At 60.1% G+C, this 53,832-nt stretch carries 47 protein-coding genes and 1 pseudogene; 17 read left to right on the top strand and 31 right to left on the bottom strand.

Features of this window, described 5'->3' with window-relative positions:
* Positions 1-109 precede the first annotated feature (109 nt).
* The 6 genes from D8U60_RS03425 to galE form a co-directional block, all read right to left on the bottom strand.
* Complete coding sequence (locus D8U60_RS03425; protein ID WP_130899465.1) at positions 110-2,188, bottom strand: YjbH domain-containing protein; 2,079 nt, start codon at positions 2,186-2,188, stop codon at positions 110-112.
* Positions 2,185-2,946, bottom strand: a complete 762-nt coding sequence (locus tag D8U60_RS03420; RefSeq protein ID WP_071173030.1) for a capsule biosynthesis GfcC family protein — start codon at positions 2,944-2,946, stop codon at positions 2,185-2,187. Before D8U60_RS03420 ends, D8U60_RS03425 begins: the two co-directional genes overlap by 4 nt.
* On the bottom strand, positions 2,943-3,608 hold the full coding sequence (locus D8U60_RS03415; RefSeq protein ID WP_122508331.1) for a YjbF family lipoprotein: 666 nt from the start codon (positions 3,606-3,608) through the stop codon (positions 2,943-2,945). The genes D8U60_RS03420 and D8U60_RS03415 overlap by 4 nt, the downstream gene beginning before the upstream one ends.
* A 12-nt stretch (positions 3,609-3,620) precedes the next feature.
* Positions 3,621-4,736, bottom strand: coding sequence for a polysaccharide biosynthesis/export family protein (locus D8U60_RS03410; RefSeq protein ID WP_177180896.1), 1,116 nt, complete (start codon positions 4,734-4,736; stop codon positions 3,621-3,623).
* 91 nt (positions 4,737-4,827) lie between these two features.
* Positions 4,828-5,064: a hypothetical protein gene (locus D8U60_RS03405; protein WP_016775457.1), complete on the bottom strand. Its 237-nt coding sequence runs from the start codon at positions 5,062-5,064 to the stop codon at positions 4,828-4,830.
* A gap of 230 nt (positions 5,065-5,294) precedes the next feature.
* Complete coding sequence (gene galE, locus D8U60_RS03400; protein ID WP_024013612.1) at positions 5,295-6,311, bottom strand: UDP-glucose 4-epimerase GalE; 1,017 nt, start codon at positions 6,309-6,311, stop codon at positions 5,295-5,297.
* Positions 6,312-6,698: 387 nt separating this feature from the next.
* Here galE and galU point away from each other — a divergent pair, with 387 nt between their 5' ends.
* Both galU and D8U60_RS03390 read left to right on the top strand, forming a co-directional pair.
* On the top strand, positions 6,699-7,532 hold the full coding sequence (gene galU, locus D8U60_RS03395; RefSeq protein WP_024013613.1) for a UTP--glucose-1-phosphate uridylyltransferase GalU: 834 nt from the start codon (positions 6,699-6,701) through the stop codon (positions 7,530-7,532).
* Between the two features lie 31 nt (positions 7,533-7,563).
* Positions 7,564-7,974, top strand: a complete 411-nt coding sequence (locus D8U60_RS03390) for a mannose-1-phosphate guanylyltransferase (protein WP_041477296.1) — start codon at positions 7,564-7,566, stop codon at positions 7,972-7,974.
* Between the two features lie 158 nt (positions 7,975-8,132).
* On the opposite strand, the gene D8U60_RS03380 is transcribed toward D8U60_RS03390, so the two are convergent.
* The 8 genes from D8U60_RS03380 to D8U60_RS03345 form a co-directional block, all read right to left on the bottom strand.
* A complete protein-coding gene (locus tag D8U60_RS03380) occupies positions 8,133-9,263 on the bottom strand; it encodes a GDSL-type esterase/lipase family protein (protein ID WP_130899464.1) in 1,131 nt (376 codons plus the stop codon).
* 179 nt (positions 9,264-9,442) lie between these two features.
* Positions 9,443-10,492: an acyltransferase gene (locus tag D8U60_RS03375; RefSeq protein WP_122746879.1), complete on the bottom strand. Its 1,050-nt coding sequence runs from the start codon at positions 10,490-10,492 to the stop codon at positions 9,443-9,445.
* 12 nt (positions 10,493-10,504) lie between these two features.
* Positions 10,505-11,608 carry a hypothetical protein gene (locus tag D8U60_RS03370; protein ID WP_024013616.1) on the bottom strand — a complete coding sequence of 368 codons (1,104 nt, stop codon included), beginning with the start codon at positions 11,606-11,608 and terminating at the stop codon, positions 10,505-10,507.
* Positions 11,599-12,831: an oligosaccharide flippase family protein gene (locus D8U60_RS03365; protein ID WP_130899463.1), complete on the bottom strand. Its 1,233-nt coding sequence runs from the start codon at positions 12,829-12,831 to the stop codon at positions 11,599-11,601. The genes D8U60_RS03370 and D8U60_RS03365 overlap by 10 nt, the downstream gene beginning before the upstream one ends.
* Entirely contained in the window at positions 12,828-13,940 is a 1,113-nt protein-coding gene (locus D8U60_RS03360) for a polysaccharide pyruvyl transferase family protein (protein WP_130899462.1), read from the bottom strand. The genes D8U60_RS03365 and D8U60_RS03360 overlap by 4 nt, the downstream gene beginning before the upstream one ends.
* A 15-nt stretch (positions 13,941-13,955) precedes the next feature.
* Entirely contained in the window at positions 13,956-15,038 is a 1,083-nt protein-coding gene (locus D8U60_RS03355; RefSeq protein WP_130899461.1) for a glycosyltransferase, read from the bottom strand.
* Positions 15,039-15,078: 40 nt separating this feature from the next.
* Positions 15,079-17,301: a polysaccharide biosynthesis tyrosine autokinase gene (locus D8U60_RS03350; RefSeq protein ID WP_130899460.1), complete on the bottom strand. Its 2,223-nt coding sequence runs from the start codon at positions 17,299-17,301 to the stop codon at positions 15,079-15,081.
* Between the two features lie 39 nt (positions 17,302-17,340).
* Complete coding sequence (locus D8U60_RS03345; RefSeq protein ID WP_073471426.1) at positions 17,341-17,781, bottom strand: low molecular weight protein-tyrosine-phosphatase; 441 nt, start codon at positions 17,779-17,781, stop codon at positions 17,341-17,343.
* Positions 17,782-18,070: 289 nt separating this feature from the next.
* Here D8U60_RS03345 and D8U60_RS03340 point away from each other — a divergent pair, with 289 nt between their 5' ends.
* Positions 18,071-19,027, top strand: coding sequence for a glycosyl hydrolase family 5 (locus D8U60_RS03340; RefSeq protein ID WP_130899459.1), 957 nt, complete (start codon positions 18,071-18,073; stop codon positions 19,025-19,027).
* Positions 19,028-19,229: 202 nt separating this feature from the next.
* Entirely contained in the window at positions 19,230-20,156 is a 927-nt protein-coding gene (tal, locus tag D8U60_RS03335; protein ID WP_130899458.1) for a transaldolase, read from the top strand.
* A 129-nt stretch (positions 20,157-20,285) separates the two neighbouring features.
* On the opposite strand, the gene rssC is transcribed toward tal, so the two are convergent.
* From rssC to D8U60_RS03320, 3 genes are all read right to left on the bottom strand, one after another.
* Positions 20,286-20,768, bottom strand: a complete 483-nt coding sequence (rssC, locus tag D8U60_RS03330) for an anti-sigma factor antagonist RssC (protein ID WP_122699480.1) — start codon at positions 20,766-20,768, stop codon at positions 20,286-20,288.
* Entirely contained in the window at positions 20,768-21,949 is a 1,182-nt protein-coding gene (rssB, locus tag D8U60_RS03325) for a two-component system response regulator RssB (RefSeq protein ID WP_024013622.1), read from the bottom strand. Before rssB ends, rssC begins: the two co-directional genes overlap by 1 nt.
* 344 nt (positions 21,950-22,293) lie before the next feature.
* Positions 22,294-22,983, bottom strand: a complete 690-nt coding sequence (locus D8U60_RS03320; RefSeq protein ID WP_016775470.1) for a VacJ family lipoprotein — start codon at positions 22,981-22,983, stop codon at positions 22,294-22,296.
* Between the two features lie 199 nt (positions 22,984-23,182).
* Here D8U60_RS03320 and D8U60_RS03315 point away from each other — a divergent pair, with 199 nt between their 5' ends.
* The 3 genes and pseudogenes from D8U60_RS03315 to D8U60_RS28015 form a co-directional block, all read left to right on the top strand.
* The gene (locus D8U60_RS03315) at positions 23,183-23,803 is read left to right on the top strand and encodes an HAD family phosphatase (RefSeq protein ID WP_122699481.1); all 621 of its coding nucleotides are present in this window, start codon (positions 23,183-23,185) and stop codon (positions 23,801-23,803) included.
* Between the two features lie 108 nt (positions 23,804-23,911).
* Entirely contained in the window at positions 23,912-24,178 is a 267-nt protein-coding gene (locus tag D8U60_RS03310) for a DUF4404 family protein (RefSeq protein WP_130899457.1), read from the top strand.
* 56 nt (positions 24,179-24,234) lie between these two features.
* A pseudogene (locus D8U60_RS28015) lies at positions 24,235-24,342 on the top strand (metal ABC transporter ATP-binding protein); the annotation flags it as partial.
* Between the two features lie 23 nt (positions 24,343-24,365).
* Here D8U60_RS28015 and queF read toward each other — a convergent pair.
* Positions 24,366-25,196 (bottom strand): NADPH-dependent 7-cyano-7-deazaguanine reductase QueF, encoded by an 831-nt coding sequence (gene queF, locus D8U60_RS03300; RefSeq protein WP_122880639.1) that lies wholly within the window; start codon positions 25,194-25,196, stop codon positions 24,366-24,368.
* Positions 25,197-25,257: 61 nt separating this feature from the next.
* Complete coding sequence (locus tag D8U60_RS03295; RefSeq protein ID WP_130899456.1) at positions 25,258-25,791, bottom strand: cupredoxin family protein; 534 nt, start codon at positions 25,789-25,791, stop codon at positions 25,258-25,260.
* Between the two features lie 166 nt (positions 25,792-25,957).
* On the opposite strand from D8U60_RS03295, the gene D8U60_RS03290 reads away from it, so the two are divergent.
* Together D8U60_RS03290 and D8U60_RS03285 are read left to right on the top strand one after the other, a co-directional pair.
* Complete coding sequence (locus D8U60_RS03290) at positions 25,958-26,638, top strand: heavy metal response regulator transcription factor (protein WP_076563655.1); 681 nt, start codon at positions 25,958-25,960, stop codon at positions 26,636-26,638.
* Positions 26,638-27,984, top strand: coding sequence for a heavy metal sensor histidine kinase (locus tag D8U60_RS03285; protein WP_130899455.1), 1,347 nt, complete (start codon positions 26,638-26,640; stop codon positions 27,982-27,984). Before D8U60_RS03290 ends, D8U60_RS03285 begins: the two co-directional genes overlap by 1 nt.
* 39 nt (positions 27,985-28,023) lie before the next feature.
* Here the strand turns inward: D8U60_RS03285 and D8U60_RS03280 are convergent, their stop codons facing one another.
* The 3 genes from D8U60_RS03280 to D8U60_RS03270 all read right to left on the bottom strand — a co-directional run bounded on the left by D8U60_RS03280 (position 28,024) and on the right by D8U60_RS03270 (position 31,273).
* Entirely contained in the window at positions 28,024-29,268 is a 1,245-nt protein-coding gene (locus D8U60_RS03280; RefSeq protein WP_071173051.1) for a lipoprotein-releasing ABC transporter permease subunit, read from the bottom strand.
* Positions 29,269-29,331: 63 nt separating this feature from the next.
* The gene (gene lolD, locus D8U60_RS03275) at positions 29,332-30,015 is read right to left on the bottom strand and encodes a lipoprotein-releasing ABC transporter ATP-binding protein LolD (protein WP_016775477.1); all 684 of its coding nucleotides are present in this window, start codon (positions 30,013-30,015) and stop codon (positions 29,332-29,334) included.
* Positions 30,016-30,022: 7 nt separating this feature from the next.
* On the bottom strand, positions 30,023-31,273 hold the full coding sequence (locus D8U60_RS03270) for a lipoprotein-releasing ABC transporter permease subunit (RefSeq protein ID WP_122603753.1): 1,251 nt from the start codon (positions 31,271-31,273) through the stop codon (positions 30,023-30,025).
* Positions 31,274-31,367: 94 nt separating this feature from the next.
* On the opposite strand from D8U60_RS03270, the gene D8U60_RS03265 reads away from it, so the two are divergent.
* Together D8U60_RS03265 and D8U60_RS03260 are read left to right on the top strand one after the other, a co-directional pair.
* Positions 31,368-31,949: a PilZ domain-containing protein gene (locus D8U60_RS03265; protein WP_016775478.1), complete on the top strand. Its 582-nt coding sequence runs from the start codon at positions 31,368-31,370 to the stop codon at positions 31,947-31,949.
* A 14-nt stretch (positions 31,950-31,963) separates the two neighbouring features.
* Positions 31,964-32,686 (top strand): glycerophosphodiester phosphodiesterase family protein, encoded by a 723-nt coding sequence (locus tag D8U60_RS03260; RefSeq protein WP_008087738.1) that lies wholly within the window; start codon positions 31,964-31,966, stop codon positions 32,684-32,686.
* A 42-nt stretch (positions 32,687-32,728) separates the two neighbouring features.
* Here the strand turns inward: D8U60_RS03260 and sthA are convergent, their stop codons facing one another.
* Together sthA and D8U60_RS03250 are read right to left on the bottom strand one after the other, a co-directional pair.
* Positions 32,729-34,123 (bottom strand): Si-specific NAD(P)(+) transhydrogenase, encoded by a 1,395-nt coding sequence (sthA, locus tag D8U60_RS03255; protein WP_039760770.1) that lies wholly within the window; start codon positions 34,121-34,123, stop codon positions 32,729-32,731.
* A 201-nt stretch (positions 34,124-34,324) separates the two neighbouring features.
* Positions 34,325-35,371, bottom strand: a complete 1,047-nt coding sequence (locus D8U60_RS03250; protein WP_130899454.1) for an FAD:protein FMN transferase — start codon at positions 35,369-35,371, stop codon at positions 34,325-34,327.
* 75 nt (positions 35,372-35,446) lie between these two features.
* Between D8U60_RS03250 and D8U60_RS03245 the strand changes: the two genes are divergently transcribed.
* Positions 35,447-36,745: an MFS transporter gene (locus D8U60_RS03245; RefSeq protein WP_130899453.1), complete on the top strand. Its 1,299-nt coding sequence runs from the start codon at positions 35,447-35,449 to the stop codon at positions 36,743-36,745.
* Between the two features lie 172 nt (positions 36,746-36,917).
* Here D8U60_RS03245 and D8U60_RS03240 read toward each other — a convergent pair whose 3' ends face one another.
* The gene (locus D8U60_RS03240; protein ID WP_016775482.1) at positions 36,918-38,381 is read right to left on the bottom strand and encodes a glyceraldehyde-3-phosphate dehydrogenase; all 1,464 of its coding nucleotides are present in this window, start codon (positions 38,379-38,381) and stop codon (positions 36,918-36,920) included.
* 354 nt (positions 38,382-38,735) lie between these two features.
* On the opposite strand from D8U60_RS03240, the gene mfd reads away from it, so the two are divergent.
* From mfd to D8U60_RS03225, 3 genes are read left to right on the top strand one after another with little or no spacing between them, the layout of a single operon-like run.
* Positions 38,736-42,185 (top strand): transcription-repair coupling factor, encoded by a 3,450-nt coding sequence (mfd, locus tag D8U60_RS03235; protein WP_071173054.1) that lies wholly within the window; start codon positions 38,736-38,738, stop codon positions 42,183-42,185.
* 10 nt (positions 42,186-42,195) lie between these two features.
* A complete protein-coding gene (locus tag D8U60_RS03230; RefSeq protein WP_056791507.1) occupies positions 42,196-42,762 on the top strand; it encodes a CsiV family protein in 567 nt (188 codons plus the stop codon).
* Positions 42,763-42,773: 11 nt separating this feature from the next.
* Complete coding sequence (locus D8U60_RS03225; protein WP_041477338.1) at positions 42,774-45,464, top strand: DEAD/DEAH box helicase; 2,691 nt, start codon at positions 42,774-42,776, stop codon at positions 45,462-45,464.
* Between the two features lie 123 nt (positions 45,465-45,587).
* On the opposite strand, the gene D8U60_RS03220 is transcribed toward D8U60_RS03225, so the two are convergent.
* The 4 genes from D8U60_RS03220 to D8U60_RS03205 all read right to left on the bottom strand — a co-directional run bounded on the left by D8U60_RS03220 (position 45,588) and on the right by D8U60_RS03205 (position 51,517).
* A complete protein-coding gene (locus D8U60_RS03220; protein WP_130899452.1) occupies positions 45,588-48,881 on the bottom strand; it encodes a DEAD/DEAH box helicase in 3,294 nt (1,097 codons plus the stop codon).
* 9 nt (positions 48,882-48,890) lie between these two features.
* Positions 48,891-49,628: an S-methyl-5'-thioinosine phosphorylase gene (locus tag D8U60_RS03215; RefSeq protein WP_071173058.1), complete on the bottom strand. Its 738-nt coding sequence runs from the start codon at positions 49,626-49,628 to the stop codon at positions 48,891-48,893.
* A gap of 12 nt (positions 49,629-49,640) precedes the next feature.
* On the bottom strand, positions 49,641-50,639 hold the full coding sequence (gene nagZ, locus D8U60_RS03210) for a beta-N-acetylhexosaminidase (RefSeq protein WP_177435435.1): 999 nt from the start codon (positions 50,637-50,639) through the stop codon (positions 49,641-49,643).
* Between the two features lie 170 nt (positions 50,640-50,809).
* Positions 50,810-51,517, bottom strand: coding sequence for a TetR/AcrR family transcriptional regulator (locus D8U60_RS03205; protein WP_016775489.1), 708 nt, complete (start codon positions 51,515-51,517; stop codon positions 50,810-50,812).
* 229 nt (positions 51,518-51,746) lie between these two features.
* Between D8U60_RS03205 and lexA the strand changes: the two genes are divergently transcribed.
* Both lexA and sulA read left to right on the top strand, forming a co-directional pair.
* The gene (lexA, locus tag D8U60_RS03200) at positions 51,747-52,355 is read left to right on the top strand and encodes a transcriptional repressor LexA (protein ID WP_016775490.1); all 609 of its coding nucleotides are present in this window, start codon (positions 51,747-51,749) and stop codon (positions 52,353-52,355) included.
* Between the two features lie 10 nt (positions 52,356-52,365).
* The gene (gene sulA, locus D8U60_RS03195; protein WP_041477346.1) at positions 52,366-52,839 is read left to right on the top strand and encodes an SOS-induced cell division inhibitor SulA; all 474 of its coding nucleotides are present in this window, start codon (positions 52,366-52,368) and stop codon (positions 52,837-52,839) included.
* A 96-nt stretch (positions 52,840-52,935) separates the two neighbouring features.
* Here sulA and D8U60_RS03190 read toward each other — a convergent pair whose 3' ends face one another.
* Together D8U60_RS03190 and D8U60_RS03185 are read right to left on the bottom strand one after the other, a co-directional pair.
* Positions 52,936-53,169, bottom strand: coding sequence for a hypothetical protein (locus D8U60_RS03190; RefSeq protein ID WP_003226592.1), 234 nt, complete (start codon positions 53,167-53,169; stop codon positions 52,936-52,938).
* A 106-nt stretch (positions 53,170-53,275) separates the two neighbouring features.
* Complete coding sequence (locus D8U60_RS03185) at positions 53,276-53,800, bottom strand: DUF6586 family protein (protein WP_122752134.1); 525 nt, start codon at positions 53,798-53,800, stop codon at positions 53,276-53,278.
* Positions 53,801-53,832: the final 32 nt, after the last annotated feature.

Below are 53,832 nucleotides of genomic sequence, written 5' to 3'. Positions count from 1 at the left end.
CTGGCTTGCCAGCGATAGCGTTAGCCCAGGCAATGGAGTTGTGATTGAGCGGCCCTATCGCTGGCAAGCCAGCTCCCACAGGGTTCGAGTTGCGCCCGGCCCCTGGCGCTTACTCGGTAATCTTCCCGAAGTTGCGATAGAACATGTCCCCTTCCCGGCTATCCGTCATCGAGTGCAGTTGATAGCTGCGGCTCAGTCTGGCGCCGCCATCTCGGGTCAGTGGCGCCCAGACCAAATTGGCGCGGCGCATGGTCGACATGCTCATCATTTCGTCGAACGGGATCGACAGGTACAGGCCCTTGTCGAAACTACCTTCGCCATATTCCGCGCTGCTGGCCGTGGTGATGGTTGCCCAGGCACCGACGCGCACGCCGTTGAAAAACTCGCGCGAGATGTCCACGGTGGTGCCCCAGTCTCCGGCCAGATAGCGACCGACACTGACCGCCGCCAGCGTGTCGAACGGCAGATCGGTATAGCCGGTGATATGCCCGGTCACCACCGAGTAATCGCGCAAGGCAAAGCCCTGATCGAAATCACGCTGGCGCACCCAGTTCAGATCCGCGCCCAGCGACCAGCGTTCGCCGGTCGGGCGGAACAACACTTCCGCGCCGACGCCGGCAAACATCGACTCCAGATAGCCGCCGTACACCATGCCGTAGAGATCCTTGTCCAACTGCTCGGCATGGCTGAGCTGGAACAACGGCATGGTCGTGTTTGAGGTGGTCAGGTACTGGCGCAAATCCGTGCGCACGCGGGGCAATCCGCTCGGCGCGTCGTAGACGAATTTGTCGAAGTTGTTGACCAGGTTGGCGCTGAGCAAACCGCTCCACCAGGTGTTGCGGTTGAAGCGATATTCCGCGTCCGCGTCAGCACTGAATTGATAGAGCAAACCATCCGGGCCGCCGACGTTCTGCTTGAAGCCCAGACCCACGCCATAGCTGAAATGCTGCGGCGCTTCGGTGTAGAGGGTTTTCTCGTTGTGCGGCATCGCCGGGTTGATTTCGGTGGTGCGGTGCAGCGCCTCCAAGGGTTCTTCGTTGTTGATCACTTCGCGGAAGGTCTGGCGCGGCAGGCTGGTTTCTTCCAGCGGCAAGTCATAGCGCTTGTTGACCACGGTGAACCAGTCGATGTCGTCGTTGACGCTGTTGTCGAGAATCCGGCTCGCGCGGCCAACGGCTTTGGACGAATGGAAATAACGCTGCTGCTCGCCATAGACGATCAGTTCGGAATCGCGCTGGCTGATGCGCTCCACCTTGTACCCGGCATTCTGCTGCAAACGCCGCGACACATCGGCCCAGTTGACCTGTTCCATCGAGGTCGTCGGCGCCTTCGCCGGCAGCGGTTCGGGGGTCGGATCGTAGGTCTTGGCCGGCGCCTTGCGGCTGACGAAATTGGTGTGAAAGGTCACGCCGAACATCGCCGTGTTGCCCCGTTCCCAGGCAGCGCTCAGGTCGATCGAATCGGTCACCTTGAACACCGCGCCAAGGTTGATCGGCGAGTCCTGTTTGATCTCGTTGTCCTTCGGCTCGTTCTTGTAGTCGTTGCCTTCGAATTCCAGCTTCAGGCTCAGCCGATCCCACGGCGTCTGGTAGCTCACGCCACCGAACAGAGAAGGCTTGCCACGAAAGTACGCGCCGGAGTTGACGTCGCCGGTGCCTTCCAGCGCCGGGCGCGTATCGAAGCGATTGCTGACGTAGCCCAGCGGGTTGTCGAAGTCGCCGCGATTACCGATGTAGCCCCAGGCGATGCCGGCGCTGAAGTCGAAATTGTCGAAGCGCTTGTTGGCGACGAAGAATTCGCTGGAGAACAAACCGGTACCACCGATATCTCGAAAGCCCAGCGCCACTTCCGGCGCCCAGTGGCTTTCGTGCCACAGGCGTACTTTGGCGTCGACCGCCTTGTCCTTGTAGCTTTGACTGCCGCTGAGGGCCTCCGAGCCGTACGGCCGGTTGGTGATCGCGGTGTAGCGGAACGAACCTTCGAGCCAGTCCAGCGGTTGCAACGACACGCTGTAGCGGCTGTAGGGATCGGTGCGGTTGGCGTTGACGCTCAGCTCGCCGGCCGGGGCCATGCGCGCCGTCGGCGTCTGCAACAGACCGGCGCCGCCGAAGTCATTCTGGGTGATGCGCGGCTCGGCGTGGGCCAGACCACAGGGCAATAACAACACAGCTGCAAAACGTAACTTCAACGAACCACCTCGGCCAGCTGCGTGGCAATGAATTCGGCCAACTGCTGATTCAGTTCAGGAAGAGGCGGATCAAGATCATCATTTTTTATCGGCACCAGAATCCTGCTGCCGGCCACCGGAAACTGCCCGGACTCGCGATTCCAGTGCGCAATGCCGACGCGCCGCGACACGCCGTTGGGCTGGATCAACCACAGGTAATCGGCCTCGGCATCGTCGAGAATCGAGCAGCCTTCCAGGTATTCGCGGGCCTCCTGCAACGGCTGATAGGGCAAGTGGCACGGCTCGGTGACCGCGCCCAACACCTGCACTTCATCAACCCGTTTCGGATAGATCAGCCGATCGCCGTCATCCAGACGAATGTTGCGCGCGAAGCCGACTTCCACCGCTACCGGATCGAGGTCAGCGATCTGCCGTCCGGTCACTGGCATTTGTCGGACTTCTTCAGCAACGCGCTGTGCCAGCGCCGCGCGGCTCGGCCGATCGAACAGCGTCGCCATGCGTTGCAGCACCTCGAGATCGAACAGCACGCCGACCTTGAGCCGCGTCTGTTCCTCGACCAGCGACTGGCGCAACAAGCCGCCCGCCAGCCAATAGCCTTCGGCATTGGGCACGGCTTCGCTGATCACATCGAACAGGCGTCCACCCGGCGGCAACGCGATCGGACCGGGATTGGCGACGTCGCCGGACACAGTGACGGCGGCCTGACTCGCCCCTGCGATCAGCAAAAGACCCGCCGCGATTAGGCTTAAGCGCTTCACGGCAGATGCCTGCGGTCAGGAGTCAATTGCACCAGCTTCACGCGCAATTGCGAGGTCAGTTGTTGCTCGCTCTGCAGAATGAAACCGTCGCGCGGGTCGACCCAGTAACGGTTGGTCGCGCTGAGGCCAATGGCTGGGGCGTCGATCTGTTCATCGATGCGCAGCACCGAGTAAGGCTTGTCGAGAATTTCCAGGGTTTCGGTGGCGCGGCGCGAGAAGCGGCTGTTGACGATCACGCCGACTTCCTGGCCCTTGTACAGATCAATCCAGCGCCGTGTGGTGAAACCGTCGGCGACGTGATGCAGGCCTTGCTTGAACGGCGAGTCATCAGCCAGCCGTGTGCCATCCAGATCACCTTGCAGGCCGAGGCCGATACTGCGCACGGCGAGGCCATCGCGCAGCAGCAACACCTGCTTGCCGGAGGCGACCCAGAATTGCAGGTCTTCGCGCTCGCGCACCAGCGCCAGTACACCTGAGCCGGATGGCGTGGTCAGTTTCAGTTGCGGGTAGTTGACCCCGGCGACCTCGGCCGCTGTCACATCAACCTCGTCGGGGCCGACGACGGCGGCTTTGAGGTTGTTCAGCGATGCGCTCATCAGCGGGTTACAGCCGCACAGCAACGAGGCCGCCATCAGGCAGACGCCCACTTTCAATAGGTTCACAGTCGGGCGGCCTTATTTGCTGTTGTTGCTGTATTCGCTCCAGTTCTTCGCTGCCGAAGCCCCGGTGCCGACAATCGACGCCGACGGCACCAACTGGCTGATGAAACGGTTCCAGCGAGTGACGTTGGCCGGGCCGACGTAGACGACATCCTGCGGCCGCACCTGGAAGTGCGAAGCCAGCGCCATGGCGGTCGGCGATTCGGCTTCGAGCTGATAGATCTTGGCCGGCTCGACGTCGAGATTTTCCACGCCGCGAATCACGTACACCGCGTTGCCGTTGGAACTGGTCTGACTCAGGCCACCGACCGAACCGAGCACGTCGGACAAGTTCATGGTTGCGGTCTTGAAGCTCAGCGCGCGCGGCTGGTTGACCTCGCCCATGACGTAGATGCGCTTGTTGTCGTTGTACGGCAGATACAGCTGATCGCCGCCCTTGAGGTAGACGTTCTGCAGTTCGGAATCCTGCTGATTGAGCGTGTCGAGATTGAGTGGATAGACCCGCCCGTTGCGCGTCAGCAGCAGGCCCGACAAGTCGGCGTTATTGGTGTCGATGCCAGCGGAACCGAGGGCTTCGACCACACTCAGCGGATTGGTCGAAATCGCTTGCGGGCCGGCCTTCGTGACGGCGCCGGTGACCACGACTTTCTGGCTGGCGAAGCGCAGCACCGCGACGTCGACCTGCGGCTCGGCGATGAACGCCGACAAGCGCTGTTCGATGTCAGCGCGCAGTTGCTGGATGGTCCGGCCGGCGGCCTGGACTTCCTTGATGAACGGGTAATACAGCGTGCCATCGGAGCGCACCAGTCGGCCGTTGGCATCGATCTGTTGTTGCGCGCCGGAGGGGGCAGTCAGCTCCGGGTGATCCCAGACGGTGATGTACAGCACGTCATTGTTGCCGATGCGATATTCCGCCGGCGTCACCAGCAGCTCCGCCGGCAGCGACTCACGCTTCTGGGTGGCGCGGTTCATGGCGATCAGCTTCGGGGTGATCGGAATCAGCTCGACCCGACTGCTTTCGCTGGCACCCTGGCGGGTGATATCGCTGGTGCTCAGGTACTGGCCGGGGGAAAACATGCAACCTTGCAAAGCGAGACTTGCCAACATTAAAAGATAAACACTACGAGTCATAATGGCACTACGCTATTCAAGGGCGAATCCAAAAAACAAAGTCACCCGACTTGCGTCGGGCGACTCTGTACTGCACTAACAAATGTTCCTGTTAGTTATGCGTGCCGGTTGTACCGGTGGTACCCGTCGTACCGGTGGTACCGCCGTTGGCACTGCCACCGCTGTTGGACGCCGCTACAGCACTGGCAACCATCGCAGTACTGGCCGCGGGCGCTTGCGAAGCCGCCACACTGCCACCTACATTGGTTACCGCTGTCAACGGCGCTTCAGCGGCGGCAGCCCAGTTGCTCAACATCGTCAACAGGGCAACTGCCATCACTTTTTTCATAACAACTCCTTTCTAACATTCGAACTGTTAAAAAACAGATCTGTGTCAGAGCTGGTAGCTTTCAAGTCCGCAAAGAGCGCGAACAAGATCCGTTGTTCTTTCACAGTCCTGTGCAACTGCTAAAGTCGAACGGCAGGTTTATATCTACGGATTTGCAAATGGCATTGCCAGTGTAATTTCCCGACGTTATCTAACAACCTGACTGAAACTAACATCGGACTAAATGGCCATCATCGCGAATAACCATTGGGATGATTCGATTGCCAGCGCCAAGTGTCGGCAACCATGTCCTGCAAGTTGCGCGTGGCTTTCCAGCCGAGCTCTTTCGCCGCTTTCGAAGCATCGGCAAAACTCTCGGCGATATCACCGGCGCGGCGCGGCATCATCCGGTACGGCACCGGCCGCCCGCAGGCCTGTTCGAAGGCATGCAGCACTTGCAGCACGCTGTAGCCATCGCCGGTGCCGAGGTTCCAGGTGTGGATGCCGGTGCGCTCGCTGATCGACTGCAACGCTTTCAAATGCCCGTCCGCCAGATCGACGACATGAATGTAATCGCGCACGCCGGTGCCATCGGAGGTCGGGTAATCGTTACCGAAGATCGACAGCTCGCGCAGGCTGCCGACCGCAACCTGGCTGATATACGGCACCAGATTGTTCGGGATGCCGTTGGGGTCTTCGCCCATGTGCCCGCTGGCGTGGGCGCCGATCGGGTTGAAATAGCGCAGCAGCGCAATGCTCCAGCGCGGCTCGGCGAGGCTCAGGTCGCGCAGCACGTTCTCGACGATCAGCTTGGACTGACCGTAGGGATTGGTCGGATTGCCCGTAGGAAAATCCTCGCGAATCGGCATCTCTTCAGGCTCGCCGTACACCGTCGCCGAGGAACTGAACACCAGGCGGAACACCCCCGCCGCTGCCATCGCCTGACACAGAGTGATGCTGCCGCCGACGTTGGTTTCGTAGTATTCGAGCGGCTTGCGCACACTCTCGCCCACGGCTTTGAGCCCGGCGAAATGCAGCACGGCGTCGATCTGATGCTCGCGGAAAATCCGGTCGAGCAGCGGCCGATCGCAGACATCGCCGCGAATCATCCATGCACTTTTGCCGCAAATGGCTTCAACGGCATGAAGTGCTGCGTCGCTGCTGTTACAAAGATTATCCAGAACGACAACTTCATAACCTGCCTCAAGCAATGCAAGTGTGGTATGCGAGCCGATATAGCCGGCACCACCCGTTACCAGAATCTTCATAGCGCGGTCCGTCATTGAATAAATACCCGGTAGCGTGTCAAGCCATGCCTGATGGATATGCGGAGCAATTCACACAAACAGGGCGACAACAACCTCAAACAAATTTAGTTCAACCACTGACAATAATTATTTTTGCCGGTCAAACTGTTTGACGGGTACTTATTAGCACTCCCTGGATACTTATCACTATCGACAGATACCGACTAAAAATAACTTACAACCAAGTAGTCGACATCTCATAACATTAGCGCTTTTTAACAGCGCAACTAATTGCCAGCAACAACCTGACTCGGGTATTAAAGTAAGCCTTCAATAATCATTGAAACTTGCCGCCACTTTGTGGTGCGCAACCGTCGCCTGTGTTCCATGACTGTCCAGGATACTTTTATGATTCGTAAATGTTTGTTCCCCGCTGCCGGCTACGGCACGCGTTTCTTGCCGGCGACCAAAGCCATGCCGAAAGAGATGCTGCCGATCGTCAACAAGCCGTTGATCGAATACGCCGTTGAAGAAGCACGGGACGCCGGTCTGCAACACATGGCCATCGTCACCGGCCGGGGCAAGCGCGCGCTGGAAGACCACTTCGACATCAGCTACGAACTCGAGCACCAGATCCGTGGCACCGAGAAAGAGAAATTCCTCGCCGGCACCCGCGAGCTGATCGACACCTGCACCTTCTCCTACACCCGTCAGGTGGAAATGAAAGGCCTGGGCCACGCCATTCTCAGCGGTCGCCCATTGATCGGCGACGAGCCGTTTGCCGTGGTGCTGGCCGACGACCTGTGTCTGAACCTGGAAGGCGACGGTGTGCTGTCGCAGATGATCCAGCTGTACAAGAAATTCCGTTGCTCGATCGTCGCCATTCAGGAAGTCCCGGCCGACCAGACTCACAAGTACGGCGTGATTGCCGGTGAGCTGATTTCCGAGGGCATCTACCGGGTCAACAACATGGTGGAAAAACCGGCGCCGCAGGACGCGCCGTCGAACCTGGCGATCATCGGGCGCTACATCCTCACCCCGGACATCTTCGACCTGATCGCCGACACCGAACCAGGCAAGGGCGGCGAAATCCAGATCACCGACGCACTGATGAAACAGGCGCAGAACGGCTGCGTGCTGGCCTACAAATTCAAAGGCCTGCGCTTTGATTGCGGCGATGCCGAGGGCTACTTGCAGGCGACCAACTTCTGCTACGACAACGTGTACCTCAAGGGCCGCTGAGACGCCCCCCCATCACCAGAGGCAGGCAACCATGAACATTGCACAACATTCGACAGAGATTGAACGTGAGGTGGGCAACCTCGGGGTGATGAGCTGGTTGTCGCGCCATCAACCGCTGCCCAGCGCCAATGAGACCTGGCTGGGCACGATTCTGCTGGTGGAGCGGATCGGTGTGTTTCCTGCGTCCGGCGATATTCGCCGGCCGCTGCGCGATCCTTATCCGCTGCTCGCGCATCTGAAGGCGTTGTATGGCGAACAGGCGCTGGAAATGGATGACCGCGATGGCCTGAAAGTGATCTTCAGCGACTGGCGCTTTCGAGTGCGCATCTGCTGCAACGATCCGGCGATCATCATTAATGTTGAAACCCGTTGTGATGCGCGGTTGATGCCGCGCAAGCTTGCGGAGTTACTCGAACAAGTCGACAGTTTCGCATCGGCATAATCAACCTGTAGGAGCTGACGAGTGAAACGAGGCTGCGATCTTTACGGATTGATCGTTCCCACGCTCCGCGTGGGAATGCATCCAGTGACGCTCTGCGTCACGCTGCGGAGGGACGCGGAGCGTCCCGGGCGGCGTTCCCACGCGGAGCGTGGGAACGATCATGGTGGCGAGTCGTCGCAACCGGTACTCGTACCCGTTATCCAGCGATAAAAATAATCGGCAATCACCTTCCCGCCCGTGGCCGGCAACGGATGAATCTTGTCCGGGCCGATCATCGCGCTGGCGTAGCGTTTGACGTCGGGGCCAAACGCGCATTGCAGGTTGGCAAAACCGAGCTGCTGTTCACGCGCCCACGGTTCGAGCACCTGCGCATAGGCCGACATCGGATAAGCGCTGGAGCGCGTGGTGTCCTGACGCATGATCAGGTTGATGCTCGCCGCCGGCTGAATCTCGCGCAGCATGCTCACCAGGCCCTGAACGTTTTGCAGGTACTGCGCAGGTTTGACGCCGAAGCCCTGATCGTTGCCGCCGAGCATGATCAGGTAAACGTCGGCCGGGATCTTCGACACCACGGCTTTCCATTGCGTCTGCCACTGTCGATCGGCGTGATAGAAATCCGCCGATGCCGCGCCGGAGGCCGCCAGTTTCGACACCCGAATGCCCTTCTCATCATTCGTCATCCAAAGGCCGAACAACGTGGGCGCGCCCTTCACCACTTCCAGTTTGAATGACCAGTCTGCGGCTGATGGAACGCCCGCTAGCGCGACTTCCTGAACGCCTGAGCCTGCGAGTTTCAACGGTTGCCAGGCTTGCGCGGGCGACCAGCGATAGCGCAGCTCGTCCGATTCGCCGCTGCCCAGATACAACAATTTCGCCTGAGTGACCGTGGTATCGATGCGCGGCGAAGGGCTGGCATCGACTTGCAACCAGGCGCCCGGCTTGCCGCCGATCGTGCGACTGTCCGGGCTGGCCTGGCCCAGATCGGAAACCTTCCAGCCGCCGCCGAAGTATTTGTCGCTGCTGCGGGTGTATTTGAAATGCGTGCCGCCCAGCGCCGCGCCGTGGTTGAAACCGACGTAACCGGGGCCGGCGAAACCCACCTCGGCGGCCACTCGCTGCACCAGTTTGTTCAGATAGAAATCCTGCCCGGCGGTGTAGCTGTCGCCGATCACCGAAACCGCCAGCACCTTGCCGGCCTTGCCCTCGCGCCACTGCGCAAAGCGCTGGCGAGCATCGTCTATCGTGATGGCCGAAGTGGCGACTGGTTGAGGGGCGTCTACTGGCATCATTGAATATTTTCCTTTGTCCGGGATGGCCCCTTCGCGAGCAGGCTCGCTCCCACAAGGATGGTGTGACTTGCACGAATCCACTGTAGGAGCTGACGAGTGAAACGAGGCTGCGATCTTTTGATCTTCGCAAGCCACGACAAAAGATCAAAAGATCGCAGCCTCGTTTCACTCGTCAGCTCCTACAGGGAGGATTGCGTCTGTACCACCGGGGCGATGGGCGCCAACGATTTCCGCTTCGCTGCGCGCTCGCCAAGGAACAACACCGAGGTGAAATTGAACCGGCTGAACACCATCGCCAACAGCACCGGCCCGAGCAATCCACAACTCAGACCACCAAGCACCAACAAGCTCTCATCCTTCACGCCGAGGCGCCCAAGGACAAACCGCGAGGTCGCGGCAAACAGCACATGAAAAAGGAAAATCGCATAGGAATACCCGCCGAGCCAGGTCAGCGCTTTCGAGCGCATGTCACTCGACAGCAACGCGATGCAAGACACACAACCCACCGTCAAACCAATCAGGCTGCGGCGATCGACAATCAGCTCACGATCGATCGCCGCGACGTACAACAGCGTCAGCGAGATCAGCACAAACAGCAGCGGCCCGATCACTTTGAAACGCTGCTTCAAAACATCGACATTTTCCTGACCGATCATCCCTGCAACAAAAAACGGCAGCAGGTAAATCGCACCGTTGATACCGAACGCATCCAGCGGCAACGGCGGCAGCAGGAACAACACCGCCGCAAACGCAAACAAGCCATACAACCGCGTCGCCGAACGCAGCAGGCCGCGCCACTCCAGCAAACCGACGAAGATGAAAATACTGAACACCGCCTGCAGGAACCAGAAGTGGTTGATCGGCACCCAGAACGACAACAACGCGTCGATCACGCCGACGTCCTTGTTCACCCCCGGCCCCACCGCTTGCAGCACCGAGAACGGCACCCCGACGCAGAACAGCGGCACGATCAGCCGCCGCACCTTGCCGACGAAGAAGGCGGAAAAGTCATTGCCGCGAATCTTGTAGATCGAATAGATGTAGCCGGAGATGAACGTGAACAGCGGCATGCGCACGTACACCATCGAGTCGGCGATGACCCGGAACGGCGAGCCGATGTCGATCTTCAAGCCGCCGCCCAGCGGGCCGATGACGTGATAGAGCACCAGCAGCAGGCACGCCAGGCCGCGCAGGGTTTCGATCTCCAGGGATTTTTTCTTGCTCGACATAGAGCACCTGCCTTAAGTGAGAATTCTTGATTCGACCTGCGCCGGTTTGTTCGCGCGCAGCATCAAGCCCAGTCCGACGAACAACACCGGCACCACCATGGAGAAGTGGCGGGCGAAGGAGCCGAAGTCCGGCTCGAACAAGCCTTGCACCAACAGAAACGCCAGCGGAATCGCGATCAGTTCCTTGGGTTTGGTCTGGATCGGCGCGCCCTTGTAGTCGGTCGAAGTGATGACTTTGAACAGCAGCAGCGCGGTCATGATCATCAGCGCAACAAAGATCACCTGCCCCGGCCCGGACAGCAGAATCAGCTCAACCGGAAACGACAGGCGGAAGAAAATGATCATCGAGTCCAGCGCCTGGGAGACGAAGTCACTGCCGCTGAGCCACGAAACGATCAGCGACTTGGAGCCCTCCTCGCCCGCCGTGCGCAGCTCGTTGTTACTGGCGCGGATCGATGACACCGGAAAGCCCAGCGCCAGCTGAATGGCCATGGCCACCGCCAGATAGAACAGGAACAGCATCAGAAAGAAGGTGAAGCGCGAGACGTATTTTTTCATCACGCAGACGCCGACCCACGACAGCGAAAACAGAATCCAGTACGGCCGGATCAGCACACCGTAAATCACCGCCGAGAGGAAAAAACCGCCGCGATATTTGCGCGTCAATGCGCTGAGCAGAATGCTCAACACCGCCACCGACACGATGATTTCCTTGGTCAGGTTCTCGAGGAAGAACGAGCGCACGATGCCCCACAGGCACAGGGTGCCGAAAATGGTCAACGGCATGCGCCGGAACACCACTACCGGAATTGCGGTGAGGAAGAAATTGCAGAACATGCCGTAGGCCCAGGCGTTGGTCAGGTTGATCCCGGTGGGCCGCAGCAGGAACGCCGAACACTCGTAGGACGAGCGATCCGGCGAGAACGGATTCCAGAAATTGCAGTTGTCGGCACGCGCATACGACGACCACAAGGTCATCGCATCCGGCCCCGGATCACGCGGCACCAGCAACGGCATCGCCACTGACAGAAACAGCCCGGTGAACAGGATCAGAAAGGAAATCGACGAATCGAATTTGCGCCCACGAAACTCGATGCGCGGCAATTTCAGGCCCATGACAGCGCAGCCTTTTTCGCGCCGCTGACACGGGTCAACACTGCAATCACACTGAGCTGCACGACGATGGCGAAAACATTGCCCCACGCCGCGCCATAGATTGAGTAATGCTTGATCAGCACATAGCTGACCGGCACTGAAATCAGCAGGCAGAGCGCAGCGCTGGCCAGCGACACCCGGCTGTTTTTCGAGGCAATCAAACCGCCCCAGACAATGTCGCCAATCGCCCGCAAGGCGAAGGAAAAAATCAGCACCGCGAGGAGCGCGTTATCCGGACGCGGCACGCTGGCGGCGACGTAATCGAGCAGCACATTGAAAAACACATAGATCGCCACGGCCACAACCGCGGAGACCGCGAGGGAACGCATCACCCATTTGTTGACGAACAGTTGCCTGACCGTGAACGTCTGCTGATCGGTCTGGAAACGCTTGGCCAACACCGGAATGCCGACCACCGCCACCACCGCATACGACAACGCCTGCAAGGTGTTGGCCGCCGACCACGCATACACATATTTACCGAGGCTGGCGTAGGGCTCGAGGTCGATGATCAGAAAGCGCTCGGCGTACTGACTCAGGGCGATCAGACCGGTGCCAAGATAGAACGGCAACCCGGCCTTCCACACCGTCGCGGTGTCCAGCGGCGCGGCTTCGCGGCCCTTGTGCACATTCACCACGATCAAATAACCGGCGATGATCACCAGCACGTTGGCGGCGACCCACAGCCACAACACACTGGCGATGCCCTCGACCCAGCCGAGCACCATGCCGCCCACCGCCAACACCGCCCAGAGGCCGGTCTTGATGAAGAACAGCAGAGCACCGGCGGTGGCTTTCTGCGCAGAAAACACGAAGGAATTGATTTCGAACGACAGGTGCTCGGTGAGCAGCACCAGGGTCACGCACAGGATCAACGTAGCGGTCGCTTCCACCGACTGGAACAGCGAATAGATCAGTACCGTCAGCACCGACAACAACAGCCCCACCGCCAGATACAGCAGCAGAACCTTGTCGACCACCCGCCGCGAACTGCCGCCGACGCTGATCAGCCGGTTGATTTCGGAACTGAAGCCGACGCTGTAGAACTTCGACGCGATCAACGACGCTGCGACCACCACACCATAAAAACCCAGCGCCTCGTAGCCGAGGTAATGGGTGATGGCCAAGACCAGCAAGAACTTCGCGCCCAAGGCTCCGCCGCGAAGCAACAGCCGAAATATCATCGAACGACACCCTTGATGATTTCGTCCATGGCCACGGTTTTCGCTTCGATTTCGTGGCAAGTGTCGGTCAGGCGCTTGCCGAAATCCGCCAGCGCATTCGGTGCGTAAACGGTGTTGATGATGGTGTCGACGTCGATGTCGCCGCCGTTGATCACCCAGTCCTCGACACCCATGTCCTGATAGGCGCCAAAGCCTTTGCGCTCGTAGCTGATGTGATACGCCGGCACGCCGGAGAGCAGCGATTCGATGGCGCCGTGCAGACGCACCGAGATCACCAGGTCCGGTTGGTACTTGGCAATGGTTGCCTTCAGCGACAGCAGATCTTCGTTGATGCCCAGCTCGCGGTAGAACGCGCCGTCATCGTTGCCACGTACGGCGCTTTGCACGGCGCAGACCACTTTGCTTTTGTTCTTCAGACGCTGCAGCAGCAGTTTCAGATTGGCCACGTAAGCGACCTTCTTCTCCTTGCTCCACTCCGGCGGCTTGCGCAGCACCACGCACACCGTCGCCGGCGAGGCGGCGCAGCGGGTGAATTTCGGTTGCTGAAGAATCTTGCTCGCCAGCGACTGCACCGCCAGATCCGGCGCGCGGTAGACGTTTTCGCAAGCATCGAAGATGGCCGAGGAGCGGTTGTCACGCACGAACACCGCATCGGCGCTGGCGTAGTGTTCAACGATCTTGCTGCTCTCACCGTGGAACGGGCCGATGCTCTGCGGCAGGTACACCGACGGCACTTTGCTGAGAATCGCGGTTTCCAGTTGCTTGGCATGGCCGAGCTTCAGCTTGATGTGCTCGAAGGCGCTTTTCGAACGCATGTAACCGCCGCCGACACCGACGATCAGATCGGTCTTCTTCAGCAGATCGGCGAGCCCGGCGTAGGACTGATTGAGAAACACCGCTTGCTTGACCCGGCCCAGACCCTTGGCCGCCATCACCGGCGCATCGAAACGCGGGTGCGGCAAGTAGTTGAACGACTCGGGGTCGGACGCCACGACACTGATCGCGGTGTCGTCACCGAAGTTACGCTGCACCAGAGCAATGGCCAGATCGACGAGCAGACCGTCACCGGAGTTGGACGCACTGTAGCCATGCAAAATCGTTACGTTCATAAGCTTGAGTTCTACTTAATAAGTGGGAGCGTGATACAGGTCGTAGGTCTGGCGGATCATCAACGCGGCGCTGAAACGTTCGCGGACAATGCTCCGGCCTTCGTTGCCGAGGTCGAGCAGGCGCGGCTTCTGGATGATCGTCAAAACATCGGCCAGCGCCTGGTGATCGCCGGAGGGGAAGACGTAGCCGGACACTTCGTTGGTGACCAGTTCCGGCAGCGAGGTGCAGTTGCTGGCAATCACCGGCAGCCCCATGGCCATGCCTTCCAGCGGCACCATGGCAAAGCCTTCCCAGCGACTCGGCACGATCAGCGCATCGGCTTTCTGATACAGCGCCTGCACTTCACTAGGGGTCACCCACGGCAGGTACTCGACCGAATCCATCGGCGGGCACTCCACCGAGTCCTCGTTGACCGCACTGCCAACCACCGTCAGTTTGAGGTCGTTGCGATTGACCTTGGCGTAGGCCTTGAGCAGCACGTCGAAGCCTTTCTGGTAATCCAGACGCCCGACGAACAGCAGATGAATCGGCTCGGCGCCAACGCTCTTCGGTGCGTCATCCTTGTGATGAATGCCGTTGTAGATCAGCTTCATGCGCTTGCGCTCGATGCCGAAACGCGCGGCTTTATCCAGCTCGTACTGGCTGACGCAAATGATCACGTCGGTGACTTTCTGCAGCACCCGCTCGATCCACGCGTAGACCTTCTGCTTGGTCGGCGAGCTTTCCATCAGGAACGAAAACGCGTGCGGGCAGTAGACGATTTTCGGCTTGCGCCATGGTCGCAACAGCACGCACACAACACGGCCGATCACTCCGGAAAAGGTGCTGTGCAAATGCACGACGTCGGGCTTTTCCTTGAGCAGCACCTGGCTCAGGCGCCAGGCGAAACGCAGCAGCGATGGCACGTTGCGACCGCTGCGTGGAAAGGTGCGCACTTGTTGCGGGGCGATGCCATGCAGCTCCTTGGCCTGATCCTCGGGTACCAGATAGACCAGTTGATAATTCGCCGCGTCGTCTTCGGGGGATGCCGAGATCGTGCGGATCACCGTCGCCACGCCACCTTTGATCGTCTCTGCCACGTGCAGTATTTTTTTCACAACTCACCCACTTCAAACAGGAAAGAACAATCGGCAACCATCAGGATTTGTCGGACGCGTATTCGTAGTTGTAATAGCCCGTGCCGCCGTAATAGCTGGCCGCACGCTTCTCGACGCCGTTGAACACCGCGCCTTTCAACTCGATGCCGTTCTGGGCGAAGCGGCGAATGGTCAGTTCGATCTCTTTGGCCGGGTTCACGCCGAAGCGGGTGACGATCAGGCTGATGCCAGCCTCGCGACCGACGATGGCGGCATCCGTCACCGCCAGCAGCGGCGGCGTGTCGATGATTACCAGGTCGTAGCGCTCGCTGAGTTCTGCCAGCAGCTCGCGGAAGTTGGCGTGCATCAGCAGCTCGGAAGGATTGGGCGGCACTTGCCCCCGGCTGATGAAATGAAGGTTGTCGACTTCGACCTTGTTGATCGCCTGCTCAAGGGTGCAGCGCTTGACCAGCAGGTCGGACAGACCGTTGCTGATCGGCGTGTTGAGGGTTTTGTGCAGGTGCCCTTTGCGCATGTCGGCATCGATCAGCACCACGCGCTGGCCGCTCAGGGCCATGACCGCCGCAAGGTTGGACGAAACGAAGGTCTTGCCGACCTGTGGGCTCGGCCCGGAAATCATGATGCGGTTGTTGGTCGAATCGAGCCCGGCAAAATGCAGGCAGGTGCGCAGGCTGCGGATCGATTCGATCGACAGATCGGTCGGGTTGCGCAGCGCCAGCAGGTACGCAGGTTTGTCGACGCCGTCGCGGGCGCGGCCCTTTTTGTTGTCCTCTTCTTCCTGCAAGGCGCTGTAGGGAATCGACGCATAAACCGGCAGGCCCAACTGCTCGATGCCCTCCGGGCCTTCAAGGCCTCGGCTGAGGGATTTGCGCAGCAGCACCAGCGCCACGCCGACAAACGCGCCGAGCAATGTCGCGATCAGCACGATCAGTGGTTTCTTCGGTTTGATCGGATTGGTCAGGTCGACATCGGCAGTGTCGATCAGGCGCACGTTACCGACGGCCCCGGCGCGGACGATGTCGAGTTCTTGCGATTTGTTCAGCAACTGCGTGTAGATCTGCGAAGCCACCTCGACGTCGCGGGTCAGGTTGAGCAATTCCTGCTGGGTGGCCGGCAAGTCCTGAACCTTGCCTTCGAGGGATCTCTGCTGCTGGGTCAATTCGCCGATCTGCGTCATCAAGGCGCGATAGGCCGGGTGCTGTTTGGTGAACTTGCGATCGAGTTCGGCCTGCTGCATTTTCAGTTCGGAAATGCGCGTTTCCAGCGCCACCGACTGGCCCAGCACCGACTGGGTTTCCAGCGAGATGTTCACGGTCTTGCCGTGGGTCTGGTAGGCATTCAAGGCGTCGCTGGCCTTGGCCAGATCACGCTTGACCTGGGGCAACTGGCTTTGCAGGAAGGCCAGGCTCTGCGCGGCTTCCGCCGAAGTGCGCCGTACGTTTTGCTCGACGTAGAGCGAGGCGATCTTGTTGAGGATCTTCACCGCCTCGGCCGCGTCGGAGCTGGCCAGCGCCAGACGAATGATCCCCGACTCCTTGCCCTGTTCGGAGATATCCAGCGCGTCCTGATAGCCCTGAATGGTCACGATCCGAGGATTGCGCACCACCTGAAAACGCGTGCCGGGGTTGGCCGACAAGTGCGCGATCTGCCCTTCTACACCGTCATTGGCAAACGCTTCGCCGGCCACGCCTTCGGCGAGCAGATTGTCGTTTTCATCGAACAGCTGAAAACGCTGCTGCTCGCCGGCGATCAGGGTGAGCTTCTTGCCGAGCAGGTCTTTCGGCAATTGCAGCCGAGTGAATTCCAGGCGCTCGCCACCCCAGGCATAACTGTGCAAACCGAAACGCGGCGGCGCGACGCTGGTCTCGCTGTCTCCGCGATAACGCCGCGAAAGAAAGCCGCCGATCAACGGGAACGTGTTGGGGGTGACGTCGATATCCAGGCGCAGGTCGTCAACGGTTTTGCCGATCACCGCGCGGGATTTGATGATGCCGATTTCGGTCACCGATGGCGATTGCCCACCGAGCATGCTGTTGAGGTCGGAGAAACCGAGCATGTCGTTCTTTTTCGGTTCGACCTGCACCAGCGCGTTCGCCAGGTACACCGGCGTTGCCAGAACCGCATAGGCGACGCCGGTGACCATGAAGGCACCGGTCAGCGCGCCGATCAGCCACTTCTGGTCGATCAGGCTGCCGAAGATGCCGAGCAGATCAATACTGTCTTGATCATTGTCGCGGGTGCCGATTACGGACGGTAACTGCATAAGTCTGTTCTTACCATTTACTGTTCTGAAGAATATTCATCAATGCCCGAGACGCTTCGCCCATGAACTAACAGCATCTTCAATCAATGCGTGGGCATGAATAAACGCGGCTTTGCCTTGACGATACGGATCATGTATTTCGCGCTCGCTCTGCCATTTACCGAGCAGAAACACTTTGCCTCTGGCGTGCGAGGCAATCTTCAGCACTTGATTGACGTGAGCTTTTTCCATGACCAGGATCAGGTCCGAGTCATTGACGATGTCCGAGGTCAGTTGCCGCGCCTTGAAAGCCTCGGCGCAATGCCCGTGTTCTTCGAGAACCTGCCGCGCCGAGGCTTCCACGCCCTCGCCCACGCGGGCGGACAGGCCGGCTGAGGACACGGTGATGGCGGACTGGCCCAGCGCGTTGCGCAGCAGCAGTTCAGCCGTCGGACTTCGGCATATATTGCCCACGCAGACAACGAGGATCTTTTTGAACAAGTCTTGCTTTCCTGTGTAATATCAAACAGCCAACATGCCATGAAAGTTAATGAACCCTCACGACTTTCCTGCACTCAGAAATAGCTTCGCCCTGTTAGTACAGGAACATTAAGTACCACAGCGTTTTAAGCCGCCCCAACCACAATTAGCGGACTAAAAATAACTGTGATTTTCAGTTGCTGTTTTCCTGACAAAAAATAACATTCGCGCACTTAGTGCCATCACCGTTATCGGAAATTGAGTAACGGGACAAATATTCGTAGTTGTCATTCTCTTCAGGAGAGCAGACATGAAAACAGCACAGCGCAATAAACTCGCCGCCCTCGCCCTGATGGCGCTCGGTGCCACCAGCCAGGTTCACGCCAGTGAGCTGTTCCCCAACCTTCCGGCGAAAACCATCGGCGTGCAGGTGAAGATCCAGAGCTTTACCGCCGCCGATGCCGCGCAAATCAAGGCCGCCGGCTTCAGCTTTGTGCGCTTCGGCGTGTGGAGCGACAGCCTCACCGCCAAGACTTATCAGAAACAGGTCAGCGACGCCTTCGCCGCCGCCGCTTCCGCCGGCCTGCCGGTGCTGCTGACAGTGCGCGCGATCAAGGCACTGCCGGCCACTTCGCCGGAGGAGCTGAACGCCGCCGGCGGTAAGTTCGCCAACACCGTGACCGGGCTGGAGAAATCCTGGAGCTCGCAATTGGTAGCGATCGAAATATGGAACGAACCGGACCTGGAAACCTATTGGCCGACGCGCAATTTCGATACAACGTTCGTGCCGTTCATGGCCGGCATGTGCAAGGCCTTCGAAGCTCAGCCACAGACGACACCACGGGTCGGTTTCGGCTTCGCCCGGCCGCCAAGCGCGGGCTCGGCGTCGACGGTGGCGCTGAAAAGTATCGTCAGCGAGTACCCGAAATGCCTCAACGCCGTGTCTTATCACCCTTACGGCATGACCGCCACGCAAATCAGCAACGCGCAGACCTTCATCCAGCAGAACTTCAATCTGCCGGGGGTCATCAGTGAATGGGGGGTTTCGGCCCTCGCCTCCAACGGTGGTCCTGAGGGGCAAGCGACCAAGATCAACGCGTTTATTACCGACGTTAAACGCCTCAATATTCCCCTGACCTCTATCTATGAATGGCGGAACAGTGATTCGGGCAGCAACGATCGCGAGAAGAACTTCGGCTTTCTCACCTCTGACGGCCAGCCAAAACCGGCACGCTTGTCGGTAGAAGGTCTGTTGAACGCTGAGTAAGCCTTGGGCAACCGGTCTGTTCACAGGTCGGTTGCTTTGAACCTGTGGGCTGTTTTGGCATCGTATTCAGCGACACCGCGCCCCACCTTTCAAACAATCGTTTTCAGGTTGTTGCCGCAGGGGCCATCGATCCACGAATGCACCCTTGAGTGCCCGTCAGCGCTCGGGTAATGTCTTCAGACCCATAGGATAGAGCACGCCCATGACTTCCAAGCTGGAACAACTCAAACAGTTCACCACCGTGGTTGCCGACACCGGCGACTTCGAAGCGATCGCCCGAGTCAAACCGACCGATGCCACCACCAACCCTTCCCTGCTGCTCAAGGCTTCGGCCATTCACGGTTACGCCGAACTGCTGAACGATTGCGTTCGCGACTGCAAGGGCGATGTCGGCCTGGCCAGCGACCGTTTCGGCGTCGCAGTGGGCAAGGAAATTCTCAACGTGGTTCCGGGCCGCATCTCCACCGAAGTGGATGCGCGCCTGTCCTTCGACCAGGATGCGATCCTCAAGCGCGCGCATCGCCTGATCGAGCTGTACGACAAGGCCGGCGTCGGCCGCGACCGCGTGCTGATCAAGATCGCCTCGACCTGGGAAGGCATCCGCGCCGCCGAGGTCCTCGAAAAGGAAGGCATCCAGACCAACCTGACCCTGCTGTTCTCCTTCGCCCAGGCCGCCGCCTGCGCTGACGCCGGGGTGTTCCTGATTTCGCCGTTCGTGGGCCGTATCTACGACTGGTACAAGAAGGCCAACGGCAACGACTACACCGGCGCCGACGATCCTGGCGTGCAGTCGGTGACGCGCATCTACAACTACTACAAGGCTAATGACTACAAGACTGTGGTCATGGGCGCCAGCTTCCGTAACATCAACCAGATCGAACAACTGGCTGGCTGTGATCGCCTGACCATCAGCCCGGAACTGCTGGAGAAGCTCGCCGCCGACACCGGCAAGCTGGAACGCAAACTGGCACCGGGCAATGCCGGTGAAGCGCGTCTGAGCCTCAACGAAGCGCAATTCCGCTGGTTGTCCAACGAAGACGCGATGGCCACCGAGAAACTGGCTGAAGGCATCCGTCAGTTCGCCCGCGACCAGGAGAAGCTGGAGGCGTTGCTGCAGGCCAAGCTGTGATTTGAGTTTGTAGAACGCAAAAAGGGCGAACCTGTGAGGGTTCGCCCTTTTTTATGGTAACTGCTGATCAAAATGTGGGAGCGAGCTTGCTCGCGAAGAGGCCAGCCCAGACACCATCAATTCACGAGATCAGTGTCTTTCCAGCGCATTCACCAGATCATGAAACGCTTCACGATTGGAATCGTTCAGGCCCATGAGAATCTTGTGCGCTTCCAGCACCTTGACTCGCACCACTTCTTCGGATTGGTCCTGATCCGGCAGGTCGTCCAGGCACTCCGGGCACGGCACCGGGTGGTTGACGATGTTGAACACCTGCTCGAAGCCCATCGATTGCAGCAGACGGGTGATGTCTTCGTGGGTGGTGACAACCGTCGGCAACAGGCCGACCTTCTGCCGCGACAGGATCGACAGTTTGGCCAGCAGGCCCAACGTCGTGCTGTCGATGCTGCGGGTTTCGGTCAAATCGATCACGATCGCGTTGAAATTCGCCGCGGTGAAGATTTTCTCAATAGTCGCATCCAACGCCGAACACAGGGTCAGGCGGACTTCACCGACGAACTTCAGCACGAAGGTGCCGCCCTGCTCGGCGAACTGGATTCTACCGGTACTCATTAAAGATTCCTGCTCAACACCAACAGGGCGATATCATCCGGCATCTCCCCTAGCGTGGCCAAACCAAACACTTGCCGCAGACCATCCAGGCTGCCGCCCGCTGACTTCACCCGTTCGGGCAAAGCAGCCTCTTTTTCTTTGAGCGTTGCTTCCGGCAAAAGGTCCAGAATGCCATCAGACATCAGCGTCAGGCTGAACGTCGGCGGCAGCTCAAGCACGTGGTCTTCGTAAGTGGCTTCATTGAAAAGCCCCACCGGCAGGCCACGGCCTTCGAGATAACGAACACTGTCAGGCGTGTACAACACAGGCAAAGGCAGATGGCCGCCAATGCTATAGGTCAACAAACCGGTCTCCTCGTCGATGACTCCACCGACCATTGTGACGTGTTTACCCAGCTTACAACTGATCAGCCCCCGGTTGATATGACCGAGCACTTCCGAAGGCTTGAACTCCGGCAAGGTACCGCTGCGTTTCGATTCGAAAAGCAACCGCGTGGTCATGAACTTCAACAGCACAGTGACGAAGGCTGATGACGCGCCATGCCCGGAAACATCCGCCAGATAAAACGCGACCCGGCGCTCGTCAACGCGGAAATAGTCGACAAAATCACCCGACAGGTACAGCGACGGGATGATCTGGTGGGCAAAATTGAATTCGTCAATGCTCCACGGGCTTTCCGGCAGCATGTTCATCTGCACCTGGCGACCGGCGTTCTGGTCTTCCTGGAGCAGGTTCAGGCTGGCTTCGAGCTCGCGGTTGGCCTTTTCCAGCTTCTCGCTGTAGCGCTGGTTTTCCAGCAGCAGCCGCGCACGATCCAGGGCCCGGCGCACGGAATGCTCGAGCACAGCCAGATCTTCGAGAGGCTTGATCAGGTAATCCGCCGCGCCCAGGCGCAGGGCCTCGACCGCGTCGTTCATCACCCCGGCACCGGAGACCACGATCACCGGCGTATCGGGTGAGCGCTCGGTGACCTGACGGATCAGTTCGAGACCGCCCATCTGCGGCATGCGCAGATCGCAGATGACCAGATCGGGCTCGTCTTGCTCGAATACCTGAAGACCCTGTTGACCGTTGCCGGCCTGCAGGACGCTGAAACCACTGTCTTCCAGATAGGCCGCGAGGCTCGCGCGCACTACCTCGTCATCATCGATTATCAGCAGCGTGGCACTGGTTTTTGGCATGTGGGCAAACGGCGCCAGAATTAGGTTGGCGTAGTGAGCGGGGCAACGGCCCTGCGCAGACTACTGGATTCGCTTTCTAGCCTCTCTGTTGCAGCGCTTTCAAGCATTCGCCTGGCGCGCGGTTTTAAACAGAGGTGCCCTTCTAAGGCGCAGACGGTACTCCCATCCGCAGAGCGTTTCAAGCATGCGCCGATTGTCGCTTGACGACTTTGTTTGTCAAATCACCGGGAGTTATAAGAACCGCTCCAACGGTAACCCGATGGAAGGTAGCGGCAGTCGCCGGTGACGCTCTGGCGCGGACAAAAAAGGCGACCCGAGGGTCGCCTTTCTGTCGCCGGTCGAAATCAGAAATCGTCTTCGACCTGACCGTCCTTCACCTTGAACTCGCGGTTTTGCAGGTAAGCATTGCGGATGAAGGTGTATTTGTCGCCGCTGATCAGCTTCTCGCTCGACAGCAGGCTGGCGCGGGTGTCGACGATGTTCAGGCCGAAGATCGAGTTACGCGTCGGCACGTGGTCGATGTAGCGGTACGCGCCGGTGAAGCTGTCGACGTATTTCGACGGTGCGTCACGCAGGGTGCTCGGGCCCATCAGCGGCAGCATCACGTACGGGCCGCTGCCCACGCCCCAGTAACCGAGGGTCTGACCGAAGTCTTCGTCGCTGCGGTTCAAGCCCATCTTGGTGCCGACGTCGAAGAAGCCGAGCAGACCGAAGGTGGTGTTGAAAATCAGTCGGGCGGTATCAACGCCCGCTGCAGCCGGTTTGGCCTGGAGAATGTTGTTCGCCAGGTTGGTCACGTCACCGACGTTGCGGAACATATTGTGAATGCCGTCTTCAACGAACTGCGGGGTGATGAACTCATAACCCTGCGCCAAAGGCTTCAGCGCGTAAGTGTCAACGAAGTCGTTGAACTGGAAAATCGGCCGGTTGACGCTTTCCCAAGGGTCTTCTTCGGTGGCCGCCTGGGTGGCGAACGGCGCCAGCAACAGGCTGGCACATACACTTAGCTGAGTGAGCGAAGGGCTCCAGCGCATAGAAAAACTCCTTGGATTTGATACTGGCGCGGACCTCTCGGCCCGAGCATTAAGGCCGCTAGTATAAGCATAAACGGCGATTTGGGCAGTGCGCCGCTGCAAGGATATGCAGGAAGTTTCCTACACAGGCTTTCACTCGGCTGTCATGCAACTGTCACCCCAGCGCCCTAGTCTTGAGCGTTATTTCAGGGACGTTGCCATGACTCACGCCGAAACCTTGCCCGTCGCCGCGCCCGGCCTGACTGCCGTGCTGTTCGGCCTGAGCGGTTGCCTGGTGGATTTCGGTGCCCGCGCCGCGCAAGAGCTCAACGCCGAGCCGGAACATGCCAAAACTACACCCGGCGCACTCGATAGCCTGAAAAGTTTGCAGCGCCAGGGAATTCCCTGCGCGTGGCTCGACGAATTGCCCCCTGCCCTCGCTCAGCCACTGGCCGCCTCGCTGCCAGACTGGATCAAACCGACGCAACATTCAGCAACAATGAATCCGTGGCCCGCCCCTCACGCCTGCTGGCAAGCGTTGATGAGTTTGAACATCGACCGCCTCGACGGTTGCGTGCTGGTCAGCGGTGAGCCGCGCCTGTTACAGGCCGGTCTGAATGCCGGGTTATGGACGATTGGCCTGGCGTCCTGCGGCTCGCTGTGCGGCCTGAGCCCGAGCGAGTGGCAGGTTCTGTCGCAAAAGGAACGCGAAAAGTTGCGCGGCAAGGCAACCGTGCAGTTGTTCGGCCTGGGTGTGCATTCGGTGATCGATCATCTCGGCGAGCTGGACGCCTGTCTCGCCGACATCAGCCTGCGCCGCGCCAAGGGCGAAAAGCCCTGATCGGCGTCATGCAGGTTTACCGAGAGTGGATTAATCTAAAGGTCAGCCATAGACCTTTGGCGCGTGGCTGCGGTCAATGCCAGTGCCTATTGATAAAAGGAAACCACCATGCCCGCCCGACGAGAACTGCAGGATCGGCTCAACACCTTGCGTGATCAATTGGAGCAGAACCCGCCTCTGTCCGAGTCTGAACGTGAAAACTTACACCAGTTGATGGCGCAGATCGAAGCAGAAATTCAATTGGAAAATCAGCTACAGGACAACAATCTGGTGGACGGGGTGAACCTTGCCGTGGAGCGCTTTGAAGTGGAACACCCTACCATCGCCGGCACCCTGCGCAATATCATGAATACGCTGGGCAGCATGGGCATCTGACGCCCCGCCGCACAAAAAAGCCCTGCCAGCGATGGCAGGGCTTTTTCATTTGCAAAATGTGCATGCAAGCCCTTGTGGGAGCGAGCCTGCTCGCGAAGGCGTCGTGTCAGTCGACATCATCGTCGAATGAACCACCGCATTCGCGAGCAGGCCCGCTCCCACAAGGGATATCGCACATTCCGTTTCTTTATTGACGTACGAGCCGGTGATTCGGCAGCTGCACCTCTTCAGTGCTGCGATACGGGTTGATATCCAGCCCACCCCGGCGTACATAGCGCGCAAACACCGTGAGTTTCTGCGGCTTCAACAACCGCTGCAGATCGAGAAAAATCCGCTCAACGCATTGCTCATGGAAGTCCGAATGCTGGCGGAAGCTGACGATGTACTCCAGCAGGCTGGCGTGATCCAGCGCCGCGCCGCGATATTCCACCACGACGCTGCCCCAGTCCGGCTGGCTGGTCACCGGGCAGTTGGATTTCAGCAGATGGCTGTGCACGCTCTCTTCAACGATCCGCGAATCATCGCAACGCAGCAGCTCCGGACGCGGGTGTTCATAATTGCTCACGCTGATATCCAGATCGTCGATGCACACGCCCGGCAACGCCACCACGCCTTCAGCTTCCACGTCTTTCAGACTGCGCACCCGCACGCCCACCGGTTTGCCGGCAGCGGCGGACAGATCCTTGACCAGCGTCGCTTGCAATGTGGCGACGTCGGCGAACGGCGTCTGGTTCAGCGAGTTGAGGTAGAGCTTGAACGACTTCGATTCGATGATGTTCGGCGAGTCCGCCGGGATGCTGAATTCAGCGATCGCCACCACCGGTTTGCCCGAGGGCAGCAGCCACGACAGCTCGAAGCAGTTCCAGAAATCCACGCCTTTGTACGGCAGGGTTTCGGCGGTCAGGCCCAGCTCGGCCCATTTCGCGGTACGCGGAATCGGGAACAGCAGGGACGGCGTGTACGTGGCGATGTATTCGCTGGATTTGCCCAGCGGCGAATGTTCGGCTGCGGGATGCATGGCGGAAACCTGACTGAATAATCAGCGGATTCTACCAGCCTTTGCCCGCGCCTTTGAGTGCTTACTGACTGACTGTCAGTTTGCCGGCCATGCCGGCTTGATAATGCCCGGGGATATTGCAGGCAAACTCGAGCGCCGTGGCCTTGCTGAAGGTCCAGGTCAACTCGGCGGTTTTGCCCGGCTCGACCAGTACGCTGTTGGGGTCGTCATGCTGCATGCCATGGCCCATCGCCGCGTGATCCATACCCGCCATGTCGTGGGACATTTCTTTCATAGCGGTAGGCGTGAGCATGCCGCTTTGCTGCATCTGCAACATTTCCTGCTGGTGACTGGCATGCATCGCCGCATCACCGAGGTTGAATTCATGCAGCAACTGGCCTTTATTCACCAGTACAAAGCGAACCGTCTCACCGGCCTTGACCTGTATGGCTTTCGGGTCGAAGTTCATGTCGCCCATGACGATTTCGATAGTCCGCGTGGCCTGGCTCGCCGCTGCCGGCTGGCCGAAGGCGAAGGTGTGCACCGGTGTCGCCCAGGCTGGCGTACTCAATGCCAGCAGAGAGGCGGCTATTTTCAGGGAGGTGCGCAAAAACATGGTCGTACTCCAACAAGAGAAGGTTCAGCCTGTGGGAAACTCTAACCACCCAGGGCTGGCATCGACCTGACAGGCAGATTACAACTTTGTCAGCTTGGCGCTTATCGCCGGATCTCACGGTATAACGCCTTCGCCCTTTTTCATCCCGAACCAGCCCGAGTCGCCCATGAAACTGTTGATCGTCGAAGACCAAGCGAAAACCGGCCAATACCTGCGTCAGGGCCTGACCGAGGCCGGATTCAATACCGAGCTGGTGGCTGACGGGATCAGCGGCCAGCAATTGGCCTTGAGCGGCGACTACGCGCTGTTGATCCTCGATGTAATGCTGCCCGGGCGCAGTGGCTGGCAGATTCTGCAAGCGGTGCGCAGCGCCGGCCTCGACACGCCGGTACTTTTTCTCACCGCCAAAGACGCCGTGGAGGACAGGGTTCACGGCCTCGAACTGGGCGCCGACGATTATCTGGTCAAGCCATTCGCCTTTTCCGAGCTGCTCGCGCGGGTGCGCAGCCTGCTGCGGCGCGGCAACGCGATCGCCCAGGAAACCAGCCTGCAACTGGCCGATCTGCGCCTGGATCTGATCCGCCGCCGGGTCGAACGCAGCGGCCAGCGCATCGACCTGACCGCCAAGGAGTTCGCCCTGCTGGAAATGCTCCTGCGCCGCCAAGGTGAAGTGTTGCCGAAGTCGCTGATTGCCTCGCAGGTTTGGGACATGAATTTCGACAGCGACACCAACGTCATCGAAGTGGCGATCCGCCGCTTGCGCCTGAAGATCGACGATGACTTCCCCAACAAGTTGATCCACACCGTGCGCGGCATGGGTTACGTGCTCGAAGAGCGTTCGCTGTGATGCGTCGTTGGTCATTGAGCACGCGCCTGGCACTGTTGTTTGCCGCTTGCACTGCGGTGGTCTCGCTGTTCGCCGGGGTGCTGTTCGACCGCGCCAGCGAGGCGCACTTCATCGAGCTTGACCAGCAACAACTGGAGACGAAACTGATCGGCCTGCGCCGCGCCTTGCAGGATCTCCAACCTGCCCAGCGCGAGGCGCGGCTGGCCGATGAACTCAGCCGTCAGGCCGATCTGTCGTTGCGCATCACCAGTGGCGACGGACAACACTGGTATGACAGCTCGGTGCAGATTCCGAAGAATCTGCCGCTGCAAACCGGCCTGTCGACCATCAGCCATGACGGCACCGATTACCGCGTGCTGCGCGCCCCGCTCTACCCGGACGCAGCGGATTCGCCACAACTGACTTTGCTGCTGGACATCACCCATCACCAGCATTTCCTTGCGCGCATGCAGCATCTGATCTGGCTGACCGTCGGCCTGTCAGCGCTGGCTACCGCCCTGCTCGGCGCCTGGGCGGCGCGCAGCGGTCTGCGCCCGTTGCGGCGGATGAGCGCGGTGGCCCGTGGGATTTCTGCGCAATCGCTGAATGCCCGACTGCCTGAAGAGAAGATGCCGCCAGAGCTTGCGGAAATGGCCTACAGCTTCAACGCCATGCTCGCACGCCTCGACGACTCGTTTCAGCGCCTTTCGGCGTTCTCCGCCGACATCGCCCATGAACTGCGCACACCGTTGTCAAATCTGCTGACCCACACCCAGGTCACCCTCACCCGCCCACGGGCACTGGAGGAATACCGCGAAGCGCTGCACAGCAACCTCGAAGAACTGCAATGGATGGCGCAACTGGTCAACGACATGCTCTATCTGGCCAAGGCAGACCACGGCTTGCTGATGCCCAAGCGCGAACCACTGGAACTGGCGGATGAGGCCGACATGCTGCTGGAGTTTTTTGCGCCATTGGCGGAAGACGCTGGCGTGAGTTTGAGCCGTGAAGGTGAGGCGCAAATTGAAGGTGATCGCGGCATGTTGCGCCGGGCCTTGTCGAACCTGCTGGATAACGCACTGCGGTTTACCCCGGCCGAGGGTTATGTGCGCTTGAGCATCGTCGACGAGGGGGAGATCGTGCGCGTCTGCGTCGAAAACAGTGGCGAGGGGGTTTCAGCGCAATTACTGCCACGTCTGTTTGACCGCTTCTATCGAGCGGATCCGGCGCGGCAGGAAGGCAGCAGTGAGCATGCGGGGTTGGGGTTGGCGATCACCCAGTCGATCGTGCGTGCCCATGGCGGGACGATTCATTGCGAATCTGAAGCGGGTTGGACGCGGTTTGTAATCGAGTTGCCTCGGACCTGATCGTTCCCACGCTCTGCGTGGGAACGAGCATGGACTCGCTTACGAATATCTCAAGGCATGCGCCGGTTCGATCTTCGCCGCCCGCCACGCTGGATACACCGTGGCCAGGAAGCTCAAAATGAATCCCGCCGAGCAGATCAACAGCACATCCCCACCCTGCAGTTCCGAAGGCAGGTTGCTGACGAAATACACGTCCGAACTGAAGATATGCTGGCCGGTCACACGCTCGACCCAGCCGACCAGTTCGCTGACATTGAGCGCCGCAATCACGCCCAGCACGCCGCCAATGATGGTGCCGACAATGCCGATCACCGTGCCCTGCACCATGAAGATCGCCATGATCTGCCGGGGCGTGGCGCCGATCGTGCGCAGGATGGCGATGTCGGCGCCCTTGTCGTTCACCACCATGATCAGCGTCGCAATGATGTTGAACGCCGCCACCGCGACGATCATCAGCAACAGCAGGCCGATCATGGTTTTTTCCATCTTCATCGCGCTGAACAGGCTGCCCTGGGTGTGAGTCCAGTCGTCTGCCTTGAAGTCAGCGCCGAGGCCACTGGCAATGTCCGCAGACACCTTCGGCGCGGCGTACAGATCCTTGACTGCCAGCCGCACGCTCTGCACCTGATTCGGTTGCCAGTGCTGCATGGTCGCGGCGTCGGCGACGTGAATCAGGCCCATCGAGCCGTCCAGCTCGGCGCCGACCTTGAACACGCCAACCACATTCAGGCGCTGCATGCGCGGGGTGATACCGCCCGGGGCGGTACTGACTTCCGGAACGATCAAGGTGATCTTGTCGCCGACATTGAGGCGGAAACGCCGCGCGGTGATTTCACCGATCACCACACCGAATTCGCCCGGCTTCAAGGCATCGAGACGGCCCTGGACGATGTGCTGGGCAACGATCGACACCTTGCCTTCCTGGGCCGGATCAACGCCGCTGATCTGAATCGGCTGCATCGAACCCTTGTAGGACAGCATGCCTTCCATCTCGGTGAACGGCACGGCGGCCGTCACTTCGGGATTTTTCATCGCGGCGGCGGCCACCGGCTGCCAGTCATCGATCGGCTTGACGCCAACGATGGTCGCATGGGGCACCATGCCGAGGATGCGCGAGCTCATTTCGCGCTGAAAGCCATTCATCACCGACAGCACCACGATCATCGCCAGCACGCCGAGGGCGAGGCCGATCATCGAGGTCATCGAAATGAACGAAACAAAGCGATTGCGGCGCTTGGCGCGGGTATAGCGCGTGCCGATAAAGATCGATAACGGTCTGAACATTCGCTGGGGCACCGTATAGAAATAAAAGACCCGGCGCCGTTACGGGCGCCGGGTTTCAGCCAGTCAGATGGGGGTCAGGCAACCTTCCTGCAATTGCAGGACGCGGTCCATCTGGCGAGCCAGGTTCATGTCGTGCGTCACCACCAGGAATGCCGTGCGCATCGACGTGCTCAGCTCCAGCATCAGATCCTGAATGCCTTCGGCGGTGTGCAGGTCGAGGTTGCCGGTTGGCTCATCGAGCATCACCAGCCCCGGGTTGTTGACCAGGGCACGGGCGATGGCCACGCGCTGACGCTCGCCGCCGGACAGTTCCGCCGGTTTGTGTTCCAGACGATGGCCCAGACCGACACGCTCCAGCAATGCCGTGGCACGCTGGCGCGCCTCCGGGATGGCGGTCTTGCCGATCAACAGCGGCATGCAGACGTTTTCCAGCGCGGTGAATTCCGGCAGCAAATGGTGAAACTGGTAAACGAAACCAAGCGCGCGATTGCGCAGCAGGCCACGCTTTTTCTCGCTCAACGCAGACAGTTCTTCACCGTCGAGCCAGACGCTGCCCTTGCTTGGCGTATCGAGACCGCCGAGCAGGTTGAGCAAAGTACTCTTGCCGGAACCGGATTTACCGACGATCGCTACACGCTCGCCCGGGTGCAGCTCCAGTTGCAGGCCGGCCAGCACTTGTACCGACTCCGGGCCCTCCTCGTAGGATTTGCCCAGGTTACGGCAGCTCAGAATTGCTTGTTCACTCATGCCCGACTCACTCATAACGTAACGCCTCCGCCGGCTGGGTGCGCGCGGCACGCCAGGCGGGATACAGGGTGGCGAGGAAACTCAGGACCAACGCAGCGGCGCAGACCATGACGACGTCCTGGCTCTGGACCTGCGAAGGAAGATAATCAATGAAATACACGTCAGCATTAAGGAACTTGTGGCCGATCAGCCCTTCAAGCGCCGAAATGGCCGCACTGACATTCAGTGCCGCGAGGATCCCGACCACCGCGCCGATGGCCGTGCCGACCACGCCGATCACCGTGCCCTGAACCATGAACGTGCGCATGATCGTGCCCGGAGTGGCGCCGAGGGTGCGCAGAATGGCGATGTCGCCCTTCTTGTCGTTCACCACCATCACCAGCGTGGAAATGATGTTGAACGCGGCGACGGCGACGATCAGCAGCAACAGCAGCCCGATCATGGCTTTTTCCATGCGGATCGCTTGATACAGGTTGCCGTGGGTACGGGTCCAGTCGCGGGCGTAGTAACGATCTTCGCCGAGCTGCTGGGCAATGTTCCACGCCTCGCGCGGGGCCTGGAACAGGTCGTCGAACTTCAGTCGCAGGCCCTGCACCTGATCGGCTTTCCAGCGGTGCATTTTCGCCAGATCCTGCAGATTGGTCACGCCGAGGTAGCCGTCGAGCTCACCGGCGCCGACATGGAAAATGCCGACCACGGTGAAGCGCTTCATGCGGGGGAACATCCCGGCCGGGGTCACGCTGACCTCCGGCGCGACGAAGGTGACCTTGTCACCGATGCCGACGCCGAGCTTGGTCGCCGCCTTGTCGCCGATGACGATGCCGAAGCTGCCGGGAGTCAGGTCGTCGAGTTTGCCCTGCTTCATGAAGTTGTCGATGATCGACACATTGCGCTCGAGCGCAGGATCAATGGCATTGAGCAACACCTTGGAAACCTGACCGTTGTTGGTCAGCAGGCCCTGCATCTGGGTGAACGGCGCCACCGCCGTCACCTGCCGGTTCTGCTTGACCCTGTCGGCCAGGCTCTGCCAGTCATTGATCGGCTCGCCGGTCTCGAGAGTGGCGTGGGGCACCATGCCCAGCACGCGGGTGCGCATCTCATGATCGAAGCCGTTCATCACCGACAGCACGACGATCATCACGACCACGCCAAGGGCGAGCCCGATCATCGAAGTCAGGGAAATGAATGACACAAAATGATTGCGACGCTTTGCACGGGTATAACGCGTGCCGATAAATACGAAGAGAGGTCTGAACATGTCGGGGCTTGTTCGGAGGGAAAAGGAACGTCCTTGTGGCGGGGGTCGAAAACCAGCTTTACACTCAGACCACCGCCGCTACCATGGGTTCGCCATGTCGACATTAGATGAAGAAGATCGCCGCGAATACTACCGTATCGAGGACACGATCGCACTGGAAATTCGGCCCCTGTCCGCTCCCGAAGCCGCAGGCCAGGAAGTGTTGCAGGATGCTTCCCCACTCTTCAACCTGCTCAGCGAACTGCACCTGAGCGAATTCGAGTCGCAGCACCTGTTGCGGCAGATCAGCGAGCGCGACCGCGCCATCGCCGCGTTCCTCAAATCGCAGAACAAACGCATCGACCTGCTCAGCCAGGTCATCGCCCTGACCGTGCTCGGCCACATCGGCGAGCCGCAGCCGGTGATCATCTCCGAGGGCGGGATCGACTTTCAGTACCCGACCCCGATTGCCACCGGCGCACACCTGTCGGTGAAACTGGTACTGATGCCGCAGGCGCTTGGCCTGCTGCTGCGTGCCCGGGTCACCCATTGCGATCCCAAGGGCGATGGCTATGACGTCGGCACCGAGTTCGAGCGCCCGACCGATGCCCAGCGCCAATTGCTCGCGCGCTACATCTTGCAGAAGCAGGCTCAGGAACGCCGTCTGGCCCGCGAACAGAACGAATCTGGCATTTAACTTAAGGAAGCACCGTGACCCTCATCTACGGCCACCGCGGCGCCAAGGGCGAAGCACCGGAAAACACCCTGAGCAGCTTTCAGGAATGCCTCAAGCACGGCGTGCGCCGCTGCGAACTGGATCTGCACCTGTCCAAGGACGGCGAGCTGATGGTCATCCATGACCCGACCCTCAAGCGCACCACCGACCGTCGCGGCAAAGTCGTCGAGCACACCGCTGCCGAACTGGTCACCTACGACGCGCGCAAGGGCGGCCCGGGCTGGATCAAGCCGTGCCCGATTCCGACGCTGGAAGAGCTGTTCGAGCAATGTGATTTCGAGCACTGGCAGCTGGAAGTCAAAAGCGCTTCACGCACCCGCGCGGCGACTACCGTGCTGGCGATTCGGGAAATGGCTCAGCGCCACGGCCTGCTCGACAAGGTGACGATCACCTCGAGTTCGCGGGAAGTCTTGAAGGCAGCGCTGGATCTGGTACCGGACGTATCCCGTGGCCTGGTGGCCGAATATGCCTGGCTCGATCCGTTGAAGGTGGCGGCCAGCTACGGCTGCGAGATTCTCGCCTTGAACTGGACGCTGTGTACGCCGGAACGCCTGCAGAAGGCGCAGCGTCAGGGCCTGCATGTGTCGGTGTGGACCGTCAACGAGCCTGCACTGATGCGCAGACTCGCCGACTTCGGCGTTGACAGCCTGATTACAGACTTTCCCGGTTTGGCCACTGCCACCCTTGAGAATTGCTGAAATCGGTCTCCCCGGCCGGCTCAGGCCACCGGCCGGAGCCCGTCAAAAAAGCCGGTTGAGGCCGTCGTACGCCGCTACCCGATAGGCTTCGGCCATGGTCGGGTAGTTGAACGTGGTGTTGACGAAATACTTCAGGGTGTTCAGCTCGCCCGGCTGGTTCATGATCGCCTGACCGATGTGCACGATCTCCGACGCCTGATAACCGAAGCAGTGCACGCCGAGCACTTCCAGCGTTTCGCGGTGGAAGAGGATCTTCAGCATGCCCTGCGGCTCGCCGGCAATCTGCGCCCGCGCCATGCTCTTGAAGAAGGCCTTGCCGACTTCGTACGGCACTTTCGCCTGGGTCAATTCCTGCTCGTTCTTGCCGATCGAGCTGATCTCCGGAATGGTGTAGATGCCGGTCGGCACGTCATTGACGAAGCGCCAGCTGCCGTTGTCGACGATGCTGCCAGCGGCCGAACGACCCTGGTCGTGGGCGGCACTGGCCAGGCTTGGCCAGCCGATCACGTCACCGGCGCCGTAGATGTTCTCTATGCAGGTGCGGTAGTTCTGGTCGACTTCGATCTGGCCACGGCTGTTGACCTTGACCCCGATGTTTTCCAGACCCAGCGTGTCGGTGTTGCCGGTACGGCCGTTGCACCAGAGCAAGGCGTCGGCCTTGATCTTCTTGCCGGATTTAAGATGCAGGATTACGCCGTTGTCCACGCCTTCGACGCGGTCGTACTCTTCGTTGTGACGCACGGTGATGTTGTTGTTGCTGAAGTGGTAGCTCAGCGCCTGGGAAATTTCCGAGTCGAGGAAGCTCAGCAACTGGCCACGGTTGTCGACCAGTTCGACCAGCACACCCAGACCACTGAAGATCGATGCGTATTCGCAGCCGATCACACCAGCGCCGTAAACGATCAGTTTGCGCGGGGTGTGACCGAGGCTGAGGATGGTGTCGCTATCGTAGATGCGCGGGTGGTGGAAATCGATGTCCGCCGGGCGATACGGGCGCGAACCGGTGGCGATGATGATGTGCTTGGCCACCAGCTTCTCGACCACGCCGTTGCCGCAGACCACTTCGATGGTTTGCTCGTCGGCGAAGCTGCCGGTACCGAAGAACACGTCGACGCGGTTACGGGCGTAGTAGCCGGTGCGCGATGCGACTTGTTTGGAAATGACTTTTTCGGCGCTTTTCAACACGTCCGGGAAGGAGAACCAGCGTGGCTCGCCGATCGCGCGGAACATCGGGTTGGTGTTGAACTGCATGATCTGCCGCACCGAGTGACGCAGTGCCTTGGACGGGATGGTGCCGAGGTGGGTGCAGTTGCCGCCGACCTGACGACGGCTGTCGACCATCGCGACCTTGCGCCCCGCTTTGGCGGCGTTCATTGCCGCGCCTTCTCCCGCCGGGCCGGAACCCAGTACCACCACGTCGTAGTTGTAGACAGCCATGCGTACTCCTCAGAACAGGCCGCGGTGCCAGCAGCACCGGCGGCTAAATCACGCCGAACGGCGGCGCGAAGGAACAATTGGGGGCCAGTGAAGAACCCGGACACAGTCTATAGAAGCGTCAACGCCGCGCACATTAACCCTTGGTCGCGTCGTAGGCTACTTTTGCCTGCACTACAACGCCAGCTTTCGTCTTGTCTTCGGTCAGTTTTTTTCACCGACAAGCTGCGCAAATGCCTGACTGCTGCGGGTGACGAAACCTGTATCGGCACGCAAGACAAAGAATGCAGCAATGGCATGTTTTTGGGCATAGTCCCGCGCCCTTTCCGGCCCGAGAATCAGCAACAGCGTCGATAGTCCATCGGCCATCAACGCTGAAGGATGAATCACCGTGACTGACGCCAGGTCGTGTAGGACCGGTCGCCCGCTGCGTGCATCGAAGGTGTGGGAATAACGCCGACCGTCCTGCAGAAAATAATGGCGGTAGTCACCGGAGGTGGACACACCGTAGCCATCGACATCGATAATCCGCTCGGCCACTTGCTGGTCATCGCGAGGCTCTTCGAGAGCGATGCGCCACGCTGAACCATCCGGTTTCTTGCCGCGGGCTTTGAGTTCGCCCGTGGCTTCGACCAGATAATTGTCGATGCCCATGCCCTGCAATCTGGCGGCGATGGCATCCACTGCGTAACCGGCGGCAATACTGTTGAAGTCGACTTCGACGGCGGCGTCCTTGCACAACCGTTCGCCGTCGATGCGCAGATGCTGATGGCCGACCCGCTGCATGACCTCGGCCACAGCGGCCGCATCAGGGATCTTTTCCTCGCGTCCTTGCGGGCCGAATCCCCAGAGGTCCAGCAGCGGTTCCACGGTCAGGTCGTAGGAGCCTTCGCTTTGCGTTGAAAGCTGTTCGCCGATGCGGACCAATTCGAGCACCGCTGCCGGCATGGCTTGGCAGCTATCGGCGGGCAAGGCGTTGAAACGTTCGATGGCGGAGTCACTTCGGTAAGTCGACAGCTGTTGATCGACTTCACCGAGGATGGCCTGCACTTCGCCGCGCACCATTGAAGGATCGGCGACCCCGGCGTGGCGTACGTATTTGACCGACCAGGTGCTGCCCATGGTCGAACCGCCAACCTGTTCCAGGGAATCGCCGCTGCCGCAGCCGCCGATTGCCACCGCCAACACCACAGGCCCCCACCAGCGTCCAGTTAACAATTCTTCATCTCCCCGCAAAACCACGGCGGCCATTATGAACTACAAGCGCCCGCTCGCTTCCCCATGGCTGCAACGCCTTTATACAAAATTGAACAGTGAGTACCTCCCATGTCCTCCACCACGGGCAAAGGCAAAGCGATCTTTCGCGTTGTCAGCGGCAACTTCCTCGAAATGTTCGACTTCATGGTCTACGGCTTCTATGCCACGGCCATCGCCAAAACCTTCTTCCCCACCGACAGCGCCTTCGCTTCGCTGATGCTGTCGCTGGCGACCTTCGGCGCCGGCTTCCTGATGCGCCCGCTCGGGGCCATTTTCCTCGGCGCCTATATCGACCGACACGGACGGCGCAAAGGACTGATCATCACCTTGGCGATGATGGCCGCCGGTACGGTGCTGATTGCCTGCGTGCCCGGTTACGCGACGCTCGGCGTCGCCGCACCGCTACTGGTGTTGTTCGGCCGCCTGCTGCAAGGCTTCTCAGCGGGCGTGGAACTGGGCGGTGTGTCGGTGTATCTGGCGGAAATTTCAACGCCGGGGCGCAAAGGCTTCTTCGTCAGTTGGCAGTCGGCCAGCCAACAGGCAGCCGTGGTGTTCGCCGGCCTGCTCGGCGTTGGCCTCAACCACTGGCTGAGTCCGGAGCAAATGGGCGAATGGGGCTGGCGTGTGCCGTTCCTGATCGGCTGCATGATCGTGCCGGTGATTTTCTTCATCCGTCGCTCGCTGGAAGAAACTCCGGAATTCCAGGCGCGCACCCACCGCCCTACCCTCGGCGAAATCGTCCGCTCGATCGGCCAGAACTTCGGCGTCGTCATTGCCGGCATGGCGCTGGTGGTGATGACCACGGTGTCGTTCTACCTGATCACTGCGTACACGCCGACGTTCGGCAAGGCCGAGCTGCATCTGTCGGACCTCGACGCCTTGCTGGTGACGGTGTGCATCGGCTTGTCGAACTTCTTCTGGCTACTGGTGATGGGCGCGCTGTCCGACAGGATCGGCCGAAAACCCCTACTGCTGGCGGCGACGATTCTGGCGATCCTCACGGCGTATCCGGCGCTGTCGTGGCTAGTGGCGAACCCGAGCTTCAGCCATTTGCTGATTGTCGAACTGTGGCTGTCGTTCCTTTATGGCTCGTACAACGGCGCAATGGTGGTGGCACTGACCGAGATCATGCCGGTGGAAGTGCGCACGACCGGTTTCTCGCTGGCGTACAGCCTGGCGACGGCGACGTTCGGCGGCTTTACCCCGGCGGCGTGTACCTATCTGATTCATGTGCTGGACAACAAGGCAGCACCGGGGATCTGGCTCAGCGGCGCGGCGGTGTTGGGGTTGATTGCGACGTTGGTATTGTTCCGTGGCAACCGGCATGAGTTGCGCACGGCGCAGGCTTCGGTAGCCAGCTGCGCCTGACAGAATGCTTTCGCGAGCAGGCTCGCTCCCACAGAAGATTGTGAACGACACTGATCCAGTGTGGGAGCGAGCCTGCTCGCGAAGAGGCCGGCAAGGACACCGAAGATCCAACAGGCCCATAAACAAAAACGCCCCGACAAAATGCCGGGGCGTTTTCATTCAAGCCTGAGGCTTAGCGCGGGAACGCTGGCGGATTCACATCAGCCATGTCTTCCATTACGCGAACCACCTGGCAGCTGTAGCCGAACTCGTTGTCGTACCAGACGTACAGAACGACGCGGTTGTCCTGCACGATGGTCGCTTCAGCATCGACCACACCGGCGTGACGCGAGCCGACGAAGTCGGTCGACACCACTTCCTGCGAATTGACGAAGTCGATCTGCTTGTGCAGCTCGGAGTGCAGCGCCATGTAGCGCAGGTACTCGTTCATCTCTTCACGGGTGGCGGCTTTCTCAAGGTTGAGGTTGAGAATGGCCATCGACACGTTCGGCGTCGGAACGCGGATCGCGTTACCGGTCAGCTTGCCGGCCAGCTCAGGCAGAGCCTTGGCAGCAGCGGTGGCGGCGCCGGTCTCGGTGATCACCATGTTCAGTGCGGCGCTGCGGCCACGGCGATCGCCCTTGTGGAAGTTGTCGATCAGGTTCTGGTCGTTGGTGTACGAGTGAACCGTTTCGACGTGACCGTTGATGATGCCGAACTTGTCGTTGACCGCTTTGAGCACCGGCACGATGGCGTTGGTGGTGCAGGACGCAGCCGAGACGATCTTGTCGTCAGCGGTGATTTCACCGTGGTTGATGCCGTGAACGATGTTCTTCAGCTTGCCCTTGCCAGGCGCGGTCAGAACAACGCGGTCGATGCCCGGGCAGGCCAGGTGCTGACCCAGGCCATCGGCGTCACGCCATACACCGGTGTTGTCCACCAGCAGCGCGTCTTTGATGCCGTACTGGGTGTAATCCACCTCGGTCGGGTTCTTAGCGTAGATCACCTGGATCAGGTTACCGTTGGCGGTGATGGTGTTGTTTTCTTCGTCGATGGTAATGGTGCCGTTGAACGAACCGTGTACCGAATCGCGACGCAGCAGGCTGGCGCGTTTGGTCAGGTCGTTCTCGGCGCCTTTGCGCACGACGATGGCGCGCAGACGCAGGCCGTCGCCACCACCGGTTTTCTCGATCAGGATGCGCGCCAGCAGACGGCCGATACGACCGAAGCCGTAAAGAACAACGTCGGTGCCTTTGCGGGCCGAGGCGTTCTGCTGGCCAACCACGTCAGCCATCTCTTCACGCACGAACTGCTCGGCGCTGCGGCCGTTGCCTTCATTGCGGAATTTGAACGCCAGCTTGCCCAGATCCACCGACGCCGCGCCGAGCTTGAGCTCGCTCATGGCCTTGAGCAGTGGGAATGTTTCGTGGACGGAGAGTTCGCTGTCGTCCGAAGAACGGTGGCGAGCAAAGCGGTGAGCTTTGAGAATCGCGATGACAGACTGGTTGATCAGGCTGCGGCCATAGATCGAGCTAACCACGTTGTTATTGCGGTAGAGCTGACCGATAAGCGGGATCATCGCTTCTGCGAGTGCTTCACGGTCGATCCATTCACCAAGACACTGGTCGGGCTTCTGAGTCACGGTAACCTTCCACATGTAGGGGCAGAAAAAAGGGGCTACATTATGCCGCCGACCAGCCCTTTCAGCAATGCGCGCTTGTCGCGCAATCGGTAACAAATTCCCGTTCAAAAAATTTACGCCTTTCTCCAGCCCAATAAAACCGGGGCTTTCAGCGCAGTCAATTTTTCGACGACTGTTAGACGATGTCTGTAACCCTCCGTAACACCACCCGGTTTCGGCACTACATAACCATGAAAAAAGTGCTCGTTTTTATGGTTACCACTACATTTCGTCCAAACCATGAAGATAGACGCAGTCTGCAACTGACAGGCGGCACCGGAGGCCGCTACAATTACCGACTTTGTCGCAACGCCTGGAGCTCAACCTTCCGTGCCTGTTCTGCGTCTACCGTTACTCCCTGCCGAAGCAGGTAAACAGCACTGGGGCAATCTGCCCGGTGCCGCCCTCAGCCTGGCGATTGCCGAGGCTGCCAGCGCTGCCAAGCGCTTTACCCTGCTGCTGACCGCCGACAGCCAAAGCGCCGAACGGCTGGAACAGGAGCTGAGTTTCTTCGCCCCGGATTTGCCCGTACTGCATTTCCCCGACTGGGAAACCCTGCCCTACGACCTGTTCTCGCCGCACCAGGACATCATCTCCCAGCGCATCGCCAGCCTGTATCGCTTGCCGGAACTGGCCCACGGCGTGCTGGTGGTTCCGATCACTACCGCTTTGCATCGCTTGGCGCCGACCAAATTCCTCCTCGGCAGCAGCCTGGTGCTGGACATCGGCCAGAAGCTCGACGTCGAACAGATGCGCGCGCGGCTCGAAGCCAGCGGCTATCGCTATGTCGACACGGTGTACGAGCACGGCGAGTTCACCGTACGCGGCGCGCTGATCGACCTGTTCCCGATGGGAAGCAAACTGCCCTATCGCATCGATCTGTTCGACGACGAAATCGAAACCCTGCGCACCTTCGATCCGGAAACCCAGCGTTCGATCGACAAGGTCGAGTCGGTCAAGCTGCTGCCGGCCCGCGAGTTTCCGTTGCAGAAAGATGCAGTCACCCGCTTCAAGGCGCGTTTCCGTGAGCGCTTTGACGTCGATTTTCGCCGCTGCCCGATCTTTCAGGATTTGAGCAGCGGTATCACCCCGGCCGGTATCGAGTACTACCTGCCGCTGTTCTTCGACGAAACCTCGACGTTGTTCGACTACCTGCCCCAGGACACTCAGGTGTTCTCGCTGCCGGGCATCGAGCAGGCGGCGGAAAACTTCTGGAACGACGTGCGCAATCGTTACGAAGAACGCCGCATCGATCCTTCGCGTCCTTTATTGCCACCGGCCGAATTGTTCCTGCCGGTAGAAGATTGCTTCGCGCGCCTGAAGAATTGGCCGCGAGTCGTCGCCAGTCAGCAGGACGTCGAAACCGGCGTCGGCCGTGAACGCTTCCCGGCGCACGCGCTGCCGGATCTGGCCATCGAAGCCAAAGCCACGCAGCCACTGGCGGCGCTGGCCGGCTTCCTCGAAGAATTCCCCGGTCGCGTGCTGTTCACCGCTGAATCGGCGGGTCGTCGCGAAGTCCTGCTGGAACTGCTGGAACGACTGAAGCTGCGGCCGAAAACCGTCGACAGCTGGCCGGACTTCGTTGCCAGCAAGGATCGTCTGGCGATCACCATCGCCCCGCTCGACGAAGGTCTGCTGCTCGACGACCCGGCGCTGGCGCTGGTGGCGGAAAGTCCGCTGTTCGGCCAACGGGTCATGCAACGTCGCCGCCGCGAGAAGCGCAGCGACGTCAGCAACGATGCGGTGATCAAGAACCTCACCGAACTGCGCGAAGGCGCGCCGGTGGTGCATATCGATCACGGCGTCGGCCGCTACCTGGGCCTGACGATCCTGGAAATCGACAATCAGGCCGCCGAATTCCTCACCCTCGAATACGCCGAGAACGCCAAGCTTTACGTGCCGGTGGCCAACCTGCACCTGATCGCGCGTTACACCGGCAGCGACGATTCGCTCGCGCCGCTGCACCGCCTCGGTTCGGAAACCTGGCAGAAAGCCAAGCGCAAGGCCGCCGAGCAGGTGCGTGACGTCGCCGCCGAATTGCTCGACATTTATGCCCGTCGCGCCGCCCGCGAAGGTTATGCCTTCGCCGATCCGAAGGCCGATTACGCCACCTTCAGCGCCGGTTTCCCGTTCGAAGAAACACCCGATCAGCAAGCGACCATCGAGGCGGTACGCGAAGACATGCTCGCGCCGAAACCGATGGATCGTCTGGTCTGCGGCGACGTTGGCTTCGGCAAGACCGAAGTGGCCATGCGCGCAGCGTTCATCGCCGTGCACGGCGGGCGGCAGGTGGCGATTCTGGTACCGACCACCCTGCTCGCCCAGCAGCACTACAACAGTTTCCGCGACCGCTTCGCCGACTGGCCGGTGACCGTGGAAGTGATGAGTCGCTTCAAATCGGCCAAGGAAGTCAACGCGGCGATCGCCGATCTGGCGGAAGGCAAGATCGACATCGTCATCGGCACGCACAAGCTGCTGTCCGATGATGTGAAGATCAAAAACCTCGGGCTGGTGATCATCGACGAAGAACACCGTTTTGGCGTACGCCAGAAAGAACAGCTCAAGGCCCTGCGCAGCGAAGTCGACATTCTGACCCTGACCGCGACGCCGATTCCGCGCACGCTGAACATGGCGGTGTCGGGCATGCGCGATCTGTCGATCATCGCCACGCCGCCAGCGCGACGCCTGTCGGTGCGCACCTTCGTCATGGAACAGAACAAGAGCACGGTCAAAGAGGCCCTGCTGCGTGAACTGCTGCGTGGCGGTCAGGTTTACTACCTGCACAACGATGTGAAGACCATCGAGAAATGCGCCGCCGACCTCGCCGAACTGGTGCCGGAAGCGCGCATCGGTATCGGCCACGGGCAGATGCGCGAACGTGAACTCGAACAGGTGATGAGCGACTTCTACCACAAGCGCTTCAACGTGCTGATCGCCTCGACCATCATCGAGACCGGCATCGACGTGCCGAGCGCCAACACCATCATCATCGAACGCGCCGACAAGTTCGGCCTGGCCCAGCTGCACCAGTTGCGTGGTCGTGTCGGCCGCAGTCACCACCAGGCTTACGCCTACCTGCTGACACCGCCGCGCCAGCAGATCACTTCCGACGCGGAAAAGCGTCTGGAAGCGATCGCCAATACCCAGGACCTCGGCGCCGGTTTCGTGCTGGCCACCAACGACCTGGAAATCCGTGGCGCCGGCGAACTGCTCGGCGATGGTCAGAGCGGGCAGATTCAGGCCGTCGGTTTCACCCTGTACATGGAAATGCTCGAGCGCGCAGTGAAGTCGATCCGCAAGGGCGAGCAGCCGAACCTCGATCAACCGCTGGGCGGCGGCCCGGAAGTCAATCTGCGGGTGCCGGCGCTGATTCCGGAAGATTATCTGCCGGATGTGCATGCGCGGTTGATTCTGTATAAACGCATCGCCTCGGCCACCGACGAGGAAGGCCTCAAGGACCTGCAGGTGGAGATGATCGACCGCTTCGGCCTATTGCCGGAACCGACCAAGAACCTGGTGCGGATCACCGCTTTGAAATTGCAGGCGGAAAAGCTTGGCATCAAGAAAGTCGACGGCGGGCCGCAAGGCGGGCGCATCGAGTTTGAAGCGCAGACACCGGTTGACCCGATGACCCTGATCAAGCTGATCCAGACGCAGCCCAAGCGCTACAAGTTCGAAGGCGCGACGATGTTCAAATTCCAGGTGCCGATGGAGCGCCCGGAAGAACGTTTCAATACTGTCGAGGCGCTGTTTGAGCGTCTCATCCCGAAATCCGCTTGAAGGACGCCCGATGCGCCTGTTCCGCTCTCTGACTTTGTTGCTTGCACTTGCAGCACCGACGGCGTTTGCCGATGACACGTATCAGGTCGAAATGATCCTGGTGCGCCAGAATGCCGTCCCGGCCATCGTCAGCCGCGCCGCCCCGGAAGACTGGGCCGCAGGCGCCCAGCGTCTGGGCAGCGACAGCCAGCGCACCCCAGCGCTGAATGATGTAGTGAACAAACTCACCGCCAGCGGCGAGTACACCGTGCTGATGCACAAAGCCTGGCAGCAGAGCCTCGGCGAAGCGCCGGCGAAAGTCGCAGTGAGCGAAGGTCAGGAGCAGTTCGGCCAGTTCCCGATCGAGGGCACGCTGGAAATGAAACTCGGCCGCTTCACCGACGTGACCGCCGATTTCTGGGTCAATCAGATCGACGCCAATGGCCTGGTCACCGCCAGTGAGCGCCTGCGTCAGGACAGCCACACCAAGAACGGCCAGCTCAATTACCTCGACAACGGCCACCTGGCCCTGCTGATCAAGATCACTTCCCTGACCGCGCCAGCGCCTCGCGAAGCGCCTGAAGTCGTGCCGGACTGATCGAAGTCCTTATGCCGCCGCCCCTGAGCAAACCGCTGGCCCCGTCGTGGGTCAGCCGATTCAAAGAACAGAGTCTGGAGCGCGGCCGCCGCTACGCTTTGGAGAATCGAGTGCGCATCGCCCAGGTCGGCGATGCGACCATCACCGCCAGTTGCGAAGGCTCCGGCGGCAGTGTTTACCGGCAAACCATCCATCTGCGCGAATCAGCCAAAGCGACGCTGCTGCTGGTCGACGCCACCTGCACCTGCCCGGTGCGCAGCAACTGCAAACACTGCGCGGCGGTGCTGCTGAAAATCCAGGAAACCCTCGACTACCCCGCCGCCGCTAAAGATGCCGAGCTGCTGGAGAAGCTCCAGGCCGTGCTGGAAAACCGCAGCCCGAAAGCGCCGCCGCAAGTGTTGGTGGACAACGTGCAACCGGTGCCGCGCCTGTGGCTGGCGAGCGTCGAGTTCAGCGCCTTCGAGCCGCGCAACGGCAAGATGCAGCGCTACATTCAGCACCGCGCGGCGCTGTCGTTCAGCTATCTGGACGAATACGTCAGCGGGCAAAAACACAGCGATATCCTGATCCGTCAGGAAGCCCAGACCCTGCGGATAAAACGCCACCCGGACGTCGAACAGTCCTACCGCGAACAGTTACGCATCCTCGGTTTCCGCATCGCCACCCGGCAGAGCAAAGCGCTGCCGGAAAGCGCCGGCGAACTCTACGAGATGGTCAACGACAGCGCCTGGCTGACCTTCACCCTGAATGACTTGCCGAAGTTGCGCAGCCAGGGCTGGGAGTTGCAGATCGATGAGGAATTCGGCTTCGACCTGACCGCCGTCGACGACTGGTACGCCACCGTCGAACAGGCGCCGGAGCGCGACTGGTTCGATCTGGAACTGGGCATCATCGTCAACGGCGAGCGCCTGAGCCTGCTGCCGATCCTGCTGAATCTGATGCGCTCGCACACCGAGATCCTCAACCCGGAACGCCTCGCCCGCCGTCGCGATGACGAGCTGATTCTGGTGAACATTCCGCAACGCACCAGCGAGCATGGGCCGTTGCAAGTGGCGCTGCCGCTCGGTCGCTTGAAGCCGGTATTGATGACGCTGGGCGAGTTCTATTTGCAGGAGCCGGGCGAAACCACCCTGCGCCTGAGCAAGGCTGACGCCACCCGGCTCAATTCGCTGGAAGGCCTGCCGCTGTTGTGGGAAGGCGGCGAACAGATGCGCACCTTCGCCCAGCGGCTGCGCGACATCCGCGATTTCACGGCCGAAGCGCCGCAAGGTCTGAATGCAACGCTGCGCCCGTATCAGCTCGAAGGTTTGAGCTGGATGCAATCGCTGCGGCAACTGGAGGTCGGCGGGATTCTTGCGGATGACATGGGCTTGGGCAAAACCCTACAGACCTTGGCGCATATTCTCAGCGAGAAGAACGCCGGACGCCTCGATCGTCCGTGCATGGTGGTGATGCCGACCAGCCTGATTCCGAACTGGCTCGACGAGGCGGCGCACTTCACCCCGCAACTGAAAGTCCTCGCACTGTACGGCGCGACGCGAAAAAAGCACTTCGACAATCTGGCCGACTTCGACCTGATCCTCACCACTTACGCCCTATTGCCCAAGGACCTCGAGCGCCTGGCCAAACAGCCGTTGCACGTGCTGGTGCTGGACGAAGCGCAATACATCAAGAACCCCAACAGCAAAGCCGCTCAAGCCGCGCGCGAGCTGAACGCGCGCCAGCGCCTGTGCCTCAGCGGCACGCCGCTGGAAAACCACTTGGGCGAGCTGTGGTCGCTGTTCCACTTCCTGCTACCGGGCTGGCTTGGCGACGTGAAAAGCTTCAATGCCGATTACCGCGTGCCGATCGAAAAGCGCGGCAGTGAAGTCAGACTGCAGCACCTCAACGGTCGGATAAAACCGTTTCTGCTGCGCCGCACCAAAGAGCAGGTCGCCACGGAGCTGCCGCCGAAAACCGAAATCATTCATTGGGTCGAACTCAACGAAGCGCAGCGCGACGTGTACGAGACCATGCGCTTGGCGATGGACAAGAAAGTCCGTGACGAGATCACTCGCAAAGGCGTGGCACGCAGCCAGATCATCATTCTCGAAGCATTGCTCAAGCTGCGCCAGGTCTGCTGCGATCTGCGCCTGGTCAACGACGCCACCCTGCCCGCGCGCGGCAGCACTTCGGGCAAGCTCGACAGCCTGATGGAAATGCTTGAAGAATTGTTCGAGGAAGGTCGGCGGATTCTGCTGTTCTCGCAATTCACTTCGATGCTGACATTGATCGAAGAGGAATTGAAAAAACGCAAGATCGCTTACGCGCTCCTTACTGGCCAGACCCGTGACCGGCGTACACCGGTGAAGGAATTCCAGAGCGGCACGCGTCAGATTTTTCTGATCAGCCTGAAGGCTGGCGGTGTCGGTTTGAACCTGACCGAAGCCGATACGGTGATTCACTACGACCCGTGGTGGAACCCGGCGACCGAGAATCAGGCGACGGACCGGGCCTATCGAATCGGCCAGGAGAAACCGGTGTTCGTCTACAAGATGATTGCCCGGGGCACAGTGGAAGAGAAGATTCAGCACCTGCAGAAGGAAAAGTCTGACCTGGCAGCGGGCGTGCTCGATGGGCGCAAGGCCGGGGACTGGAAGTTGCAGAGCGATGATATTGAAGCGCTGTTTGCGCCGTTGCCGGACAAGATCGACAAGCGTTGAAAGTGGCGTCGCTGGTTAGATAGCTTTTCGCGAGCAGGCTCGCTCCCACACGATCCAGATTCACTGAAGATCAAATGTGGGAGCGAGCCTGCTCGCGAATGGCCACACCGCGATTCAAACCCTTCAACCTCTGGAAACCGGCAACGGCGCAAACAGCGCCTCGATATCACTCTGCTCCAGTTTGAATCCGCCCGTCGTGCCACCCTCAAGCACCGCCCCGGCCAGCGCCGCTTTCTCCTGCTGCAACGCCTGGATCTTCTCTTCGACGGTGCCTTTGGCAATCAACTTGTAGACGAACACCGGATTGTTCTGCCCGATGCGATACGCCCGATCAGTCGCCTGATTCTCCACCGCCGGGTTCCACCACGGATCGAAGTGAATCACCGTGTCCGCCGCCGTCAGGTTCAGACCAGTGCCCCCGGCCTTGAGGCTGATCAGGAACAACGGCACCTTGCCGCCCTGGAAATCCCTCACCGGCGTGCGCCGGTCGGTGGTGTCGCCGGTCAGCAACGAGTAGGCAAGACCGCGCTGCTGCAACTCCTGCTCGATCAGCGCCAGCATCGAGGTGAACTGCGAGAACAGCAGAATGCGCCGACCTTCGCCGAGCAGTTCTTCGAGCATCTCCATCAGGCTGATCAGCTTGCCGCTGCCCGAGCGCAACGCCTTCGCCGTGAGCGGCATATTGACCAGGCGCAGATCGCAGCAGACCTGGCGCAGCTTGAGCAGCGCATCGAGGATGATGATCTGACTGCGCGCCACGCCGCTGCGGGCGATTTCGTCGCGGACCTTTTTGTCCATCGCCACACGCACCGTCTCATAGACGTCGCGCTGACCATCGCTGAGTTCGACCCAGTGGATGATCTCGGTTTTCGGCGGCAACTCTGTGGCGACCTGATCCTTCTTGCGCCGCAGCAAAAACGGCTTGATGCGCGCGGTCAGGTGCTGCATGCGCTGGACATTGCCGTGTTTCTCGATCGGTGTGCGGTAATCGCGGTTAAAGGATTTGCTGTCGCCGAGCCAGCCGGGCATGAGGAAATGGAACTGTGACCACAGCTCACCGAGGTGGTTTTCCAGCGGCGTACCGCTCAGACACAAGCGCTGACGGGCCTGCAAGTCACGCGCGGCCTGGGCGGCTTTGCTCAGCGGGTTCTTGATGTTCTGCGCTTCGTCGAGAATCAGCACGCTCCACGACTGCGGCTGCAAGATTTCCAGATCCCTGGGCAACAATGCGTAAGTGGTCAGCACCAAGTCGTATTCGCCCAGATTGGCAAAGTCCTTTTGCCGCCCGGTGCCGTGCAGCGCCAGGACTTTCAACTGCGGCGTGAAGCGCTCGGCTTCGTCGAGCCAGTTGGGAATCAGGCTGGTCGGCATCACCGCCAGTGCCGGACAGTCCAGACGCCCGGCGTGTTTTTCCGTGAGCAGATGCGCCAGGGTCTGTAGGGTTTTACCCAAGCCCATGTCATCGCCCAGAATGCCGCCGACCTCCAGCTCGCGCAGGGTCTGCATCCAGTTCAGGCCTTCGAGCTGATACGGACGCAGCTGCGCGTTGAGGCCGGCCGGCGCAGCAACCTGGGCGTGGCTGGAATTCTGCAGACGCTTGGCAAAAGTGCGCAGACGTTCGCCGCCCTGCCAATCCAGCGGCACGCCATCGAGCATACTCAGACGCGCGGCGTCTGGAGCGGTCAAGCGCAGCGCATCACCCTGATGGCCGCCCAGGTACAACTCGCCCAGCGTCGCCATCAGCGGTTTGACCCGACTCAGCGGCAACGCGACTTTGGCGCCCGCCGGTTCGCCAAAACCGCTGGGCTTGAGCTCGATCAGGAGTTTTTCATCATCGCTGCGCTGCGCCAGATTGACCGGGTCGAGCAAGCGCGGCTGGGTCCGCAACAGGTGCAGAAGGATCGGCAGCAAGCTGTAACGTTCGCCGTTGACGACGATACCCAACTGCAGATCAAACCACTGATGCGTGGCCTCTTCTTCGACCTCGGCGTACCACTGTTCAACCGGTTGTACATCGAAATGGAAACCGGGACTGATCTCGATTTTCCAATCTGCGGCGCGCAGCGTGGCCAGCCCTTCGTGCATGAACCCGAGCCAGGCGGAATCATCCGGCAAGGTAAACATCTCGCCGGGACGATCCATGGCGCTCTTGCGCGTGGCTTTCTTGAAGCCATGTTTTTGCAGGTTCTGGCGCAGCTTCTTTTCCAGCGCCGGTTGACGCTGAATGCGCTGGGTTTCGCTGCCGTTGAGGATCATCACTTCCGGGTTGCGATCCACCGCCGGATGACCGTTGTAGGTAAACAGCAGAGCGGCGCGGTGCTCCAGCACATATTCCCAGCGCGAGCGTTCTCGGCCGCTGACCAGGGTCAGTTGCGGCTGCGGCAGCACGTCATCGATGATCCGTTCGGTGAGCTTGTGTGGTGGCGCAATTTGGGTCGCCGCGCTCATGCGATGGCTGAACTGCATGGCCTGACGCGCCGGAATGTCTGGCGCCAGGGTCAAATGGCAGGCGAGTTTTTCTTCCAGCTCAGTGAACAGCGGGCCAACCTGGCGCTGCTCACGATCAAGGTAATAAAGCGGCTCCAGCGCCAGCACGGTTTCCTGCGCGGCTTCGGCACTGCTCCATTGCGCGCGGAATCCGCCGTCAGCCTGCTCGGCCCAAGAGAACTGACCGACGCGTTTCGCCCCCGGTGTCAGCGCTCGCAGGTCTTCGAAGTCGAGGAACAGCCGCGAGGTGCGCAGGAGCATTTCCAGCAGTTCGGCGCCACTGCTGCCTTCCAGCGGATAGCCGCTGTAATAGGCGTGATGGGAATGCATGGCGACCAACAGCCGGGCGATGCGCAGATCCAGCTCGGACAGGTAGCCGGGCTGGCGCATGAGCATTTCCGCGAGCGAGTACATCGGTTTGACCTCGCGTAACTCGCCGCTCTTGAGCTGGTAGACCTTGAAAATATCCAGCAGCCACTTGCCGTTCGCAGACGTCGGTTTGAGCTTGTAAAACAGACGCGTACCTGCGGTTTGCGCACTTTCTTCAGCAGGCTTGGCCGGCACGGGAATTGTCGAAAGCCAATGCTCGAGCGCTCGCCCCAACGGGATCTGTGCATCATTGTCAGACGCATCCTCACCCGTGCCCAGCAGGTGATAGATCACCGCCGCGCTGTGCTTGCAGTCCAGTGCAACCGGACAGCTGCACAGGCATCGCAAGCTAACCGATCCCAACCGATCTTCTGACAGGTAAATGGTTTGCTCATACGCCTGAAGTTGCGAACCGACGCAGAACGCCTCGATCTTCCTGTCATCGATCTCGAGGATCTCGACCCGGTCATCGGCGGCATAAGCCCGGGCCTTGGCCAACGCCTTGCTACTGAATGCGTGGGTCCATGTCAGCCCTTTGAGCCGCTCGATGAAAATGCTCATGGACAGTCCTTAGCTGGCCAGCACTCGGGCCAACGTTGATTTCACCTTGCCCATGCCATCGTGCAGAGCCTGCTCGATTTCGGCCATGGTGATGACTTCGGTGGTCTTGCCGGCTGCAGGATTCACCACCAGCGCCAGACAGGCGTAATCCAGATCCAGCTCACGGGCCAGCGCCGCTTCCGGCATGCCGGTCATGCCGACGATGTCGCAGCCGTCACGCTCCAGTCGCACGATCTCGGCGACCGTTTCCAGACGCGGTCCCTGTGTGCAGGCGTACACGCCTTGATCGCTGAATTCGCAGCCTTCGGCGGCGACTGCTGCAATCAATTGCTGACGCAACGGCTCGCTGTAGGGAAAGCTGAAATCGATGTGGGTGACGTGTTCCAGATCATCGGCGAAATAGGTGTGCTCGCGCCCACTGGTGTAGTCGACGATCTGGTGCGGCACGCAGAAATGCCCGGTGCCCATGGCCGGATGAATCCCGCCCACCGCATTGACGGCAATGATCGCTTCGGCACCGGCCTGCTTCAACGCCCACAGGTTGGCGCGGTAGTTGACCTTGTGCGGCGGGAAACGATGCGGGTGACCGTGACGGGCGAGGAACAGCACTTCCTTGCCGGCGTATTCACCAATCTGCACCTCGGCCGAAGGCGCGCCGTACGGGGTGTCGACTGCCAGCGACTGGCGAATGCTCAGGCCTTCGAGCTGAGTCAGGCCAGTGCCACCGATGATTGCGTAAACGGTCATAACGAAAAATCCTTAATCGATCAGTTGAGCGTCTTTGAGCGCGCCGAGGGCGGTGAGCCAACGCGGGTTCTGACGATAATCGGTGCTGGCGAAGGCCTGCCCGCGCATCTTCGCGATGCGCGCGGAAGGCTTGACCTTCATACGCTGGGCGGCACTCAACGCCAGCTCGGCTGCCGCGCGGTCGTTGCACACCAGACCCATGTCGCAACCGGCACTCAGCGCGGCTTCGATGCGGCTGGCAGCGTCGCCGACCACGTGGGCGCCGGCCATCGACAGATCATCGCTGAAGATCACGCCATCGAACTGCAACTCGCCGCGCAGGATCTCCTGCAGCCAGCGTCGGGAGAAACCGGCGGGCTGCGAGTCGACTTGCGGATAGATGACGTGGGCCGGCATGACGGCGGCCAACTGCTTGCTCAAACGGGCGAAGGGCACCAGATCATTGGCGCGGATTTCGTCGAGGCTACGCTCGTCGTTCGGAATCGCTACGTGGGAGTCGGCTTCGGCCCAGCCGTGGCCCGGGAAATGTTTGCCGGTGGCGGCCATGCCGGCGCTGTTCATGCCGCGAATGAATGCACCGGCGAGCAAGGCTGCGCGCTCGGGATCGCCTTCGAATGAACGGGTACCGACCACAGCGCTGCGCTGATAGTCCAGGTCCAATACAGGGGCGAAACTCAGGTCGAGCCCGACCGCCAACACTTCGGTGGCCATGATCCAGCCGCATTGCTCGGCGAGATACTCTGCATTCGGGTTATCGGCGATGGCGCGCATCGCTGGCAGACGGACGAAACCCTGACGCAGACGCTGCACGCGCCCGCCCTCTTGATCCACCGCCAGCAGCAGATCCGGGCGAATCGCGCGGATCGCGGCGCTGAGTTCGCGTACCTGGCGTGGATGCTCGATGTTGCGGGCGAAAATGATCAGGCCGCCCACTTCGGGCTGACGCAACAATTGGCGATCTTCGGCCGTCAGCCAGGTACCGGCGACGTCCACCATCAACGAGCCTTGCAGGCCAGCAGTCATAGATATTCCTTGAAAACGAAAAACCCGATCTGCTTGCATTCGCTACCGTGGACATTGCCCGGACGGTCAGCAGAATTCATGCACATCGGGTTCAGTACGAGAGTCGGCATGGCCGGCTAGCTTAGCGGATACCAGCTGCCGCGCCCACCCGTGCGCGGTCAAACCTTGGCGGCGACCGGCATGGATTTGCTGCGCGGACGCAATTGCGCGCTGGCCATGGCTGTATCGGTGACGCCGGTTTCGGCGCGCATGCCGGCAGCGAGGAACGGCACCATCAGGCGCATCACTTGTTCGATGGAAGTATTGACGCCGAAATCGGTCTCGGCAATCGCGCGCAAGGCCTTGATCCCGGACATGCTGAACGCAGCGGCGCCAAGCATGAAGTGCACGCGCCAGAACAGCTCGATCGGCGGAATGCGTGGCGCCGCTTCATTGACCAGCAGCATGTAGCGGCGAAACACCTTGCCGTACATGTCTTCCAGATAACGTCGCAAGTGGCCCTGACTTTGACTGAACGCGAGGCCGAGCAAGCGCATGAAGATCGACAGGTCATTACCGCTGCGAGGCTGCACGACGAGCGCTTGCTCGACGAGAATTTCCAGCAATTCTTCGAGGGTCGGCTTGTTCTCAGGCTTGGCCTGACGGCGCTCCAGCTCTTTATCGAGGCTCACGCAGAACGGACCGAGGAAGCGCGAGAACACAGCTTGAATCAACGCCTTTTTCGAGCCGAAGTGATAATTCACCGCAGCCAGATTGACGCCAGCCTTGCTGGTGATCAAACGCAATGAGGTTTCAGCGAATCCTTTCTCCGCGAACAACTGCTCGGCAGCATCAAGAATGCGTTCAACGGTTTCCGACTGGGCCATGGCTACTCCGCCTGACAAACACTTGTTTGAAACATACGTTTCAGCCTGTGCCTTGTCAAGCCTGCCGGTTCGTTTTGGGAATGGTCGGTCAGCTATTTAACCACACAAGGCGCCAGCATTAATAAGTGCCCTGCGCGACCGCTCGGCGGGCGGCAAAAAAACGCCCATTGCCAAGCCCGCTTCACTGTATATAATCCCAGTCACTGTATAAAAAGACAGAGCGATCAATATGCTAAAGCTGACGCCACGCCAAGCCGAGATTCTGGCCTTTATTAAACGTTGCCTCGAAGACAACGGCTATCCGCCCACCCGTGCGGAAATCGCTCAGGAACTGGGTTTCAAATCGCCAAATGCGGCGGAAGAACATCTCAAGGCTCTCGCCCGCAAGGGCGCGATCGAGATGACCCCGGGCGCTTCCCGCGGCATCCGTATTCCCGGCTTCGAGGCCAAGGCCGACGATTCCACCCTGCCGATCATTGGCCGAGTGGCTGCCGGCGCGCCGATCCTCGCCCAGCAGCACATCGAAGAATCCTGCAACATCAACCCGACCTTCTTCCATCCTCGCGCCGACTACCTGTTGCGTGTGCACGGCATGAGCATGAAGGACATCGGTATCTTCGACGGCGACTTGCTGGCGGTTCACACTACTCGCGAAGCGCGTAACGGTCAGGTTGTGGTTGCCCGCATCGGCGACGAAGTGACGGTCAAACGCTTCAAGCGTGAAGGCAGCAAAGTCTGGCTGATCGCTGAAAATCCCGAGTTCGCTCCTATCGAAGTCGACCTGAAAGATCAGGAACTGGTGATCGAAGGCTTGAGTGTCGGCGTCATTCGCCGCTAAAGGAGGCTCCATGCAGTTCCCACACACACCTCAGCAAACACAACTGCCTTTGTTTGAAGCGTTTCTGGCGCAGCCGATAGCGCCGATCCTCAAAGACGTGGTCGAGCGTGACTGGAATGCCAAACCTGACGCCTTCAGTGAGCTGTCACTGCGCGGTGCGGCCGGGAACTGCCTGAACCTGCTCGCCCCGATCCTGCGTGAGCTCAGCGAGGATCAGGATGCTCGCTGGCTGACGCTAATCGCCCCACCCGCCAGCCTGACGCAAACCTGGCTGCGCGATGCCGGCCTGAACCGCGAACGCATCCTGCTGCTGCAACCGCGTGGCACGCAGAGCGCTCAGCAACTGGCGTGCGAAGCGTTGCGACTGGGTCGCAGCCACACCGTGGTGACATGGCTAAACCCGTTGAATGCCAATTCGCGGCAACAACTGATCAGCGCCGCGCGTACGGGCGAAGCGCAGAGCCTGAACATTCGTTTGGGTTGATTGATGGTAATGCGCGCTGTGTGAAGCGCAGGGCTTCTCCAAGGACAGAGAAGCCGATCTGAAGCGCAAGCGACCGAGCAAAGGCCAAAGCGTGAATCAATGAAGAACCCGCGGCCCCTCTTCCTTATCAAACTCGCCTTCAACCATACGACCCGCCATCTGCACGCCAACGCTCAACATCGCTTTGGCGATTTCAACGTGCTGGCCCTGCAGGAACGCTTTGGCATCCTCGGAGAAATCCAGCGTCACCAGAGAACCTTCGTCCTCAGCCCTGCGCAGTTCGATTCGGCCGTCTGGTAACTCGACAATTTCTAGAAAGGACGTTGGCATATAGGTCTGTTCTCCACGAAAGGCAGCGATTATATAGACATCATTCGAGCTTCGCTCAGGATCTTGACCAGCAGCATGTTTCAGATTGCCACTGCGCCAAACTACCTCAGCACTCGTTCAAGCCTTCCCGGAAACGCAGGGCCAGGCCCTTGAGGTTCTGCCGCCAGCTCTCCAGCTCATCTCGACTGAGCTCTTCTGGCGTCTCTTCTTCATCAAGATTAATCGCTTGGATCAGCGGTTGTGTCACGTCGCCTTTCGGCTTGCGTGGCGCCCTCGGTGGCTGAAACAGCGCTGCGTGCGCCGCCAGCAGTTTCGCCAGCCAGGTTTCCGGATTACCGGCCAGCTCGACCATTTCCGCCAGCTCCGGGATCGCTATCGATTCCAGCACTTCGCGCCTCAGCAACTCCTCTGCCCTCGGCGAATTGGCCTGCGGCAGACGATAAAAGCCAGCGATCTCATGACACAAGCCCAGCAGTGCGCCGTAGAGGTGAAACAACGCCGACTCACGCCCGGCCTGGATCAGCGCCAGAGAATTCATCGCCCGCCCTTCTTCAGCACGAGCCAGAGCTTCGAGTGACAGCCCAGCGAAATAGATCTTCTGGTTGGTGCGGGTATAGAGTTCGTGGGCCATGACGGCAGCCTCCACAACGAAATAATTGCTTC

This window comes from Pseudomonas sp. Sample_11 (genome assembly GCF_004307505.1).
GTDB lineage: Bacteria > Pseudomonadota > Gammaproteobacteria > Pseudomonadales > Pseudomonadaceae > Aquipseudomonas > Aquipseudomonas atacamensis.
Note: the sequence above shows the minus strand (reverse complement) of the source record. Positions and strands in the feature narration are given on the sequence as shown.

What these genes read in the sequence shown, in the direction of transcription:
- D8U60_RS03410 (WP_177180896.1), bottom strand. Translation starts at nt 4,736, where the DNA reads ATGACTCGTAGTGTTTATCTTTTAATGTTGGCAAGTCTCGCTTTGCAA.
- D8U60_RS03405 (WP_016775457.1), bottom strand. Translation starts at nt 5,064, where the DNA reads ATGAAAAAAGTGATGGCAGTTGCCCTGTTGACGATGTTGAGCAACTGG.
- galE (WP_024013612.1), bottom strand. Translation starts at nt 6,311, where the DNA reads ATGAAGATTCTGGTAACGGGTGGTGCCGGCTATATCGGCTCGCATACC.
- galU (WP_024013613.1), top strand. Translation starts at nt 6,699, where the DNA reads ATGATTCGTAAATGTTTGTTCCCCGCTGCCGGCTACGGCACGCGTTTC.
- D8U60_RS03390 (WP_041477296.1), top strand. Translation starts at nt 7,564, where the DNA reads ATGAACATTGCACAACATTCGACAGAGATTGAACGTGAGGTGGGCAAC.
- D8U60_RS03380 (WP_130899464.1), bottom strand. Translation starts at nt 9,263, where the DNA reads ATGATGCCAGTAGACGCCCCTCAACCAGTCGCCACTTCGGCCATCACG.
- D8U60_RS03375 (WP_122746879.1), bottom strand. Translation starts at nt 10,492, where the DNA reads ATGTCGAGCAAGAAAAAATCCCTGGAGATCGAAACCCTGCGCGGCCTG.
- D8U60_RS03370 (WP_024013616.1), bottom strand. Translation starts at nt 11,608, where the DNA reads ATGGGCCTGAAATTGCCGCGCATCGAGTTTCGTGGGCGCAAATTCGAT.
- D8U60_RS03365 (WP_130899463.1), bottom strand. Translation starts at nt 12,831, where the DNA reads ATGATATTTCGGCTGTTGCTTCGCGGCGGAGCCTTGGGCGCGAAGTTC.
- D8U60_RS03360 (WP_130899462.1), bottom strand. Translation starts at nt 13,940, where the DNA reads ATGAACGTAACGATTTTGCATGGCTACAGTGCGTCCAACTCCGGTGAC.
- D8U60_RS03350 (WP_130899460.1), bottom strand. Translation starts at nt 17,301, where the DNA reads ATGCAGTTACCGTCCGTAATCGGCACCCGCGACAATGATCAAGACAGT.
- D8U60_RS03340 (WP_130899459.1), top strand. Translation starts at nt 18,071, where the DNA reads ATGAAAACAGCACAGCGCAATAAACTCGCCGCCCTCGCCCTGATGGCG.
- tal (WP_130899458.1), top strand. Translation starts at nt 19,230, where the DNA reads ATGACTTCCAAGCTGGAACAACTCAAACAGTTCACCACCGTGGTTGCC.
- rssC (WP_122699480.1), bottom strand. Translation starts at nt 20,768, where the DNA reads ATGAGTACCGGTAGAATCCAGTTCGCCGAGCAGGGCGGCACCTTCGTG.
- rssB (WP_024013622.1), bottom strand. Translation starts at nt 21,949, where the DNA reads ATGCCAAAAACCAGTGCCACGCTGCTGATAATCGATGATGACGAGGTA.
- D8U60_RS03320 (WP_016775470.1), bottom strand. Translation starts at nt 22,983, where the DNA reads ATGCGCTGGAGCCCTTCGCTCACTCAGCTAAGTGTATGTGCCAGCCTG.
- D8U60_RS03315 (WP_122699481.1), top strand. Translation starts at nt 23,183, where the DNA reads ATGACTCACGCCGAAACCTTGCCCGTCGCCGCGCCCGGCCTGACTGCC.
- D8U60_RS03310 (WP_130899457.1), top strand. Translation starts at nt 23,912, where the DNA reads ATGCCCGCCCGACGAGAACTGCAGGATCGGCTCAACACCTTGCGTGAT.
- queF (WP_122880639.1), bottom strand. Translation starts at nt 25,196, where the DNA reads ATGCATCCCGCAGCCGAACATTCGCCGCTGGGCAAATCCAGCGAATAC.
- D8U60_RS03295 (WP_130899456.1), bottom strand. Translation starts at nt 25,791, where the DNA reads ATGTTTTTGCGCACCTCCCTGAAAATAGCCGCCTCTCTGCTGGCATTG.
- D8U60_RS03290 (WP_076563655.1), top strand. Translation starts at nt 25,958, where the DNA reads ATGAAACTGTTGATCGTCGAAGACCAAGCGAAAACCGGCCAATACCTG.
- D8U60_RS03285 (WP_130899455.1), top strand. Translation starts at nt 26,638, where the DNA reads ATGCGTCGTTGGTCATTGAGCACGCGCCTGGCACTGTTGTTTGCCGCT.
- D8U60_RS03280 (WP_071173051.1), bottom strand. Translation starts at nt 29,268, where the DNA reads ATGTTCAGACCGTTATCGATCTTTATCGGCACGCGCTATACCCGCGCC.
- lolD (WP_016775477.1), bottom strand. Translation starts at nt 30,015, where the DNA reads ATGAGTGAACAAGCAATTCTGAGCTGCCGTAACCTGGGCAAATCCTAC.
- D8U60_RS03270 (WP_122603753.1), bottom strand. Translation starts at nt 31,273, where the DNA reads ATGTTCAGACCTCTCTTCGTATTTATCGGCACGCGTTATACCCGTGCA.
- D8U60_RS03265 (WP_016775478.1), top strand. Translation starts at nt 31,368, where the DNA reads ATGTCGACATTAGATGAAGAAGATCGCCGCGAATACTACCGTATCGAG.
- sthA (WP_039760770.1), bottom strand. Translation starts at nt 34,123, where the DNA reads ATGGCTGTCTACAACTACGACGTGGTGGTACTGGGTTCCGGCCCGGCG.
- D8U60_RS03250 (WP_130899454.1), bottom strand. Translation starts at nt 35,371, where the DNA reads ATGGCCGCCGTGGTTTTGCGGGGAGATGAAGAATTGTTAACTGGACGC.
- D8U60_RS03245 (WP_130899453.1), top strand. Translation starts at nt 35,447, where the DNA reads ATGTCCTCCACCACGGGCAAAGGCAAAGCGATCTTTCGCGTTGTCAGC.
- D8U60_RS03240 (WP_016775482.1), bottom strand. Translation starts at nt 38,381, where the DNA reads ATGTGGAAGGTTACCGTGACTCAGAAGCCCGACCAGTGTCTTGGTGAA.
- D8U60_RS03230 (WP_056791507.1), top strand. Translation starts at nt 42,196, where the DNA reads ATGCGCCTGTTCCGCTCTCTGACTTTGTTGCTTGCACTTGCAGCACCG.
- D8U60_RS03225 (WP_041477338.1), top strand. Translation starts at nt 42,774, where the DNA reads ATGCCGCCGCCCCTGAGCAAACCGCTGGCCCCGTCGTGGGTCAGCCGA.
- D8U60_RS03220 (WP_130899452.1), bottom strand. Translation starts at nt 48,881, where the DNA reads ATGAGCATTTTCATCGAGCGGCTCAAAGGGCTGACATGGACCCACGCA.
- D8U60_RS03215 (WP_071173058.1), bottom strand. Translation starts at nt 49,628, where the DNA reads ATGACCGTTTACGCAATCATCGGTGGCACTGGCCTGACTCAGCTCGAA.
- D8U60_RS03205 (WP_016775489.1), bottom strand. Translation starts at nt 51,517, where the DNA reads ATGGCCCAGTCGGAAACCGTTGAACGCATTCTTGATGCTGCCGAGCAG.
- lexA (WP_016775490.1), top strand. Translation starts at nt 51,747, where the DNA reads ATGCTAAAGCTGACGCCACGCCAAGCCGAGATTCTGGCCTTTATTAAA.
- sulA (WP_041477346.1), top strand. Translation starts at nt 52,366, where the DNA reads ATGCAGTTCCCACACACACCTCAGCAAACACAACTGCCTTTGTTTGAA.
- D8U60_RS03190 (WP_003226592.1), bottom strand. Translation starts at nt 53,169, where the DNA reads ATGCCAACGTCCTTTCTAGAAATTGTCGAGTTACCAGACGGCCGAATC.
- D8U60_RS03185 (WP_122752134.1), bottom strand. Translation starts at nt 53,800, where the DNA reads ATGGCCCACGAACTCTATACCCGCACCAACCAGAAGATCTATTTCGCT.